The following is a 57,671-nucleotide window of genomic DNA, read 5'->3' as shown; positions in this document are numbered from 1 at the left end:
GCACCAACCGCACCCACCTGGCCGATTACGCGGACGGCGTGAATGAAGATACCGCCCTCTTGATGAAGGTCCATTGCAGCAATTACGCGATTACCGGTTTCACGAAAAGCGTGGAGCTCGATGAACTGGTGCCGCTGGCATCTCAACACGGCGTGCCGACGGTCGTGGACCTCGGCAGCGGCACATTGCTTGATTTGGCGCAATACGGGCTGCCGCATGAAACGACGGTGCGCGAGACCATCGCAGCGGGTGCCGACCTGGTGACCTTCAGCGGCGATAAATTGCTGGGCGGGCCGCAGTGCGGCGTCATCGTCGGGCGCGCCGACCTGATCGCGAAGATCAAGCGCAACCCGCTGAAACGCGCACTGCGCGTGGGCAAGCTGACCCTGGCCGCATTGGCCCCCGTGCTGCAGCTGTACCGTGCGCCGGATTTGCTGGCCGAACGTCTGACCACCTTGCGTCTGTTGACGCGTACCGCCAGCGCCATGCGCGCCCAGGCGCAAACCCTGCTGCCGCTGCTGCAAGGCGTGCTGGGCTTGCAGTACGTGGTGACAGCTGAAGCCATGAAAAGCCAGATCGGCAGCGGCGCCTTGCCCGTCGATCAGTTGCCCAGTTTTGGCCTGGCCATCCGCAGCGCGCCCGGCTCGCGCCTGAGCAATCCATTGGGCGTGCTGGAGCATCGCCTGCGCGCCTTGCCGTGCCCTGTGATCGGGCGCATCGGCCAGGATACCCTGTGGCTGGACCTGCGCTGCCTGGAAGCGGCGCACGAGGCGGCCTTCATCGCGCAACTGGCCGGGTTGTCCGCATGATCGTCGGCACCGCAGGCCATATCGACCATGGCAAGACGACGCTCACGCGCGCGTTGACGGGCGTGCACACGGACCGCCTGAAGGAAGAGCAGGCGCGCGGCATCTCGATTGAACTCGGTTACGCCTACCTGCCGCTGGCGGACGGCACGGTGCTGGGCGTGATCGACGTGCCGGGCCACGAAAAATTCATCCGCACCATGGCTTCCGGCGTGACGGGCATCGACTTCGCCCTGCTGGTGGTGGCGGCCGACGACGGCATCATGCCGCAGACGCACGAGCACCTGGCTATTTTGCAGCTGCTGGGCGTGACGCGTGGCGCCGTGGCGCTGACCAAGATCGACCGCGCCGACGGCGCCCGCGTGGCGCAGGTGGCGCTTGACATCGCGGCGCTGCTGGCCGGCACGCCGCTGGCGGACAGCCCGATCTTTTCCACTGCCGCCAGCGGCGACAACGATGCTGGCGTGGCGGCCTTGCTGGCGCACCTGACGCAAGTGTCGCGCAGCCTGCCGCAGCGTGACGAGCGGCGCTTGTTCCGTCTGGGCGTCGACCGCGTGTTCACCTTGTCCGGGCAGGGCACCGTCGTCACCGGCACGGCGCTGGCGGGAAGGGTGCAGGTGGGCGACATGCTGCAGCTGGCGCCCGGTGGCGCGCAGGCGCGGGTGCGCAGCATCCATGCGCAGAACCGCGCGGCCGAGACGGGTATGGCGGGCCAGCGCCTGGCGCTGAACCTGGCCGGCATCGACCGCGAGCGCATCGAGCGGGGCAGCTGGATCGTCGCGCCGTCGCTGGCGCAGTGCTCCGAGCGCCTCGACGTGGAACTGACCCTCTTGCCTGACGCGGGCGTGCAACTGAAAGCCTGGTCGCCGCTGCATGTGCACCTGGGCGCGGCGCACCAGCTGGCGCGCGTCGTCATGCTCGATGGCGAGACCCTGTCGCCGGGACAGACGGGCAGGGTACAACTGGTGTTCGAGTCTCCCATGCACGGCGTGCCGGGCGACCGCTTCGTCGTGCGCAATGCGCAAGCGACGCAGACGGTGGGCGGCGGCATGGTGCTCGATCCGTTCGGCCCCGCGCGCAAGCGCCGCAGCCCGGCACGCCTGGCGTGGCTCGATGCGCTGGCCGCGTTTGTCGCGCAGGGCGATTATGCGGCCCTGCTGGCGCAAAGCCCGTTGGGCTTGCGCGAGTCGCTGCTGGTGCGCCTGTCCCTGCTGCCGGCGAACGCCATCGCGCTGCCGGCCGATACGCGGCGCATCGCCCTGCGCGGTGGCGACGCGCTGCTGCTGGCGCCGGCGGCGCAGGCCGCGTTGGAAGAGCGCGTGCTGGCCGCCCTGGCGGTGTTCCACGCGCGCGCGCCCGACGAGGCGGGGCCGGAACTGTGGCGTTTGAAACGCATCGTCGATGCGGAGATGGAAGACGCCTTGTGGAGCCACCTGGTCGAAGGCTTGCTGGCGCAGGGCAGTGTGCTGGCGCGTGGCGCCAGCCTGCACTTGCCGACGCACAGCGTGGAATTGACGCCGCAGGAGCAATCGATGGCCGAGCCCTTGCTGGCCGCGTTGGAGCAGGGGCGTGCCGATCCGCCCTGGACGCGCGACCTGGCGCGCGACTGTGGCCTGGCCGAGGACGAGACGCGCCGGCTGTTGCGCAAACTTGCCAAGGCCGGGCAGATCAGCCAGGTCGTGCACGACCTGTTTTATCACCAGGCGGCGCTGGCCGAGCTGGCCCAACTGGTGCGGGAACTGACGCAAAAGGCAGAAGCGGCAGCAGGCTTACCGGCCGGCAATGGCGCCGTGGGTGCGGCCACCTTCCGCGACGCCAGCGGCCTGGGCCGCAAGCGGGCGATCCAGGTCCTGGAATTCTTTGACCGCGTCGGTTATACTCGTCGTGTTGGCAATGGGCATCTATTACGCCCGCAGGCGCTGTGGTCCTACACTGCGGCCTTGCCCAACAGCTAAGTACTAAGTAGGGCGTAATAAATTATTGTGATTTCTGACTTCCATAACCGGCGCTCTGCGGCGTTGCCCGCTGCTAGCAGTGCTCGCACTGCGTCGCAGTGGGCGCCTTGCAGAGCATCCGGTTCTGTTTGTCATAACTTCACAATAATTTCCCACGACCTACTTAGCTCAGGCACCGCGGAAAGCACACTCATCCGGTGATGTGGCCGGGCTTCAAACCCGGTGGAGGGCGTCAGACGTTCTCCCGTAGGTTCGACTCCTACTGTTTTCCGCCAGTTATTTTTCTCGCCATCTTCCCCTTGCATGATGATCCCAGCGTTGGCCCGGAGCCACGTTGTGGAAAAATAATGGTCTAATTAACAATATTTTGACTATGCTCGGCGGGGGCCGATGGTACCATCCTGCTGGTGGCAGGGATGCGTATGCCCTGTAGTGGAAGAAGGCAAGCATGAAACAAGCAAGCATGGCACGGCTGTTGGCAGTGGCGCTGCTGATGCCGGCGCTGGCCGCGGCGGTGGACGTGCGCATCGTCGGCGAGCATTTGCCGCCGTCGAGCATGATGGAAGGCAATGTCGTCGTCGGGCGCGAAACGACGAAGGTGCGCGACATCATGGCGCGCGCCGGTCTTTCCTACAGCATCGAATTGCTGCCGTGGAAGCGCGCGTATACGCAGGCGCTGCGCGAGCGTGACACCTGCATCTTTTCCACCAGCCGCACGCAAGAGCGCGAAGCGCAATTTCGCTGGATCGGCCCCCTCAACGAAGCGGAGTGGGTACTGTATGGCCTGGCCGAGCGGCACCTGGCCCTGCGTACGCTGGCCGATGCGCGCGGCCTGGTGATCGGCACGGTGCTGGGCGACGCGCGCGACGATTTCCTGCGCCAGCGCGGCATGAACGTGGCACCCGTGACGCAGGAGTGGCTCAATCCACAAAAGCTGCTGCTGGGACGCATCGACCTGTGGGCCGTCGGCATGGCGGTGGGCAGCAAGCCGTTTGCCGGCAAGGAGTGGGAGGGCAAGGTGGTGCCGCTGCTTACTTTTAACCGCGTGGAGACCTATCTGGCCTGTAACCTCAAGGTGCCCGAGGCGCAGGTGGCGGCCATGCAGCGCGCGGCAGCGGCCATGCGCCGTGACGGCAGCATGGCGCGCGAACAGCTGCGCTGATTCAGTGCATTGAGTCAGCTTTCCAGCCACTGGCGCACGCAGTTGCGTCCTTCGCGCTTGGCCTGGTACAAGGCCTGGTCCGCATGGCTGTAGGCTGTTTCAAATGACGTGCCGGCGCGGTTCCAGCTCAGGCCCACGCTGACGGTGATGGCGCGCGTGATGGGCGCCGCGTGGCGCTGGCGGCCGACGCTGTCGCAGATGCGCTGCGCCACTTGCGCCGCGTCGTCGCGCGAGGAGGTGGGCCAGACCACGGAAAACTCTTCGCCACCAACCCGGCCAATGGCCGTCTCCTGTCCCAATAGTCCCTTCAGGCAGTCCACCACGGCCTGGATCACGCCGTCGCCGGCCGGGTGGCCGAAGTCGTCGTTGACTTGTTTGAATAGGTCGATATCGAGCACGATCAGCGCCATGTCGCCCTGTGCCAGACAGCGCGAGGCGTGGTCGATCACGGCGCCGCGGTTCAGCGCGCCCGTCAGCGGGTCGTGCGTGGCGCGGTATTCCAGCTGGCCGGCCAGGGTTTGCAATTGCCGGTTCAGCAAATGCATGTCGCGCTCGGCGCGGTCGCTGCGGCCGATCAGGCGCCGCGTCTCGCGCATCAGCCGCTCGTAGTGGACAATCAGTTCACCGAGCACGCGGCGCTGCGCTTCGCCGCTGGCGTGAGTGTCGGCGTGCATGCGGCGCGCGGCAGCCAGCGCCGCCGCTTCCACGGTGAACAGGTCGGGCTCCAGGCTGGACTCGGAGATGGCGGCGCGCATGCCCTAGCTGCCCTGCACGGGGTGGTCGCGGAAGTCCAGCGCCGTAAAGTCTTGCTGCAGCTCCTGGCCGAACTCCAGGATGGTGTCGTCGTCCTCGTCGTGGTACCAGTTCAGGCGCACCTGGTTGCCGTCCACGGCTGCCTGATTCAGGGTGTCGAACAGGGTAAACAGCATCTTCGTGCTGGAGCTGTTGAAGTAGGCCAGCGAGACGTTGACGGTGATGGTGCTTTCGCGGCAGCCTTCCAGGTAGGCGCGCACGGCGGCGATCAGCGGGCCATAGAAGGCGGCCGCGTTTTCCGGGTACGACTCGCCCTTGATCGACAGGGTGTGCTGCTCGAAACGGAAGTCGATTTCGGGCGAACTCGGGGTCGCGGCGATGAACAGTGGTGACGGTAATTGCATATGCTTTCCTGAGTCGGCTCTTTCAAATGATGGCTTTGATGCAGAAGATGGTGTGGCCCGGCTCCTGAGGATCCTGGACGAATTCGAATTCCAGCGGCTCGCTGGCGTCGCGCGCCATGGTGAGAAAACCCAGGCCCGCGCCCTTGCTGTCGGCCGGCGCTTCCTCGCGCAGGGCCTTTTTATACGCCAGGCGGATTTCTTCCATCGTCATGCTGTGCAGCGGTTCCAGCCGGGCGCGGATCTGCGCCACGTTGTCCGTCGAGACAGGGTTGGCGCACAGCAGGAAAAAGCTGTCGCCGCGCGTGCCGATGCAGAACGAGCCGCGCCGCATCTGCTGGTCCAGCTGCGCATCGGGTGTCAGGCTGTCGGCGGAATAATGCATGATGTTTTGCGACATCTCGATGAACGAGGAAAAGATGCGCCGCCGCGTGGGCCCGGCCGCGCCGGCCGTATCGAGGCGCGCCTTGATGGTTTCGGAAATGGCATTCACGACGTGCTGCGAGAAATAGCCCACGTAAAAAAAGATGATGTTGCGCTTGCGCGCTACATCCCAAAACTCGTTGAATTCTTGGTACAGCACGTCCTTGCTCCTGGCTAGCCGGTGACCCGGTTTCTTGTTGATAAGGTGGCGCGATGGCGCCAAAACTACAGGCGGAAACAGAAGAAGGTCAGGTCATCGCGACGCGGCTGCATGCCCTGCCAGGCGGCGCTGTCCTGCAACAGGGCCGCCGCCACGGCGCTGGCGGGAGAGTCGCGCTGTGCCAGCAGCTGCTCGCGCATGCGCCGCTTGCCGTAGGCGATATCGCGCGCGCCGCCGATCTGGTCGAGCAAGCCGTCGGTGGTGAGGAACAGCAGGCTGCCGGCGGGTATGGCGAGCGTTTCGTTGTACCAGCAGTAGTCGGCTGGCGTGTCGACATAGCCCACGCCCATGCGCGCGCCGTCGATGGCGCGCACGCTGTCTTCGCCCGGCGCGACCACGTGCAGCGCCAGTTTCGCCCCCGCGAAACGCAGGCTGGCGCTGGCCGTGTCGTAGCACAGGAAGGCGCAATCCATGCCGTCGTTCGAGCCGGCGTGGCCGGTGGCCTCGCCGCTGCTGGTGCCGTCCTGGCCCAGCAAGGTCTTGATGGCACGGCTGACGGCGCCGATCAGGGCGGCCGGATCGTGCGGCCCCAGTTCGCGCAAGGCCTGGCTCAAGGCCGATGAGGCGATCAGGGTCATGAAGGCGCCCGGCACGCCGTGGCCGGTGCAGTCGGCGATGGCGGCAAACCAGCCGCCCGCGTGGCGCTCGAAAAAGTAGAAATCGCCGCCGACGACGTCGCGCGGCTGCCATTCCAGGTGCGCATCGGGCAGGGCGGCGCGCAATTCCGCACTTGATGTGCGCAGCAGGGCGCGCTGGATCACGCTGGCGTAATCGATGCTGTGCATGATTTGCCGGTTCTTTTCGGCCTGCATGGTGGCTACCACGTTCATCAGCTGCAAGCCGAAGCCCACGCCGGCCAGCGCGCCATCGTGGGTGATGATGAAGCCGTCGGCCAGCGCCTTCTCTCCCGCTTCCACGGCGCGGAAGGTGAGGTCTTCGATGCTCATGGCGCCATCGACGATCAGCGGCTCCTTGTCCATGAAGGCGATACAGCTCTTCTTGCCGTACACCTCGTGATAAAAAGGCTTGGACATTTGCGACATGAAGATGTTGCGGCTGATCAAGCCAATGGGGCGCTGCTGCTCCGTGACGGGTAGGCTCATCATGTCGCGCCGTTCCGTGAACAGTTCCAGCACGGCGAAATTGCTGGCGTCGGCCTGCACGGATTCCGTGGGGATGCACAGATCAGCCGCCACGGACGTGCGATAACGGGGAAGATGCAATCGAGAAGCGTTGAACTCCACAGCGGCTACCTTTACATGACGATCGGACCCTTGTTGTCGCGAAGGCATGGCGACTGACAAACAGGCAATATCATCATGGTAGCCTTTGAATGTGACGGCTTGATTACCAGCTTGTCAAAACCGTATGCAAGATGGCTGCATAGCAAGCAACTTACAGGCGCTGGGCCAGCGCCTGTGCCTGCGCCAACCAGCGCGCGCGCTGTGCTTCGGTGGAATTGAGGATGGGACCGAAGCTGGCCACCCTGACGGGCTTGACGCCGCAAAATTCCAGGGTCGTCTTGCGCAGCTGGTGGATGCCGGGCATATGGTAGGCCCAGCGGAAATACCAGGGTGGGGTATCCATCGTCACCATCAGTTGGGCCGTGCGGCCTTTCAGCAGCTGCGCGGGGAAAGCCTTGCCGGGGCGATACTTGAAAGCGTAGCCGGGCAGGAAGACGCGGTCGACAAACCCTTTCAGCAGGGCTGGCGCGCCGCCCCACCAGATGGGATAGGCGAACACCAGGTGCTCGGCCCAGCTGATGGCTTCCTGCGCCGCCAGCAAGTCCGCTTCCAGCGGCTGCACCTGGCGATAGCCTTCGTGCAGGACGGGATCGAAGTCCAGTTGGCCCAGGCGCAGCTCGCGCACGCTGTGGCCTTCGCTGCGGGCCGTGGCGGCGTAGGCCTCGGCCAGGGCGGCGCAGAAACTGTCGCTGGACGGGTGGCCGAGAAGGATTAACATGCGCTTGGGTGTAGTCTTGGTCATGATGCAGGCTGTCCGTTAAAGAAGAGCTTGCATGCTAAAGCCTGCCCCTGGGGGCAGAGTCAAGCGGCAGGTTCAGGCGGCCTGTTGCAGACGCTGGCGCGCCAGGCAGTCGCGGATTTCCGTGTCGATGTCGGCCAATTGCGCATCGAGCTGGCGCAGGCGGGCGATATCCTGCTGCATCTGTGCGCGCTTGGTGGCGATGTGCTGCGACAGGGCGGCCCAGTCGGTATCGTCGCCAGCCAGAATGGGCAGCAATTCGGCCAGGCGGAAGCCCAGGACCTGTGCCTGGCGTATGAGTTTGACTTGCGCCAGGTCTTGCTGCGTGTAGACGCGGTAGGCGCCGGAGCGGCGCACGTCGCCCAGCAAGCCCAGCGCTTCATAGTGGCGCAAGGCCTTGGGCGAGGTGCCCGCCAGGCGGGCGATTTCTCCGATGTACATGCTTATCCTTTGTTGAGCTGCGGCGCACGCAGTGTAGCGCAGTGGCTTGCCAAGTGCTACCTTGCGCGCAGCCTCACGAGGCTCTGCGCGGCGGGACTTTTTTGGCCGTGCACTCGGCGCAGGTGCCGTACAGCGACAGCGCGTGCTCATGCAGCACGAAGCCCCGCTCGGCGGCGATCTCGTTCTGGCGCAGTTCGATGCCTTCATCGACGAATTCATCGACCTTGCCGCAGCCCGTGCAGACCAGGTGGTCGTGGTGCTGGCCTTCATTCAATTCGAAGACGGCGTGGCCCGATTCGAAATGCCGGCGAAACAGAATGCCCGCTTCGGCAAACTGCATCAGCACGCGGTAGATGGTGGCCAGGCCCACGTCGATCTTTTCGGCCAGCAAGAGTTTGTAGACATCGTCCGCACTCAGGTGCTTGATCGTGCCTTCTTGAAACAGCTGCAGAATCCGCAAGCGGGGGATGGTCACTTTCAAGCCCGATTCCCGCAGTTCCCTCAATATATCCATGTCTCCCATTCCTTTTTGTAATCGCGTAGCGAGGTAATATATTATATCGCAAATGATAATCATTACCATTCTCATGTGCGAAGTGGAAATATTATGCTGGCTAGCTGGCCTGCACACCAGTGACATCGGCGCAAGTGGCGATTGCGCGGCGGGCAACTGGGGTCCGCATGGCGCGGCGGGCTGGCCGCCGGAGAAACGGGGGCAATGCAAGCGGTCGCGCTGCAACGCCGCATTTTCTTGACCTGGGCAAAGGAAAAAATCCCTCTAGTGATGCTATCCAGCACTATTTGATGTGGATCAAAGTTTTTGTTGCACTGCACTCTTAGACTTCGCAGCGTTACTTAACGACAGAGGAAAACATAATGAAAACGTCCGCAACTGCAGCAGCAATCGTCCTGGCCGCCATCGGCGCATTCGCCAGCAACGCCATGGCACAGGAAGGCCCATGGCTGGTCCGTGCGCGCGCCGTGCACATCGATCCGGCCAACAAATCTGCTCCTGTTGGTGGCGTCGGCGCATCCGACCTGATTCACGTCAGCAGCAAGACGATTCCTGAAATCGATATTTCGTACTTCTTCACCCCGAATATCGCTGCCGAGCTGATCCTGACGTATCCGCAAAAGCATGACGTCACCTTGTCCGGCACGAAGATCGGCAGCTTCAAGCATTTGCCGCCGACCCTGTCGCTGCAATACCACTTCATGCCTGAAAAACAGCTCAGCCCTTACGTGGGTGCCGGCGTGAACTATACGAATATCTCGGACGTGAAATTGCTGAACGGCGCCGGCCGCCTTGAGCATGACAGCTGGGGCTTTTCGCTGCAAGCTGGCGTCGACTACAAGCTGGACAAAAACTGGTCCTTGAACTTCGATATCAAGAAAGTACAGATCCGCAGCGACGTACTGGCCGGTGGCGCCAAGATCAGCGAAGTCAAGGTCGATCCTATCCTGATCGGCGTAGGCGTCGGCTACCGCTTCTAAGCAGTGATGGCGCCAGAGTGGCGCGCAGAATAAAAAAGACGGCCAAGTGTGAACCTGGCCGTCTTTTTGCGTGCAGCGCTTTGCTTGCGCCTTATTTTTTCAGCGTCTTTTCCAGCGCCAGCTGGTAATCCGTCTTTTCGTAGCCGGCCAGGTATTTGTTCGTCGCGTCGAGGAAGGCGCGCGAGCGGTAGGCCGCTTCCAGGTCTTTCACCCATGGCTTGGCCTTGTCGGCCGTACGGATGGCCACCAGGTTGATGTAGCTGTCCGAGATCTTTTCCACGGCGAGGGCCGACGTCAGCTTCATGCCGGCGGCCAGGGCGAAGTTGCCATTAACGAAGGCGTAGTCGGCGTCCGCCAGCGAACGTGGCAGTTGCGCCGCTTCCAGCGGCACCAGTTTCAGCTTCTTCGGGTTTTCCAGCACGTCGCGCTCGGAAGCGCGCAGCGGGTCGACGTTCGGTTTCAGTTTGATCCAGCCCATCTTGGCCAGCATCACCAGCGCGCGCGCCTGGTTGGTCGGATCGTTCGGCATGGTGATGGTGGCGCCGTTCTTCACTTCGGCCAGCGACTTCTGCTTGCCGCCATACAGGCCGATCGGCATGGTTGGCACGGTGATGAGGGAGCTCAGTGGCAGCTTGTTATCGGTGGCGAACTTGGTCAGGTAGACGATGTGCTGGAACACGTTGGCGTCCAGCGAGCCTTCGGCCAGCGCATAGTTCGGCTGCACGTAGTCGTTGAATTCGACGATCCTGACCTTGTAGCCCTGTTTTTCCAGGATGGGCTTGATGCCCAGCTTCAGCTGGTCCGAGTATGGGCCGGAGCTGGTGCCGATGACGAGTTCTTTCGGGTCCTTGGCGTGGGCGGCGGTGGCGAAGGCCAGGCTGGCAGCGGCCAGGAGCAGGTTGCGGCGAAGGTGGTTCATGTAAGTCCTTGTTTCTGAATATGAATTAACGTTTGTCGAGGCGCTTGGCGATGCGCGTGCCGGCGAACTGGATGATTTGCACCAGCACGATCAGGATGGCCACGGTGGCGACCATGATGTCCGTCTCGAAGCGGTAGTAGCCGTAGCGGATGGCCAGGTCGCCAATGCCGCCGCCGCCCACCACGCCGGCCACGGCCGAATACGACAGGAAGCTGATCGACAGCACGGTCAGGGCCAGCACCAGGCCGGAGCGCGCTTCGACCAGCAGCACGCGGAAGATGATCTGCATTTCCGACGCGCCCATGGCGTGCGCCGCCTCGATCACGCCGCGCGGCACTTCGCGCAGGTTCTGTTCCACCAGGCGCGCCAGGTAGGGAATGGCGGCAAACGACAGCGGCACGGCGGCTGCCAGCGGGCCGATCGAGGTGCCGGCGATGATGCGCGTCAACGGCGTCAGGGCGACCAGCAAAATGATGAACGGGAAGCTGCGCACGGTATTCACCAGCCAGCCGAGGATCGTTGAGAGGGGGCGGTTTTCCAGCGACTGGCCTTCCGAGACGAGGAACAGCAAAATACCCAGTGGGCCGCCGATCAGGATGGCGGCCGTGAGACCGATACCCAGCATCGTCATGGTCTGGCCCAGCGCCACCCAGATTTCCGGCAGCAGCTTGATGACGTTATTGATCGATTCTTCAAACATGTGTTGCATCCTTCCATGCGGTGGCTTCAAACGCCTCGGTGCCGTAATACGCCAGCTCGCGTCCCAGCGCCGTCTTGCGCGGAGTGGCCGTGTCGCTCAAATCGAATTGTTCGGCGATGGCGCCGTTTTCCACGACGGCCACGCGGTTGCAGATGGCGCCCAGCACCGATAGCTCATGGCTGACGATGACGATGGTCACCCCCAGACGCGCATTGATATCGCGCAGGGTGTCGAGCAGGGCGCGCGTGGTTTCCGCGTCCAGCGCGGACGTCGGCTCGTCGCACAGCAGCACGTCCGGGTGGCTGGCCAGGGCGCGGGCAATCGCCACGCGCTGTTTCTGCCCGCCGGACAATTGCGCCGGATAGCTGTGCAGCTTGTCGGACAGGCCCACCAGCGCCAGGCATTCCTCGACGCGCGCGGCGATTTGCTCGCCCTTGGTCGTGCCATGGATTTTCAAGGGGAAGGCGACGTTGTCGAAGACGCTGGCGTTTTGCAGCAAATTGAATTGCTGGAAAATCATGCCGATATTCTGGCGCGCGTCGCGCAATTCGCTCTTGCCCAGGCGTGTCAATTCGCGCCCGGCCACGGTAATGCTGCCGCTGTCGGGACGCTCGAGCAGGTTAATCAGGCGCAGCAAGGTGGATTTGCCGGCGCCGCTCTTGCCGATCAGGCCGAAAATATCACCGGGATAGACATCCAGCGTGACCGATTTGACCGCGTGGAATTGTTCGCCCTTGGGCAGCGCGAAGGTCTTGTTCGCGCCGTCGATGCGAATCATCGGCGTACGGTGTGTTGTGGTCATGCAGTGTTTCCTTTTTTATTGGACCGTGACAGGCTTGCTTGCCGGGGCCAAATCGCCCAGCCTGTTACGTCGGTTGCGTAGTATACCTCCGATCGTGTTATTACTCCTACGACAGAATCTTGCTTTGAATATGCAAATAATGTCTATGCGCCTTTTTGCAAGTTGAAAAAGCGGGAAAGTGGCGTTCTTGCCGAATTTAATCGCGTTGACTGGCGTGGCGGAGCCGGATCCTGGTGAAAAGTTCGACGCGCCCTGGGCAGGCATCGCGGTGTTTTTATGTGCAGTTCGGCCAACTTGCCGTTTTTTCGACACAGGCAGGGCCGTTTACTGCCCGCCCTTGCCCTCTTCGCGGGCAGATTCTGCTCCGCTGGCGGCAGGGCCTTCGGGACGCCGCAACAGGTAGACGAGGACGGCGATTTCCATGGCGCCCACCATGGCGATGACCCACCACGGTGGTTGGCCCAGGCACATGGCGACAAAGCCGATGGCCATGCCCAGGCAAGCCATGGCCTTGCCGCGCCGCGAAACGGCGCGGTGTTCGCGCCACTGGCGCAGCGGCGGGCCGAAACGGGGATGCTGCAGCAGCCAGTGTTCGAGGCGCGGCGAGGCACGGCTGAAGCAGGCCAGGGCGAGGATCAGGAAAATCGTCGTCGGCATGACGGGCAGCATGGCGCCGATGATCCCCAGCAGCACCATCAGGGCGCCGGCAGCGGTCCAGGCCCAGCGGCGCAGGCGCACACCATGCGCTTCGCGCAATGGCGCCTGGGCGTGCGTCTCCGGCATCAGGCGAAGGCTCCGATGGTCAAGCCCTGGCTGCAGGGGCGGGCGGTGGTGGGGTGCGCGTTCACTGTGCTCGTAGCGTGGCGGTTGGCCGTCATGTTTTTTCTGCTCGGGGGTTCTGCTCTATTATGGGGGAATCAAGGCGACGCTGCATGCGCGCCAGGGCCGCAATGATAACCATCCCACAAAATAATAACAAGAATCATTCTCATTTGTCGCATGCTGCGCTGCCGGATAACGCTGGATATTTTTGGCAATGCAGACAATAATCGGCAGCAGAAGGCGCTGTCGTGGACATTATCGTTGTTATTATCGATTTTATCGATGCTAACTAGGTATATTTTCCGTTTTACATCGATCTTCATGCCATGCATAATCTGTTGCCACTGAAGCCAGACAATCAGCCGCAGCGCTTCCCGCCTGCAGCTGCTTGCGGTTTTGACATCCTCCACTCCCTATCAGGAATCCACCATGAAAAAACTGCTCGCTTTTATCGCCGCCGCCGGCTTCTCGCTGTCCGCCGTTGCCGCACCTGAAGTCTATGTCATCGATGGCAGCCATACCTTCCCCCGTTTCGAGTACACCCACATGGGCTTCTCGACGCAGCAAAGCCGTTTCAATAACACCACCGGCAAGGTCACCCTGGACCGCGCCGCCAAGACGGGTGCCGTCGAAGTGCTGATCGACACCAAGTCCGTCGATACGGGTTCGACCCTGTTCAACTCGCACATCCAGGGCGATGGTTTCCTTGAAACCGACAAGTTCCCGGTCGCCACCTACAAATCGACCAAGTTCAATTTCGATGGCGACAAGCTGGCGTCCGTGGACGGCAACCTGACCCTGAAAGGCGTGACCAAGCCAGTCACCCTGACCGTCACCTCATTCAATTGCGCACCGCATCCGATGCTGAAGAAAGACGCTTGCGGCGCCAACGCCACGGCCAAGATCAAGCGCTCGGAATTCAACGCCGGCAAATATGCGCCAGCTGTCAGCGATGATGTCACCCTGACGTTCGCCATCGAGGCGATCAAACAATAAGCTGCTGCGGTAATAAACTGCTGCGGTCCAAGCTACCGGCTCTGACGCCACAGTTTCGCGGCAAGGTGAAAAGGCGGCGGACTTCGGTCCGCCGCCTTTTTTGTATCTGCTTGCCCCTGCCATCACGCCAGGTGCTTGGTGCGCGCGCCACCTTTGTTTATACCGTGATCCCGCTTTGCAGCACGCCACCGGCTTGCAGTCCATATTCGCCGTCGGCGCTGTGGATGGGGCGTGGCGCGAGGCGCCCGATTGTGCGGCCAGCCTGGCCTCAGGTCGCTGACGAAATCCGTGATGGCCACCATCGGTGCAGGCCTGGTGGCAAAGTAGGTGCCGCAACTGGCCAGGCCGAAATCGGCTGCCAGCCGTGCGGCGGAACGGGCACAACTGCAATACACTATCCTTTCGTCACTAATTGATGTCTGAATGATCATTCAGGCACTGCACGCGAGGGTAGCACACCGTGGAAACCAGCCAGCCAGACCAACCGCGCCCGCCGCTCTGGCGGCGCCTGCTGTGGCCAGTCACCCAGCTAGGCTCTGCCTTCAAGCTGACGGGCACGCATTTGCTGCACCACGTGATCGGCGCCAGTCTGATCGCCGCGCTGATGCTGGCGCTGGAAGGTTTTCACGTGCTCGAATGGCTCGATGCGGCGATGCTGCGCGCCAGCGCGGAACAGGGGCAACTGCTGGACCGGGGCAAGGACCCGGGCGCCGCCTACCGGCCCGGCATCATCGAAATCGACCAGCCGGCGTTTGAACAGGTCTTCGACGAGCGCGAACCGCTGGAGCGTTCACGCCTGGAGCAATTGATCGCCAGCGCCGCCGCGCGCGGCAGCAAGGTGCTGGCCATCGGCCTGGACCTGGCGCCGGCCGTGTATGAACAGCACAAGGCGGGCGAGCGGCCGCTGGACCGCCTGCTCGACCGGCTGGCCGCCGATGGCCGACAACTGGTGCTGATCCTGCCCGAACAATCGGACCGGAATGCGAACCTGCCGTGGATACGCGCGCGCTGCGCCGCCGGCATCCACTTTGCCAGCCCGCAGATCCGCGAACGCATGGGCGCCGTCACGCGCATCGAGCTGAAAAGCCCCGTGCTGGCGGCCGTGGCCTTCGAGCTGGCGCATGGCGCCGACGAGCAGGAGCAGAAGCAACCCATGCCGGCCGCATTGTCCCAGCAAAAGGAAGGGCTGGCGCTGGCCGGCCGCGTGTGCCAGCTGGCGCGGCGCACGGGCAGCGAAAAGGAATTGGCGCGCTGGGCGTTCGAGCCCGTCATCCACGGCGACGCGAAGGATGCGGCGGAACAGAACGCCGTTACCGCGCCGTTTCACCCGACTGCCGTGGCGCCGCAATTCCTGAACCCCACGCGCATGCGCGTCAAACTGATCGATGGCCAGGCCGGCGTGGATGCCGGGGCGCTGCGCAAGAGCGTCGTGTACATCGGCAGCACCTATGACGTGCGCGACCGTTATACGACGGCCGAAGGCGAGCAGGCCAGCCTGCACCTGCATGCGGCCGCCCACACCTCGCTGGGCATCGGCACGGCCGACGTCAACAAGTATGCGGTGTTCGTGGCCGATATCGCCATCGGCGTGTTGCTGGGCTGCCTGTTCGGCGGCTTGTGGACCCTGTATGGCCGGGCCGAACTGGCCATCGACCGGCGCATGGCGGATCACGATTTCAGCCGCCCGCACCGCCTGGGCACCCTGGCGGAATTCTATGGCATCCGCCTGATGCTGGTGCTGGTGTGGGCTTCGCCGTTTGCCATCGGCGCGCTGGCCATCTACCTGTCGCGCGGCTTGCTCGAGCAGGGCTGGTGGGTCAACCCCGGCCCCCTGATCGCCGGCATGTTCCTGCACGCGATGTCGCTGCGCGACGAAGCCCACCATCCGCACGAAGAAGTGCCTGGCCTGTCAGTGTGGGCCCAGCTGCGCCGCACGCATCCCGGCATCGTGCTGGTGCAGGCGCCGCTGGCGGTGGTGGTGTTGGTGGTGGCGCTGGTGTAGTGCGGGATGACGGGCTGCGCTTGTAGCCGATCAGCCTATCAGCTTCAACCCAGGCGGCAGCGCCTCACCCAGCATGCGTCGGGTAGCCGCTTCATCGAGCTGCGTCACTTCGCTGACCATGGCCTGCCACAGAGGCGGGGCGCCGACGGCTTTCAGGCGCGCCACGATGGTAGCCCGTAGCGCGTCGGCGATGTCGCGCGAGCGGTCGCCCGTCATGCGCGCCAGGTGGGTGGCGGCAAACGCCGCCGGTTCGGTCTTTTTCCAGTCCTGCGCCAGCAGCACGTGCAGCCATTCGGCCACGGTGGCGCTGTCGACGACTTCATGCGCGCTGCCGTGGAAGGGCTGGCGCGCGCCGACTCTGGCCAGTGCCCACAGGGTATTTGTATCCGCGGCTTCTTCCTTCTTGCTGGCCTTTTGCAGGCGTTTCAGCAGCCAGGCGCCCACTTCCACCTTGTAGGCGCCGGGGATGCGCTCCAGCGAGGCGCCCAGGCGCAGCATGTCGTCGTCGCTGCCGTTGACCAGGGTGACGGGGCGGCTGCCGCGCTGGGCCGCATCGGCTTGCAGGTTGAAGGCAAAGTCGTCCAGCAGGCGCAATTGCTGCTGCGTGCTCAAGCCGCCGGCGACCCTGCGCCACAGGGTCCACCATTCGGCGCAGACCTGGTTGTCCTTGTGATGCTGGATGCCCGTGTCGAACAGGGCCCACAGCTGCTCGATGCGCCACGGGTCGAGCGCGTCGCCATAGCCGGGGCGCAAACAGTAGCCGGCCAGGTTCAGCCAGACCCGTTCATGCTCGGCAGAGCGGCGCCGGCCACGGGCGCGCTGCAAGAGGGCGTCGAACAGCTGGCGCAGCAGCGGCGTTTCCCAGCTTTCGCGCCCGCCCAGCCCCCGTTCCAGGTGCTGGCGCAGTTGGCGCACTTCTTTGGTTTCGACCTTTTGCGCCTTGCCGCCGAAGATGCGCTCGATCTTCTCGACCGCTTCTTTCACGCGTGGCGAGATGGCTTGAGCCTCGCCATCGCCTTGCTCTTCCTGACCAGCGCGCAACTGGAATTCCAGCAGCCAGCGCTGGCCGGCATCGGCTTCGGCCACGCAATGCACTTCCAGGGTGCCCACTTCGGTCATGACGGTCGCCAGTTGCACGGTGATGTCGCGCTTGTCGCCGCTTTCCGCTTGCAGCACGCTGGCCAGCGGCGGCAGGCGCAAGTATTCTCCGGCATTCAGGTCGACGATTTCGCCCAGTTGCGGCGGCGTGCCCGCCTCAAAGAGGGACGTGGCCAGGTGGAAGCGCACGGGCCGGCCCAGGCGCAGCGCGAACAGCCGCTGCGTGAGGCGAATTTCTTCGCCGGAGGCGCTGCCACGGGGCAGGATGCACACGGCGCGGTGCTCCTTGCCGGCTTCTCCCAGCACGAGGAAATAGCTGCGCGGCGAGCCGCCGCCGATGCGCGGCGCCTGGCCGCGTCGCGCCAGCGCGTAGGCGACGGCGCCACGCGCCACGGCCACGTCGGGATTATCGTTATGCAGGATGGTGAGGGCCTGACCCCGCCACTGCGCCAGCGTCTCGGCCAGGCGGCGCGCCAGCGCATCGGCGCGGAACACACCGCCATTCAGCAGCAAGGTATCGGGCAGTGCATCCTGATGCTGCTGCAAAAAACTGGCCAGATGGCGCGTGATGGCCGCGTCCTGCGCATACGGCAGGCCGAATTCGACGATGCCGGCGCGGCTTTTCCTGGCCACCTCGCCCAGTTCCACCTTTGGGAAGAAGCCGTCGACCACCATGGCCGCCACTTCCTCGCGCGTGATGTCGATGGAACGGCTGCCACCGATCAAACGAGAGCCGGCGCCCAGCAGGGTCACGCTGGCCTTGTCGGGTGCTGCGCTGGAAAGCAGCAATTCCTTGGCGGCGCGGCAGCGCTCCATCAGCTGCGACAGCCGCGCGGCGGACAGCTTCATGCCGCCTTCGACGCCTGCCGCCATGCGCGTTTCCACCAGGTGGGCCAGCGCCAGATCCATATTGTCGCCGCCGAGTATCAAATGGTTGCCCACGCTGCTGCGCGTGAGCTGGGGTTCGCCGTCGTCATCGAAGGCCACGTCGATCAGGCTGAAATCGGTGGTGCCGCCGCCCACGTCGCACACTAAAATGCGGCGCGTATTGGCCAGGTCTGCGCGCAGGGTGGCGCGCCGGCGCTGCAGGAAATCATAAAAGGCTGCCTGCGGTTCTTCCACCAATCGTAGCGTAGGCAAGCCGGCCATGCGAGCTGCCTCCAGTGTGAGTGCGCGCGCACCCTCGTCGAAGGAAGCTGGGATGGTCAGCACCAGTTCCTGGTTTTCGAGGGGAGCATGCGGGAAGCGGTGATTCCACGCGGCGCGCACATACGCGAGGTAGCTGGCGCTGGCCGCCACGGGCGACACCTTGGCCACGTCGGCATCGGCGCCCCACGGCAGGATGGGCGCTTGGCGGTCCACGTTCGCATGCGACAGCCAGCTCTTCGCGCTGGTGATGAGCCGGCCCGGCACCTGGGCACCGAGCTGGCGCGCCAGCGCCCCCAGCACGGCATGTTCTGCATCCTGCCGCAACCAGGGCAGCTGCACGTCGCCCGCCGCCAGCTCGCCGGCGGCAGGGTGGTAGCGCAAGGAGGGCAGCAGGGGGCGTGCGCCCACTTCGCCGGGAGCGAGCAGCTGCTCGATGGGGAACAGCTGTATGCCCGCCTGCGTATCGCTGGCATTGGCCGCATCGGCATACGCGACCACCGTGTTGGTGGTGCCCAGGTCGATGCCGACCAGGAAGGCCGGCTTGCCCACAGCGCTGCGCATGCTTATGGCTGCGGCGTGCCGCGCACGTCGAATTCCACTTTCCAGCGTTCGGCGCCATCAGGGGAAACGGCCAGCAGCTCCAGGGTGCCCGCTTCCGTCACGCGCGCGTGCAGTTTGACTTGCACCACGTCGCCGGCCGACCGTCCTTCGGCAGATAAAGTAGCCTGGATTTCGCTCAGCTCCTGCAATTCATCGGGGCCCCAGAAGTCGAGCAAGTCGCCGATCTGGTCGTTGCGGCGCGTGGACGAGGCGAAGAAGCGGAAGTGCACGGGTTCGCCCACGACCAGGCCGAATTGTTGGCCTGGCAGTTCCAGTTCGCTGCCTTCTTCCATGCCGAACGGCGCCACGCACAGGGCCTGGATCGGCGGTTCCATGCCGGGGATGGCCGGCATGGCCGATTCGATGGCGACATAAAAGGCGCTGGCCGTGCCGCCGCGGATGCGCACGCCGTGGCCACGCCGCACGTAGCTGTAATACGCTGCGCCGCGCGCGACGGCCAGGTCCAGGTCGGCGCCGGCCAGCATGCGCGCCGGCTCCGCGCCTTCCATGTACAGCCAGTCGTTGACGGTGGCCATGATGCGCTGCACCAGCAAATCCGACTTGAAGACGCCGCCGTTGAACAGCACGGCCGTCGGGTGCAAGAAGCTGGCGCCGTCCGCCTGGCGGCCCGCAAAGCCTTCCAGTTCGGCCGTCGCCGCCACTTGCCGGCCCAGGAACGCGGCCAGGTGGCGCGTGATGGCCGCATCCTGCGCATATGGCAAGCCCAGTTGCGTCAGGCCGGCGCGCGTGCGCACGGCGGGGCGGCTCGACGCTTCCACTTGCGGGAAGAAGCCGTCGAGGATGAAGGTGGACACTTCCGCGCGCGTCAGTTCCGTGCGGATGGAGCCGCCAATCAGTTTCGAGCCGCGGCTCGGCACGACGATGGGCGCCGTTTCCATGCCGCTGTCGGCCAGCAGGCTTTCCTTGGCGCTGCGGCAACCATACGTGAGCGCGCGCATTTGCCAGGCGTCCAGCTGGGTGCCGTTGGCGGCCAGCTTACGCGCCACCAGGTGGGCCAGCGCCAGATCCATATTGTCGCCGCCCAGCAGGATGTGTTCACCGACTGCCACGCGGTGCGGTTCCAGCACGCCGTCGCGTTCGAGCACGGCGATCAGCGAAAAGTCGCTGGTGCCGCCGCCCACGTCGACGACTAAAATGATGTCGCCCGGCTTGACTTCCTTGCGCCAGCGTCCCTCGCTGGTCTGGATCCAGCTGTACAGGGCCGCTTGCGGCTCTTCCAGCAAGGTGAGCGAGGTGTAGCCGGCCGCCTGCGCCGCTTCCATCGTCAGCTCGCGCGCGGCCGGATCGAACGAGGCGGGGATGGTGACGGTGATTTCCTGCTCGGCGAACGGCGCTTGCGGGTGGGCGTTGTCCCAGGCCTGGCGCAAGTGCGTCAGGTAGCGCGTGGCGGCCGTGATGGGCGAGATGCGCGCCACTTCGGCCGGCGCGTCGTTCGGCAAAATCGCCGCGCGGCGGTCCACGCCCGGGTGGCACAACCAGCTTTTCGCGCTGGAGACCAAACGGATGGGCGTGGTGGCGCCGCGGCTGCGGGCCATTTCGCCGACGACGAACGGCGCTTCCGCTTCCTCGGTGACCCAGGGCAGGGCCAGGTCGCCCGCCGCCACTTCATCGGCGTGCGGCAGGTAGACGAACGATGGCAGCAGTGACAATTCTTCTACCGTGCCCGGCGCCGACAGTTGCGGCACTTTCAGCACGCCGTGGCTGGACTTTTCGCCGTCGCTGTCAAGCAGGTTGACATACGACAGGGCGCTGTGGGTGGTGCCCAGGTCGATGCCGATGGCGTAGCGCGGGGTAGGGTTGACGGTATCGTTCACAGTTCCACCTCGGCCGGGGCCAGGATGGCGGCGTCGTGCTGCTCGCTCAGTTTTGGCAGGCGCACGCTGGAGGCGCGCCAGCCGCGGTGGCTGAGGGTGCCCGTGAATGGCGCCGAGCCGACCACATTACCCGTCAGACGTACCTGGGCGCTGTCAAAACCTTCCTGCAGGACGATGCGGCTGCCCTCGGCTTCCTGGCGCACGGCCTCGATGGTGAAGTATTCACGCATGACCTTGGCGCAGCCTTCATGCACCACGCGGGCGGCCGCGCCGATGTCGGCATCGGCATGGCTGCCCAGATTTTCCTGGGTGAAGTCGATCAATCGTGCCTCGCGTTGCAGCAGGGCCAGCAATTGCAGGGCGGCGTCCGGCGTGGCTTCTTTCAAAATGACGGGGGCGGCGGCTGGCGTCGGCACAGGGGCGGGCGCCGGAGCCACGGGAGTGACGGGCGCAGCCTCGGGCAAGGACAGTTTTTCCACGCGGGCCGCATAGGCGGCGTCCGACAGGGTGCTGAAGAAGGCGCCGAAAGCCAGCGGGACGCGGCGCCAGAACGATGGGTGGGACGATGGTGTGCTCATAGGAACTCGTTTCTCTGATCTGTAGGGTGGCGTCGGCGGCGCGCCGGAGGGCAGGGCCGCTTCGCAGGGTAGTGCATGTGCCGCGCCAATATCGCGGGCTGCGTTTGCCCGCATGATACCAGCTACCGGGCTGCCGCCAAAGCCGCCGCCTCCCGTCCAGCCTGCCTGAGGCGTGGATTTTCTTTGTTCCTGCGCAAGGAAACGCTCGATTTCGTGCCGCTTCGACTAGAATCGCGCATTATCTTTTCGCATGACCTCGATGCCATGTCCACCGATTTTTCCCCCGACTTTTCCATATATCTAGCCAGCTGCCTGTATATCGACAGCGACCATCCGGACTGAACCGTTGCCGCAGGTGGTCGCGTCCCTGACCTGCCAGGCGACCGTGCAGGACGTGGCGGCGCATCTGCCCGATGTCGAGATGCTACCGTTGAGTAAATAATCCAGAGAAAGAAATCATGAAAAAAATCTATATCAGCCTGATCGGCCTGATGCTGTTGGCCGGCTGCGGCAGCAAGGGCGAGAGCGGCGGGCAATCGAGTGCCGCGCGTCTCGACGGCAAGGAAAAGGGCAGCGACTTTCTTGCCTATGAACATAATGTCGGCGTCGATACGAATGAAGCGCAAGTGCGGCCCCTGTATGAAAAAGTGGTCGCCGCCTGCAAGGCCGATACGGACAATGTCTGTCTGTTGCTCGATTCGAGCGTCGACAGCGGCCGCTACGTGCACGCGCGCATCAGCATGCGCGCCAAGCCGGCCGGCATCAAGAAGCTGGTCGCGCTGGTCGCGGCCGGAGGCGACATCACCAGCCAGGGCACCAAGGTGGAAGACCTGGGCCGTCCTGTGCTCGACAGCAAGAAACGCCTGGAAATGCTCAAGCAGTACCAAGCCCAGCTGCAAGACCTGGAAAAGCGCTCGGGCACGAACGTCGACGCCCTGATCAAGGTGACCAAGGAGCTGGCGACCGTGCAAGTGGAACTGGAGCAGGCGACGGCGGCCAATGCGTTGTTGATGCAGCGCATCGATACGGACTTGCTGAACGTGGCCATCAGCGCCGAAGGCCGGCAATCGTTCTGGCGGCCCGTCAAGCGCGCGCTGGGCAATTTCACGGAAAACCTGTCGGAAGGCGTGGCCAACGCCATCACGGCCATGGCGTACATCCTGCCGTGGCTGATCGCTTTCGTGCTGCTGTTCCCGCTGGGACGCAAGGGCTGGCGCCGCTTGAGAGGCCTGCCGCGCAAGGATTGATGCGTATGGAGTAACTTCTTCGGCGCACCGTTTTACGGCAATTTGAAACCTGGCTGCACAGTCCTTGTGCAACCAGGTTTTTTTTTCGTGCGGCGAGAGCCGCATGCACCATGGCGCACGCCTGCCGGCGCTGGCATGCATTCTGCTTTAACAACTTCGCAGGCCCAGCCCGACCCCCACGAACTCATCACAGGAGTCCCCATGTCACGACGCATCATCCTGAAAGCGGCCGCCGCCGGCGCCCTGGCCCTGGCCACGTACACCACCATGCAGGCGGCCCTGGCCGCCGACACCATCAAGGTGGGCATCTTGCACTCCCTGTCGGGCACCATGGCCATTTCCGAAACGTCGCTGAAAGATGTGGCGCTGATGACGATCGCCGAGATCAATGCCAAGGGCGGCGTGCTGGGCAAGAAACTGGAAGCCGTCGTCGTCGACCCCGCGTCGAACTGGCCCTTGTTTGCGGAAAAAGCGCGCCAGCTTGTGGCGCAGGACAAGGTTGCCGTGGTGTTCGGCTGCTGGACGTCTGTCTCGCGCAAGTCGGTTTTACCCGTGTTCAAGGAACTCAACAGCCTGCTGTTTTACCCGGTGCAATACGAAGGCGAGGAGCTGGAAAAGAATGTGTTTTATACGGGCGCCGCGCCGAACCAGCAGGCGATACCCGCCGTGGAATACCTGATGAGCAAGGATGGCGGCGGCGCCAAGCGCTTCGTGCTGCTGGGCACGGATTACGTGTATCCGCGCACCACCAACAAGATACTGCGGGCCTTCCTGAAAAGCAAAGGCGTCAAGGATAGCGATATCAGCGAGGTCTACACGCCGCTCGGCCATGCCGATTATCAAACCATCGTCGCCAACATCAAGAAGTTTTCGACAGGCGGCAAGACGGCCGTCATTTCCACCATCAATGGCGATTCCAACGTGCCGTTCTACAAGGAACTGGGCAATGCGGGCTTGAAAGCCACGGACGTGCCCGTCGTCGCGTTTTCCGTGGGCGAGGAAGAGCTGCGCGGCATCGATAGCAAGCCCTTGCTGGGTCATCTGGCGGCGTGGAATTATTTTGAATCCGTCAAGAATCCCGTCAACACGGCCTTCATCAAGCAGTGGAAAACGTATGCCGTGGCGCAAAAGTTGCCGAACGCGGGTTCGGTGGTGACGAACGACCCGATGGAAGCGACCTATGTCGGCATCCACATGTGGGCGCAAGCCGTGGAAAAGGCGAAATCGACGGACACGGACAAGGTGATCGCCGCCATGGCTGGCCAGAGCATGAAAGCACCATCGGGCTTCACCTTGACCATGGACCCGACCAACCATCACTTGCACAAGCCCGTGATGATCGGCGAGATCAAGGCCGATGGGCAATTCAATGTCGTGTGGAAAACCAAGGAACCGATCCGTGCCCAGCCGTGGAGCCCGTTTATCAAGGGTAATGAGGGCAAGCAAAAGCTGTAGGCGCCGCGTTGTTTTATTAAACCCCAGAGGCAAAGGACTGGGGGCGGACCCTCAGGGTCCGACCCCGGTATCTGTTCGGGGTTCAACGCTTCTCGTGGTGCTCTTACCAGGAACTTAGAATGCAGCTCCTCCCCAAACTGCTAGTCCTCGCCTGCCTGTTTTTATCCTCGCTGGCGCAGGCAGCCATCCCTGTCGACCTGCTGAAACCCCTATCCGGCGACGACCCCGACACAAGGGTCGCCGCCGTCGCCCAGATCGCCGCCCTGGCCACGCCCGAGGCCGCCCGCGTGCTGCAAGCCTTGCAGGACGATCAGTTATATGCGACACCCGACGGCCAGGTGTACATCGTCGACGGCGAGCAAGCTTACGACCCGGCGATCAGCAAGAGCGTGCCGCTGCCGGACGGCATCGATGGCCTGATGGTCAACAACCGCTTGCGCTCGGCGGTGGCGGGGGCCTTGTCGGGGTTGAAACTGCTGGCGCCCGAGCGCGGCGTCCGCCTGGCCGCTGCGCAGGCGCTGCAGCAATCCCTTGATCCCGCGCAAATCCCTTTGATCCGCACCGCGCTGGCGCAGGAAAGCGATGCTGAAATTACGCAGATATTGCAGGTGCTGGTCGCCAGCGCCAACCTGCATGCGCCCGATGCGGCCACGCGCAAGGCCGCCGTGCAGGCGCTGGCGGGCAGCAGCGATGCGCGCTTGCTGCCCGTGCTGCAAGCCATGCTGGAAAAGGATGGCGAGCCCGATGAAGCCGTGCAGCTGGCCGCCATCGAGACCATGCGCCAGATCAAGGGCAGAGTGGCGCGCATGGAATTGGCCGGCAATGTGTTTTACGGCATTTCGCTGGGTAGCGTGCTGTTGCTGGCCGCGCTGGGGCTGGCCATCACGTTTGGCTTGATGGGCATCATCAACATGGCGCACGGCGAATTGCTGATGATAGGCGCTTACACGACCTACCTGTGCCAGTTGTTCTTCCGCAGCTATCTGCCCGGCCTGCAGGATGCCTACCTGCTGGCCGCGCTACCGGCCGCCTTTCTTGTTGCCGGACTGGTGGGCGTGGCGCTGGAACGCACGGTGATTCGCTGGTTGTATGGCCGGCCGCTGGAAACCCTGCTGGCCACCTGGGGCATCAGCCTGATCCTCATGCAGGCTGTGCGTACGATCTTCGGCGCGCAAAACGTGGAAGTGGCCAATCCGGCCTGGATGTCGGGCGGCGTGACCGTACTGGGCGGCCTCGTGTTGCCGTACAACCGCCTGGCCATCATTGCCTTTGCCATCGTCGTCGTCGTGGCCGTGTGGTTGATTTTGAACAAGACGCGCCTGGGTCTGTTCGTGCGCGCCGTTACGCAAAACCGCCGCATGGCCGATTGCGTGGGCGTGGCCACGGGCAAGGTGGACATGCTGACCTTCGGCCTTGGTTCCGGCATCGCCGGGTTGGGCGGCGTGGCCCTGTCGCAACTGGGCAATGTGGGGCCGGACCTGGGCCAAAGCTACATCGTCGACTCCTTCATGGTAGTGGTGCTGGGCGGCGTGGGCCAGCTGGCCGGCACCGTGATCGCCGCGCTGGGACTGGGTGAAGTGAACAAATTCCTCGAACCGGTGGCGGGCGCCGTGCTGGCGAAGATCGCCATTCTGGTATTCATCATCATCTTTATCCAGCGCCGGCCGCAGGGCCTGTTTGCCATGAAGGGACGCAGCGTCGAATGAAAACCTCCCATCAATCCAAGCAGGGTCTGTTCACGCGCCCCGTCTGGCTGGCGATTGCCGCATGTACGGTGCTGGCGGTGCTGTTGCCGATCTTTAATCTGGCGTTTGCCGAAGGGCATGCGCTGCACGTGTCCGCCTACACGGTGGCGCTGGTGGGCAAGTTCATGTGCTACGCGCTGGCCGCGCTGGCGCTGGACCTCGTCTGGGGCTACACGGGCATCCTCTCGCTGGGGCACGGCGTCTTCTTTGCCCTGGGCGCGTATGCGCACGGCATGTATCTGATGCGCGCCATCGGCGACCAGGGCCAGTACCACAGCAGCTTGCCCGACTTCATGATCTTTCTCGACTGGAAAACCTACCCGTGGTACTGGGCCTTCACGGAACATTTCTGGTACTGCATGGCTCTCGTCGTGCTGGTGCCGGGCGTGCTGGCCTTCGTGTTTGGTTATTTCGCATTTCGCTCGCGCATCAAGGGCGTGTATTTTTCCATCATCACGCAAGCGATGACGTATGCTTTCATGCTCTTGTTCTTCCGCAATGACACCGGCTTTGGCGGCAACAACGGTTTCACGGATTTCAAGACTATCCTCGGCCATAGCATCACGGCACCCGCCACCCGGGCCGTACTGTTCCTGCTGACGCTCACCTTCCTGCTGGCGGCCTTGATCGGCGCGCGCGCCATCGTCCGCTCGAAGCTGGGCCGGGTGTTGCAGGGCGTGCGCGACAGCGAAGCGCGCCTGATGTTCCTCGGCTACAACCCGCTGTGGTTCAAGTTATTTGTGTGGACCTTGTCGGCCGTGCTGTGCGGCATCGCCGGCGCCTTGTACGTGCCGCAAGTGGGCATCATCAACCCGTCCGAAATGTCGCCGGCCAATTCCATCGAGATGGTCGTGTGGGTGGCCGTGGGCGGACGCGGCACCCTGATCGGCCCCATCCTGGGCGCCTTCACCGTCAACGGCTTGAAAAGCTGGTTTACGGCCGCCTTGCCGGAACTGTGGCTGTTCGCGCTGGGCTTGCTGTTCATCGTCGTCACCCTGTTCATGCAGCAGGGCATGCTGGGCGTGTTAAACAAGCTCAAACGCAAGGCCGTCGTGGCAGAGGAGGCCACATGAGCATCCGCATGTTGCCCGGCATGGCCAGCGCGGAAGCGGGCGCCACCTATTCGCGCGTGAAAGGCGAGGGCGTCGATACGACGCATGGCGCCATTTTGTACCTGGAAGACATCAGCGTGTCGTTTGACGGCTTCAAGGCCATCAACAAGCTGAGCCTGGATATTTCCGTGGGCGAATTGCGCTGCATCATCGGCCCTAACGGGGCGGGCAAGACGACGATGATGGATGTCATCACGGGCAAGACGCGGCCCACGTCCGGCACGGCCTGGTTCGGCCAGACCATGAATCTGGCGACGATGACGGAAGCGCAAATCGCCCACGCGGGCATCGGCCGCAAGTTCCAGCGCCCCACCGTGTTCGAGCAGCACACGGTGTTCGATAACCTGGAACTGGCGATGAAGATGGACAAGCGCGTGGCGCCCACAATGTTTGCGCGCCTGACGTCCGAGCAGGCAGGCAGGATCGAAGCGATCTTGCGTTTGATACGCCTCAACGGCCAGGAGGCGCGGCCGGCCGGCTTGCTGTCGCACGGGCAAAAGCAGTGGCTGGAAATCGGCATGTTGTTGATGCAGGAGCCGCAGCTGATACTGCTCGATGAGCCGGTGGCCGGCATGTCGGATGCAGAAACGGCGCGGACGGCGGAATTGCTCAATGAATTGCGTGGCAAGCATTCCATCATGGTGGTCGAGCACGACATGGGTTTCGTCACGGACATTGCCCAGCAAGGCATCGTCACCGTGCTGCATGAAGGTGCCGTGCTGGCGCAGGGCCGCATGGACGAGGTGCAGGCCGACGAGCGCGTCATCGAAGTCTATCTGGGAAGGTAACCATGCTGGAAGTCGAACAATTGAATCAATACTATGGCTCCTCGCACACTTTGCGCGGGATCAATTTGTCGGCGCGCAAGGGCGAATGCCTGGCCTTGCTGGGTCGCAATGGCGTGGGCAAGACGACCTTGTTGAAATGCCTGATGGGCGTGCTGCCCGTGGCGCAGGGCACGGTGCTGTTCCATGGGCGCGACATCACCAGGCTGGCGCCGCATGCGCGGGCAAAGCTGGGCATGGCGTATGTGCCGCAGGGACGCGACATCTTTGCGCGCCTGACGGTCGAGGAAAACTTGCTGATGGGCATGGCGAGCAAGCGTGGCCGGCAAGCTGCGCGCATCGATCCCCACGTGTATGAATTGTTTCCGGTGCTCAAGGAGATGCTGCAGCGGCGCGGCGGCGATTTGTCCGGCGGGCAACAGCAGCAGCTGGCCATCGCCCGCGCCCTGCTGGCCGAGCCGCAGCTGATCATTTTCGACGAACCGACGGAAGGCATCCAGCCCTCCGTCATCAAGGATATCGGCAGGGTCATTGCGTTGTTAAAGCAGCGCGGCGACATGGCCATCGTGCTGTGCGAACAGTATTTTGATTTTGCCCGCGAATTGGCCGACGAATTCATCGTCCTGTCGCGCGGCAGTGTCGTCGCCAGCGGACCGGCGGCGCAGATGGATGGCGACGAGGTGAAGCGCCATTTGGCCGTGTAGGCTTAATAACTGGCTTAACAACGCCTAACAAAACGGTAGCGAGCGGAAGGAAGGCTCGGCGCCCCCGTTGGCTCGAGAAGCGCAACTGTACGAAGGTACGGGGGCGCCGAGCCAGTGAGCATCGCAGGCCGCAAATTACGACGCGCAGTAGGTTTTGATAGGCGTACTAAACCAGCTGGAACCAGCCCAGCACGGCGCCGGCCGCCAGCAGCCACAATAAATGGATCTTCGTGCGCCAGATGATGAGGCCCGCCACGATGGACAGGCACCACAGGGGCCAGTCCGTGCGGATGTCGTGGTTGGCGCCGCCCAGTATCATGCCGGTGGAAATCAAGAGGGCGACGACGATGGGCGCCATGCCTTGCTTGAAGGCGCGCACGGGGCGCAGGTCGCGGTTGCGGTAGCCCCACTGGGCCGCCACGTAGGTGAGGGTGGTGCTGGGCAGCATGATGCCCACCATGGTCACCAGCACGCCCAGGTAGGCGGCCGTGTAGCTGCCCGCATTCATGCCCACGTTCCAGCCCATCAGGGCGACGAACAGCACGTTCGGGCCCGGTGCGGCCTGGGCGATGGCGATCGATTCATTGAATTGCGCCTGGGTCAGCCAGCCATGTTGCTCGACGAGGAAGCGGTGCATTTCGGAGGTGGTGGAAATGGCGCCGCCGATCGACATCAGCGACAGCATCAGGTAGTGGCCGAACAGGTTCAGCCAGTCGCCCGCGCTCAACACCAGTTGCAAGGGCGGATTCATGAGGACAGCTTTCGATAGGTCAGCAGGCAGCCGATGCCGCCCAGGCCCAGCAGGATGTACAGCAGGGGCCAGCGCAAGACCGCCACCATCAGCACGCCCAGTACGGTGATGGACAGGGTCAGCCACAAAGGCAGCGGATGCTTGGTCAGCGCGCTCGCCAGCTTCACGCCCGTGGCGGCGATCATGCCGGCCGAGACGGCGGCCATGCCGCGCAGGGCGCCCGCCATCTGCGGGTTGTCGCCAAAGCGCGTGTACAGCACGCCCAGCACGAGCACGATGAGGAGGGGCACGGCCAGCATGCCGGCCAGCGCCGTCAGCGCGCCTTGCAAACCGAAATAGCGCCCGCCCACCATCAGCGACAGGTTGACGACATTCGGCCCGGGCATGATTTGCGCCACGGCCCAGTCTTCCAGGAATTCCTCTTGCGTCAGCCAGCGCTTGCGCTCGACCATCTCGCGCTGGATCACGGCCAGCACGCCGCCAAAGCCTTGCAGGGCAAGCCAGGTGAACGAGAAGAACAGGTCGGCCAGCGAGGCGGGCTGCGGGCGGGGCGGGTCGGGCGTAAGTGAGGAAGGGGGAGGCGCGGACATGGTTGATTATCGCCGTGGCCGATTGCGCTTGTCCATCGCTTTCGGCTGCGCTTGTGCCTGCAAGAAAAAAACCGTGGCTCATGTTTTCCTGCCATTGACTTCGTGAGTTTATCGGCAATACTTTTATCGGCTACATGACCGCTGTCCCTGTCCGTGCTGGCGCGGTTCGCACCGCTACGCCGTCTCCCTCCCTCCGTCCCCCTTCCCAGGAGTTGCTCATCATGCCTCATTCCACAGAAACGCTGCATATGCCCGCCAAAACCGTGGCGCTGCATGTCCGGGTCGACCAGAAGATGTGCGATATCGTCAATCTGGGCATCGCCGTGCAGGCGGCCTTCAGTACCTTGTGCGCGCTGGAATACCTGAAGTCATACAATGTCGCCCCGGAACTGATCGAGCGCGTGCTACTGCATCCGGAGCAGCGCCGCCAGACCATGCATTGAGTATCTGCACGGCAACTGTGTTGCCGGCGGCCGCGATCCGCTGTTGTCGGATTGATCATCACGGCTCAGTTATGCACAAATGATGGGCTAAGGAAATTGACGAAATAATTTTCTTGTGATTATGTGTGAGTTTGTAAGTGATTGATTTTAATGAATTTTATTTTTGCTGTTTGATTGAGCAGTCTATTGAAAGCCGCACGGGCTGTGGCTTTGAGGCCTGTCAATAGGCCCTTATCCACAAAGATATCCACAGTCCGTGTGGATATCTGAAAAAGCGCTTAACAATCCGCCACTTAGGAAATGAAAGCCGGCCAGCCCATGCAATCGGCTGGCAAGATGCGCCAAAAGGGGGATATTCCACAAGCCTGTATGCCTATCCAGTGCTCTGATTTTTATGACTGAAAGTAGCGGTGGATGGTCAGGGCGTGCCGCCGGCCGGCGCCGCTGGCGTGTCGCCGCACTGGGCCAGGGCGGCAGCCAGTTCGGTGACCTGTTGCTGCGCCTCGCGCAAGGTTGCATAGGTGCGCAGCGAGGCGATCACGGTGGTAAACAACTTGCGCGTGGTGAGGTCGGTCTTGCACCAGAAATCGTTGATATCGTAGTCGATGATGATGCGGTGTTCCAGCGCCTGGCCGGGCTGGCCCGTACGCAGGATGATGCGCACGGCACTGTTGTGCAGATCTTCGCGTACCTGGCGCGCCACTTGCAGACCGGCATCCTGGGTTTCCATGATGACATCAAGCAGCACCACGGCGATATCTTGTGTGCTGCGCAACAAGGCCAGCGCCTCGGCGCCCGAATACGCGTGCAAAAAGCTTAGCCTGCGACCCTGGAAACTGGCCTGGCTGAGGGCGAACTTGGTTACCACGTGCACGTCGACATCGTCATCGACAATCAGCACGCGCCAAGGCGCCGCGGTGGCAGGTTCTGCCGCCGCATCTTCCCGTTCCAGCGGTTCGTCGACCAGCCAGTCCGGTTCATCCGCCCCCTTGGCGGTGCTATCGCTATCCATATTCATGCGTTTATCCACCGTTGATCGTACTCGCTACTCCACACTATGCCAGTCTGCGGGGTTTGTCAAAACAATGCTGTCAAGCAAGATGGCCTGGCGCCGGGACTGCTTATGCACAGCAAAAATATATTTTCATGGTGGCAGAGTAAGTTTGCACCAGCGTAAATGTATGATTGCAAGTCATTGATTTCATTGGGATAAAAAATTGCCTGTGAAAACGGCAAATTATTGAAACCCGCATCAATGCTGGCGTTGCGGCTTGTCAAGAGGGGTTTATCAACAACTTTATCCACAGTTGCTGTGGATATCTAAAAAAGCCGTGCAAAAACCGGGGCTTAGCGCCCGTTCGTCAGGCCGCGGCGACCTGTTCATGCCGCCAGCCCAAGCCCGCCCAGTTGGGCAAAGGCATGCAGGAAGCGCTGCTTGGCTTCGGCCGGACCCATGGCTTCGATTATACCGGGCAAGGGGGCGATGCCGTCAAGGTAAGCCCAGCGTTCCGCCGAGTGCGGCATCAAGTCGCGCTTTTCCGTGGCCAGCGCGATCAGGTCGGCCCGCTTGATGGGCGCGTAATCGGAAAAGTCCAGGCCATACGTGGCGGCGATGATGGCGCTGACCTTGTCTTCCAGCACGCCAAATTCCGGCAGCAATACTTTCAAGGGTTTCACCATGTCGCCCAGGTAGGCTTCGGCCGCGTCGTGCAGCAGGGCGGCCAGGCGCAAGTGGGGCGGCACCAGCCCGGCGACGATCAGGCTGTGCTGGGCAACCGAGTAAAACACTTGCGTCTGTCCATTGAAGCGGCACTGATAAGCCAGGCCGTGGGCGATGTCTTCGATGGCGACCTTGTCTATATGCGGGCGCAAGGGGTAAAAACGGTTGCCTGAATAGGTCGATACGTAGTCGGTAGTAATCATTTCTGGGTTAGCTCGCCTGCTTTGCACGGATGATCCATCCTACACCGGATGGCCGCCACTTGCCTTTCGCTTGTACTTTTCGCTTCCCTGCTGAGCCTATGCATCTTGGCAAATCCTTTCATTTATTTCATATCATTCATTGATCTTTCTCACACACTGTAGCAATCTTGTTTGTCTGAAACTTAAATAGGGGGACAGGGCAATGACGGCGATACCTTCGGCAAGACCTTCGTATATCTATCAGGGCGGTTCGGTGCTGATGCACGCGCCGCTGCAATTGAAACAGTCGGAAATGTACGGCTATTTCGTCCGGGGCGACCTGGCGAAACTGCAAGCGACCGTCAACACCACCCTGAACCAGGTGGCGGGCAGCAAGATGACCCTGAAAGCCCTTTCGCCGTACGTGATGCTGACGTTTACGCGCGTCAACCATGCGGACTCCGCCAACCCCGTCGACCAGGCCAAGGGCTGGATCACGGAAGTCGATATCGTCACCTGGGTCATGGTCGGCGAGATGGATGCGGCGGGCAAGCTCGCGCATATCTATTGGTACCCGTGCCATATTTTCGTCGATGACGCGATGGCCCTGATCAACGGGCGCGAACTGTTTGGCTATCCGAAATACCTGTGCGACTATGAGATTCCCGCCGCCGGCAGCGAGCCGCTGCGTTGCTCCGTGGCCGCCAAGGGTTTCCAGCATTTTTCGCCGGAAACGAAACTGGCTTTGCACCCGCTGCTGGAAGTGAACGCCACCGTGCAGACGGGGCCGCACAAACCCGTCAACAGTTTCCTCGAACTCATCGAGCAAGCGTTCAAGATTTTCCTCTCCATCCCGGATTTTTTCGACATGGATCAGGCTGGCTGGGCCGATATTTTGTCCTTGCTGCGCAAGCCCCGCATCGACCAGATATTCCTCAAGCAATTCCCTGACAGCGCGGGCGTGAAAGCCGTGTACCAGGCCCTGGTGGCCGCGCCGGCCGAGATCAACCGCCTGCACAGCGCGCGCCTGCTCGGCTACGATTACGAATGCACCTTGCATGCCTTCGACAGCTTCCCGCTGGACCAGACCCTGGGTTTGCAGCTGGGACCGCAGGCGGCCATCCTGCCGTTCAATGTGAACTTTGACTTTACGGCCATGCCGGGCGAGGAGCTGGTCGACAATTCCCGCATCGCGCCGGAAAAGATCGCCATCCTGGGCGGCGGCGTGGCGGCCATGACCACCGCGTATTATTTGACAAACCAGCCGGGCTGGCAAAACCGGCACGCCATCACCGTCTACCAGCTGGGCTGGCGCCTGGGTGGCAAGGGCGCCAGCGGGCGCAATGCGCAGCTTGGCCAGCGCATCGAGGAACACGGCTTGCACATCTGGTTCGGCTTCTACGCGAACGCCTTCAAGATGATCAAGGAAGCGTACGCCAGCCTGGAGCGTCCGCCCGGCGCGCCTTTGGCCACCTGGCGCGACGCTTTTAAACAGCACGATTACGTGGCCTTGTCGGAAGACGTCAAGGGGCAATGGCGCAACTGGTCCATCGTCTTTCCCACCTTGCCGGGCGAGCCGGGCGAGGGCGGCGAAGACATCACCCTGTGGCAGATGGCCATCGCCATGGTGGGCTGGATCGAGCAGTGGATACGCCAGATCCGGCAAGTGGCGGACGCCGACGCGCGCATCGTGCGCGCCAGCGCGCAGCCAGGCGAGGACGAGGGCGAAGGCGTGTGGCCGGGTTGGCTGCGCCGTCTGGCCGATGAAGTGGTGGGGCAGGCCGATGAACTGGGCCTCGACGTGGGCCTGTCCGTGGGCGCGCTGGTGGCGCTGGTGGCCGACCTGGCGCCGGACTCCACGCGCCACGACCAGGCCCGCCACCAGCTGCTGGCCAGTACCCTGAACGGCATCCGCGCGTGGCTGCGCCTGCGCTACCGCGCCCTGATCGACGGCGACGATGAATTGCGCCGCCTGTTCACCTGCCTGGACCTGGGTATCACGGTCATGAAGGGCATGTTCGAAGATGGCGTGTTCAAGCACGGCTTTGACGTCATCAACGATATCGACTTCCGCGCCTGGCTGAAAAAACATGGCGGCGACGAGCAGTTCAGCGTCAATTCGGCGCCCGTGCGCGGCTTCTATGATCTGGTGTTCGCCTACGAGGGCGGCGATTTCGGGAAACCGAACATCGAGGCGGGCACCTTGCTGCGCTCGATGGCGCGCATCGGCCTGGCCTACAAGGGCGGCATCATGTTCAAGATGCAGGCCGGCATGGGCGACACGATTTTCACGCCCCTGTACCAAGTGCTGAAAAAAAGGGGCGTGGAGTTCAAATTCTTCCAGCGCGTGGAGGAACTGGTGCCGGGCGCCGGCGACATCGATAGCATCCGCATCACGCAGCAGGTGCAATTGAAGGACCCTGCCGCCGGCTACGCGCCGCTGGTGGACGTCAAGGGACTGGCTTGCTGGCCCAGCGCGCCCGATTACGCGCAGCTTGATCCAGCGCAAGCTGCGCTGCTGCAGGAACAGGAAGTCAACCTGGAATCGTATTGGAGCGGCTGGCCACAGCAATACCAGCAGGCGTTCGGCCGCGCGCTGCCCGCCACGGTATTGAAGAAGGGCGTCGACTTCGACAAGGTGGTGTTCGGCATTTCCATCGGCTCGCTGCAGGCTCTGTGCCCGCAACTGCTGGCGCAAAGCCCGGCCCTGCAACTGGCGGCCGACAAGGTGAAAACCGTGGCCACGCAGGCTTACCAGGTGTGGCTCAACAAAGACCTGGCGCAGATGGGCTGGAGCACGCAGCCGAAAGGCCAGCAACCGGTGCTGTCGGCCTTCACGGAGCCGTATGACACGTGGGCGCCGATGGATCAATTATTGGCGCACGAAGATTGGCCGGCGGGGCAGGAACCGAAAAATGTCTCGTATTTTTGCAGCGCCTTCCCCGTCGACAGCTACCCGCCCATCACCGACACGGACTTTCCGGCCCGCTGCGCGGCCAGGGCAAGGCAGGGCGCCGTGCACCAGCTGGAGCGCGAAATTGGCGCGCTGTGGCCCGAGGCGGGCGCGCCCGGTGCGTTTCCGTGGCAATGGCTGGTCGATGCGAAGGAGGGTGAGGGACCGGCGCGCTTCGACAGCCAGTACTGGCGCGCCAACGTCGACCCGTCCGAGCGCTACGTGATGTCGGTGGTGGGCAGCACGCAGTACCGGCTGGCCACCGACCAGTCGGGCTTTTCCAATCTGTTCCTGACGGGCGACTGGATCAAGACGGGCCTCAATGCGGGCTGCGTGGAGGCGGCCGTGATGGCCGGCATGCAGACCTCGCGCGCCATGACGGGTTATCCGGCCGTGATCCAGGGCGAGAGGGATTTTCAGGCCTGATGGCGCTTCACGGCATCCGGTTCGCCTGCCGGCCAGCCTGGCTGCCGGCGCATGGCTGGATGGTTCAGCCGGCGGGCTGAGCTTCCAGGTCCCGCCGCGCCGCATCCAGCGCTGCCTGCAGCTGCGGCAGGAACTGCTCCACGTTCTCGAGTTGGCCATTCGAGGCCAGGGTTTCCATCTGGTGGCACAGGCCGTGCAGGGTGGGGCGGCTCAGGTAGCCGGCGCTGCCCTTCAAGGCGTGGAAGGCGGCCGCGGCCGCGCTGGCGTTGCCATCGCGCACGGCGTGGCAGGCCAGTTCCAGGCGCCGTGGCGCTTCCATCAGGAACGCTTGCGCGATGCGCTGCAAGTGCTGCGGCGACAGGCCTGCCAGCGGCAGGATGTGCACGGGCGCCGTCATGGGATCGGCCGGCGCCGGCGTGTCCGCCTGTGCCGTGCTGTCGGCGTCGTCCAGGCCGAACTGGCGCGCCAGGGTATCGTCCGCAGTCGACATGGCCGGCGGCAGTGCATGGCCGCGCGCCAGCAGCAGGTCGATGATGGCGGCGATTTTCTGGAACAGCAGTGCTTCGTCGACTGGCTTGCTGAGGAAGTCGTCCATGCCGCAGGCCAGGTAGCGTTGCCGGTCATGTTCGCTGGCGTTGGCCGTCAGCGCGAGGATGGGGATGTGCGCGTCGGGAATGGGGAATTGCGCGTTGCCGCCGTCGCGGATCAGGCGCGCGGCCTGTTCGCCATCCATGCGCGGCATGCGGCCATCCATCAGCACGCAGTCGTAGGTGCCCGTGCCCAGCGCCTGCAGCGCCTGTTCCCCGTTTTCGACGATGCTCACGGCATGGCCCATGCTTTCCAGCAGGGTGCCGATGATGATCTGGTTGGTGCGCACGTCTTCGGCGCACAGGATGCGCAGGCGGCAGGTATGGCGCGCCTGGTGTGCCGGCCGGCGCGCGTCGGCCGCCGGCGCGCTGCCGTCATGCAGCGGCAAGGTGAAATGGAAGCGCGAGCCGATGCCGACGCGGCTTTCCACGCCGATCGTGCCACCCATCAGTTCGACCAGTTCCTTGCAGATGGCCAGGCCCAGGCCCGTGCCGCCATAGCGGCGCGTGGTGGAATGGTCGGCTTGCTCGAATTTCTGGAACAAGCGCGGCAAGGTATCGGCGTCGATGCCGGGACCCGTATCGCTGATGATGAATTCGATGCTGCTGCGGCCATCGTGGCGCGGCGGTGTGCGGGCGCGCCGCACTTCCAGCAGCACTTCGCCATTTGCCGTGAATTTCAGCGCGTTCCCCAGCAGGTTGATGAGGATTTGCCGCAGGCGCGTGGGGTCGGCGCGCACGTAGCGCGGCAGGTCCAGCGCCAGTTCGCGGCGCAGCAGCAAGCTCTTGGCGTCGGCCTGGCCCTGCACGATGCCGGCCGCGTCGCCGATCAGCGCCAGCAGGTCGAAGTCCACGGTTTCCAGGGTCAGCTTGCCCGCGTCTATCTTCGAGAAATCGAGGATGTCGTTGAGAATGGTCAAGAGCGAGACGCCATTGTGCAGGCCGATGCGCAGGTATTCCTGCGTGCGGCCCTTGACGGACTGGTCGCGCAGGGCGAATTTCAGCATGCCGATCACGCCGGCCAGCGGCGTGCGGATGTCGTGGCTCATGGCCGACAGAAAATCGATGCGGTGGCGGCTGACCACTTCCGCGTGCTCCTTGGCCTTCAGCAGGGCGCTGTTGCTGAGGGTCAGCGCCAGTGTGCGCTCCTGCACGCGCTGTTCCAGATTGTTGCGCAGCAGGCGGATCTGGTCGGCCAGGGCAAACGCCAGCAGCAAACCGTCAAGCGTGCCGCCGAGCAGTGTCACCAGCTGGGCGTTGGCCACCATGGCCGGCATCAGGCCCAGGTTGGCCGGCAGGATCAGAAAGCCGGGCAGCATCAGGGCGACGAAGGCCAGCACGAAGAAGCGCGCCGGCTGGTAGCCGCGGCGCCAGACGACGATGCCGCAGATGAGCGCCAGCAGCATCCAGATGCTGATGGCGATGGTGGCCAGGGTGTGCGCATACGACAGGGCGAAGAAGCAGCTGGGCAAGAGCAGCAAGGGCAGCACCAGGTTGACCTTGCTGATGCGGTACAGCAGGAGCGAGTAGTCGCGCAGGTGCAGGAAATGCATGTAGAACAGGGTGCTGAAGACGGGCAGCAGGAAAAACGGCACGTAATGCAGCTGCAGCAGGTGCCAGTCGAACAAGTCGGCAAAGACGTGGAAAGTCATGGCCCAGGCCAGGCCATAGGTCAGTACGTACAGCGCGTAATAGGCCGAGGCTTTGTCCAGGGTGATGGAAAAGATGAAGAAATTAAACAGGCCCAGCGCCAGCAGGGCGCCGATGGACGCCACCATCAGGAAGTTTTCCTTGCCCACCAGCTTACGGTAGTCCTGCTGCGTCTTCATGCCGAACAGGGGCGCGCGCGCGTAATACGGGCTGGAAAAGCGGATCAGGATGTCATACGTGGCGCCCGGCGCCAGTTGCACGTTCCTGCCGTAGTGCAACAAATACTCGTGCGGGCGCTGGTAGCCTGTCAGCAAGGTCTGCGGCGCCGTCTGCGGCCCGGGGCCATACACGTGCAGGTCGACCAGGTCGATCAGGGTGTCGTTCGGGTCGATGACCCAGGCCGCGACGCTGCTGTCGTTGCGCACTTGCGCATGCAGCCAGTAGGCGCCGCCGAAGAGGTCGACTTGTCCGGCCGGGCGCTGGCGCGCCAGCCAGGCGGGCAGGGCGGCCGCATCGGCAGGCGCGGCGTCACTTGCGGCGAGAAACAGTTGTCCACCGTTGCCCAGGTGCCGGATGCCTTGCTTGTCCAGGGGCAAGGGGGCTGCCTGCGCCGCGCCCGCCAAGCCCAACAGGCTGAACAGCAGGCTGAACAGGAGCGGCCAGCCGCATAGCCAGGCGCAGACGCGGGAGGGAGCGCGGTGGCGGGAAGGGGGCGGGTGGGCTGGCATCGATGGATTGGGTGATGGTCGCGCGGGAACTGGCGGCAACGCCGTTTGCAGTGGATGATGCATTTTAATCGACTCTCGATGGCATCAGGACAATTTCATGTCCTGCCGGCATGGCTCGCCCTCCGGTATCATGGCGCCTTTTGCCTGCGAGACCTCCATGCTCAGTCCCGACCAGTTCCTGGCCTTCCTGGCCGCCGCCGTGTTGATTACCGCCAGCCCCGGCCCCGACAATCTGATGGTGCTGGGCGTGGGCATGTCGCGCGGGCGCCGCCAGGGCATGGCGTTTGGCCTGGGTTGCGCCCTCGGCTGCCTCACGCACACCGTGCTGGCGACCATCGGCGTGTCGGCCCTGCTGGCCGCTTCGCCCACGGCGTTGACCATGCTGAAAGTGGCTGGCGGCCTGTACCTGGTGTGGCTAGGCATCGGCGCCTTGCGCAGCCGTGGCGGCGCCAGAGTCGATGGCGCGGCGGCCTTGCCCGACGAATCGCTGCTGCGCCTGTTCGGCAAGGGTTTGTTTGCCAACAGTATCAATCCGAAAGTCGTGCTGTTTTTCCTCTCTTTCCTGCCGCAGTTCATCGTCGCGGGCCAGGGCAATGCCAGCTGGCAGACGGCGCAGCTGGGCCTGCTCTTCACGGCGCAGGCTTGCGTGCTGTTCGGCTTGCTCGGCTATTTTTCCGGCGCCGTCGGCCTGTGGCTCAACCGCCGCCCGCGCGCCGGCCTGTGGCTGGATCGCGTGGCCGGCAGCATCTTCATCGGCCTGGGCTTGCGCCTGATCCTGGCGCGCTGACTTCCTGCCGGGCGGTAATGCGGAACGCCAGTTCCATCTGATCCTGTACGGCCATGGCGCCGCCCAGCACGGCGAATGGCACGATGCCGAAGTCGCTCTGTTTCAGCAGCAGGCTGCCGCTGGCCTGCAGGTGGCTTCCATCGGCCGCTTGTTCGATGCGCACCGGCAGCTGCAGCGTGCGCGTCACGCCATGCAGGGTGATGTCGGCCTCCAGCACCTCGCCATTGCCCGTGCGGCGGGCCTCGATGCGCACCCACGGATAGCGTTCCGCCTCGAGCACGCGCAGCAGCATGTTGTGGCGCGTGCCGGCGATGGCGTCGGCCGATGGCGTCGTCGTCAGGCCGGCCGCCTGGCGCAAGCTTGCTTCATCCACACTCATCTCGTCGAGCCGGAACTGAAAGGCGGCGCGGCCCGGCGCAGGCGCCACCACGCCCTGCAGGCTGCGGCTGGCGATCACATGGTCATGCCCCAGCCGCGCCAGCGCGCCGCCGCGGCGCACGGTGATGGTTAACAGGGATTCTTGCGGGACGATGTACAGCAGATGCACGCCCAGCTGTTGCCACGCGGGGGCTTGCATGGCTCGCGCCGCTACTGGCGAGTCTGGCAGCGAGGCGGCGGGCGGTGGGGCGAACGGGGTGCAGGCAGCGAGCAAGGCGCAGGCGCAGGCCAGCAGCGCGCGGCGGTGGGCAGATGGCATCAATCAGGACTCCTGGCAAAGGGATGGCAACGGTGGTGTCGCAGGGCGCAATGGGGAGATAGTAAGCGATCCGGGTATCGGCGCGATAGATGGAATGCGCGAAGGAAGTGAGATTGGTATTAACAGCAGGTGCTTGAGAGTGAATGGGCGGGGGTGCAGAACTGAATTGCAGGGCTGCCTTTCATGGAAAGAGCATGCGTATTGAAATAATGCGTGAAAATTTGCAGTAATAGTTTCTTTAAAAAAACAAACTACATATTTGATAGCTTCACATAATTATATAAATGATAATTTAAGTGCTATGTCGAGCCGATAAGTATGCTGCAGAAAATAGAATATCGCCTGGACACCCGATTAATTTGATGAATGTGTTGTGAAATGCCAACGAGATAATTTAATTTATTTGTTGAAAAGAAAAAAGTCACTGTTGTCGTACGCTTGAACTGTTACTTGTTCATATAATCATGGCAATTAAATGTCATTTTTATATGTATCTGTCTCGTGCAGCAGAACATTTCTTAGCGAACAACATGATCAAAATACAACAGGAAACGGCAGGCCGTTCCGGCCGCCATGCAGCTTTTTCATCCGCCGGGCGCCACATCAGGATGCTGACCACGATGGCCTGGAGCACCCGCTGGCCCCGTCTTTCCAAGTCCCATGTTGTGCCGCTGGCCATGGCGTCCCTGCTGCTGGCCGCTGCCGCGCCTTCCAGCGCGCAAGTGCTGTGGGAAGATTACCGCGGTGTCGAGCGGGTGCCGGCCAATCCGCCTGCACCCAATTACAACAACGGTTTTAACGCGGGCAGTGCTGGCCGCCTCGCCAGCCTGCTGGCACTGGCCGCCAATCCTGCCGTCAATGCGGCGCGCACGGGCTCCTCGCCACAGATGGACTGGGCCACTGGCACGGCCGCCAATCCCGCGCAGTTATGTTACATCGAGACGCAGCAAACGTCGGCTGCCTGCCGGGCCTGGATCATGGGCCGCGTGATGTACGCCCTGGTGGTGTTTCCCCAGGCGGGCAATTACAAATTCAGCGTCGCGCATGATGATGACGTGAAAGTCGATTTTTCCACCCAGTATTCGACCAATTACCGCAGCGCCGTGTATAACGTGGCCGTGGGCAGCGTGCCCGAATATTCGAATAATGAAACGGATTTCCATAATTTGGCCGGCAATTTCAATAGCGCCACGCCGGGCGGCTGTTATCTGGCCCGCGTCCTGTGGAATAACGTGGGCGGCATCAACCATTTGCGCATGCGCTGGACGCGTCCCGATAATGTGACGGAAATCATTCCCGCGGCGCAATTGCGCGATCCCAGCCTGGCCAGTTCCTACACCAGTTGCACCAATAGTAAAACCGACCTGGCCGTCAACAAGGCAGGTCCGGCGAAGTTTGCCGTCGGCAAGCCCTTGAGCTACACCATAAAAGTCTGGAACCGCGGCCCCGCTGTCAGCACGGGCGCCACCTTCAGGGATGTGTTGCCGGCCAGCCTGAGCAATGTCAGCTGGACCTGCGCCGCAAGCGGCGCGGCCTCGTGCGGAAGCATCAGTTCGGGTGCGGGCAGCAACAACGTCGCCCTCACCATGGGCACCTTGCCCGTGAACGCGGCCACCAGCGCGCCCACCAGCGGTGCCTACTTGACCCTCACCATCACGGCCACGCCTAGTGATGTCGCCAGCATTGCCAACACTGCCAGCGTTACCGTTTCGCCCAACGAAACGGATAGTGACCTGAGCAACAACAACAGTACGACGACGGCAACCGTCACGACACAGACCTTGAGCGTGATCAAGGTATTGGCGCCCGCCAGCGACAGCGGCCTGTTCATCATGAATGCCAACGGCACGGCTGGCGTGCAAGGCGGCAACGGCGCCACGGCCAGCGCCGTCGTGCGCGTGGGCAACCTTGCAACGTTCGCGGAAACTGCGGGCACGGCCACCAACCTGGCGCAATACCAGAGCAGCTACAGCTGCGTGCGCACGGATACGGCCGCCATCATTTCCAGCGGCGCCGCCAACGCGGGCAACTTCACGATGCCCGATGCGCCCGTCACGTGCAGCATCAGCAACCGCCGCCTGCAGGCGGACATGCAAGCCGTCACCACGCTGCCACCCGGCCCCTACAATGCCGGCACCCCCGTGACGGTGACGGGGGTGTGCACGAATAACGGCCCCGACAATGCGGCCGCGCCCACCTGCGTGATGAGCGGTTTGCCAGCCGGCGCTACTGCCAGCTGCAGCGCACCCGTGTCGCCCTTCATACCCGGCTCGCGCATCAATTGCACTTCCACCTTCAATCTGCCTGCCAGCGGCAGCCTGACGATCACCACCACGGCCGGCGCGACCACGCTCGATCCCATCCCCGCGAATAACGTTGACAGCGCCACCCTGGGCATCGTCAGTCCGCTCGTGCGCGTGCAAAAAAGCGTCGACAAGAGCAGCGCCTTCGTCGGCGACACGCTGCAGTGGACCTTGACTGCCAGCAATACCGGCACCGGCGCCACGACGGCGGCGCTGACCCTGACCGATACCTTGCCTGCTAACCTGAGCGGTATCGTCGTCACGCCCACGGCGCCCGTCACCTGTGCCCCGCTGGCCGGCAATACGCTTGCCTGCACGGTGCCGGCTGGCCTGGCGCCTGGCGCCAGCGCCCAGGTCAGCATCAGCGCCAGCCCCACGGCGGCCGGCAATTTCGTCAACAGCGTGACGCCATCCGGCGGCAATGGCGCCAGCTGCGTCACGCCGGCCGCCTGCCAGACGACGACCGTCGTCAGCAAGGCGCTGGTGGACGTCACCACCACCCTGAACGGTTTCCCCGGCACCTCGAACGCGGGCGATGTCATCGCTGGCGTCGTGACCTATGCCAACCTGGGACCGGGCGCGGCCGAAGGCGTGACGTACAGCCTGCAACTGGCCACAGGTCTGGCCGGCGTGTCGGTCACTGGCGTGAGCGGCACGTATAACGCGGGCACCGGCCTCATCACGTTCACGGGCTTGCCCGCGACCCTGACGCCCGGACAGAGCGTCAGTTTCAACCTGTCATACACCCAGCCGGGTAGCAATATTTCCTCGGTGACCAGCATCATCGCCACCACTTCCACCGAGGTGGCGAACGATTATCCGAACACGGCCACGGTGACGGTGCCGGGACCGAACGTGCGCGTCACCAAGACGGCCGACAAGGCCACGGCCAACCTGGGTGAGAATATCGTCTGGACGATCACGGCCAGCAATACGGGCAATGTCGCCAACCAGGGCGTCGTCAGTCTCGCCGATTTGTTGCCGCCGAACCTGGTGGTGACCAGCGTGGTGGCCGCACCGGGCGTGACGTGCCCGCCGCTGGCCAGCTGGGTGGCGTCGAGCACGCAGACGTGTACGGTCGCTGCCGGCCAGCTGGCCGCCCTGAACGGCAGCCGCACGGTCATTATCACCGCACACGCCACGGCCGCTGGCAGCCTGTCGAACCGCGTCATGCCCAGCGGTCCGGACAACCCGGCTTGCAGTTCGGCCAGCGTATGCCAGACGACGAGCACCATCACCAGTCCGAAAGTGGCGGTGACGAAAACCGTCGACCATGCCAGCATCAATATCGGTGCCACCCTGACGTGGAGCGTCACGGCGACGAATAGCGGCGACGGCGTGAGCACGGCGCCCATCACGCTGACCGATACCTTGCCGGCCAACCTGGTGGGCCTGAACGTGGCGCTGGTCGGCAGCGCCACCTGCGCCGTGCCAGTGGGCAATATCCTCACCTGCACGGTGCCGGCCGGCCTGGCCGCGAATGGCGGCGTGGCCGGTTTTACCGTCACGGGCCAGCCTGCCGTAGCGGGCACCTACGCCAACAGCGTCGTGCCATCCGGCGCCGATAATCCAAGCTGCGCCACGCCCGCCGACTGCGCCACCAGCAGCACGGTGACCAGCCCCAGCGTGGCCGTGACGAAAAGCGTCGACAAGACCACCGTCAACCTCGGCGACACCATCACGTGGACCCTGAAAGCCATCAACAGCGGCAGCGGCCCGACGAATGGCCCGATTACCCTGACGGACAGCTTGCCTGCGAACGTGGGCGCGCTGCAGATACTGCCGGCGGCGCCGGCCAGTTGCGGCGTGCCTGTGGGCACGACGCTGACGTGCACCGTGCCGCCAGGACTGGGCAGCGGCATGCAGGCAACGGTGCTGATCAAGGCTGTGGCGAATGCGCCCGGCACGGTGGCCAACAGCCTCGTGCCGAGCGGCGTCGACAATCCCGCGTGCGCCACGCCGGCCGCTTGCCAGACTACCACCAGCGTCACCAGCCCGAACGTGGCGGTGAAGAAAACCGTCGACAAGGCCAGCGTCAACGTGGGCGACACGCTCACGTGGACCTTGACGGTGAACAATAGCGGCACGGGCGCCAGCACGGGCGCCGTCACGCTGGCCGACACCTTGCCGGCCGGGCTGGCGAACATCGTCGTCAGCCCGCAGGCGCCCGTCACCTGCGCGCCCGTGGCGGGCCAGAACCTGACCTGCAGCGTGCCGGCCGGCCTGGCTCCCGGCGCATCGGCGAAGGTCGTTGTCAGCGCCACGGCCACCCTGGCTGGCGCCGCCGTCAATAGCGTGCTGCCATCCGGGCCCGACAACCCCGCCTGCGTGCTGCCCGGCGATTGCGGCACCACCACCACGGTGCTCAAGCTGCTGGTCGACGTCACCACCACCCTGAACAATTTCCCGCCCAATACCCTGGCGGGCGATACGATTTCCGGGACTGTTACCTACGCCAACGTGGGACCAGGCCCGGCTGAAGGCGTGACGTACACCCTGCAGCTGACGCCTGGTCTGAGCAACGTTACCTTGACGGGCGCCGTGGGCAGCTACAATTCGGCCACGGGCGTCGTCACCCTCAGCGGCTTGCCCGTGGGCCTGGCGAGTGGCCAGAGCACCAGTTTCAACGTCAGCTACACGCAACCGGCAGATAATCTGTCGATGGTGACGTCCACCATCGCCACCACCTCGGTGGAAGTGGCGAACGACTTGCCGAACACGGCGATGGCGACCGTGCCCGGCCCCATCATCCGCGTGACGAAACTGGCCGACAAGACGACGGCCAACGTGGGCGAGACGATCACGTGGAGCATCACGGCGACGAATACGGGCAGCCTGGCCAACCTGGGCGTGGTGACCCTGACCGATATCCTGCCCGCCAACGTGGTAGTGCTGTCCGTCACACCAGGCGCTGGCGTCAGCTGTCCGCCGCTGGCCAGCTGGCTGGCCAACAGCGCGCAAGCGTGTACCGTCGCGGCCGGCCAGCTGGCCGCCGTGAATGGCAGCCGCAGCATCGTCATTACAGCCAGGGGCACGGCCGGCGGCAGCCTGGGCAACAAAGTCTTGCCGAGCGGCCCAGACAATCCAGCCTGCGCGCAAGCCGCTTCCTGCCAGACCAGCACCACCGTCCTCAGCCCGCAAGTGTCCGTGCGTAAAAGCGTCGACAAGAGCAATATCAATGTCGGCGACGCGCTGACGTGGACGCTTGCCGTGGCCAATACGGGCACGGGCGCGACCATGGGCGTGATCACCCTGACGGACACCTTGCCGGCCAACCTGACCCTGTGGCAAGTGTTGCCCGCGTCGCCCGCCACGTGCGCGGCGCCAAGCGGCAATCAGCTCGTGTGCTCCATTCCCGCCGGCATGGCGGCGGGCAGCGCGCTCAATATCGTCGTCAAGGGCGTGGCCACTGCGGCCGGCGCCTACGTCAATACCGTCGTGCCTGGCGGCCCGGACAATCCTGTCTGCCCGCAGCCCGGCGATTGCAGCACCACCAGCACGGCCGTGAAACTGCTGGTCGATGTGACTACCACCCTGAACGGCTTTCCTGGCAGCACGAATGCGGGCGACACGATCGCCGGCACGGTCAATTTCAGCAATATCGGCCCCGGCCCGGCCGAAGGCGTGACGTACAGCCTGCAACTGGCGCCCGGCCTGGCCGGCGTGAGCGTCAACGGCGTGGCGGGCAGCTACAACGCGGGCTCCGGCCTGGTGACATTCAGCGGCGTGCCGGCCACCTTGGCGCAGGGGCAGGGTTTCAGCTTCCAGCTCAGCTACATCCAGCCGGCCAGCAACCTGTCGACCGTGGTCAGCCGCATTGCCACGACGTCGACGGAAGTGCCGAACGACCAGCCCAATGTGGCTACCGTCACCATGCCCGGTTCCATCATTCGCGTCAGCAAGACGGCCAACAAGGCCGTGGCGAATGTCGGCGAGGAAATTATCTGGACGATTACGGCCAGCAACACGGGCAGCCTGGCCAACCAGGGCGCCGTCATTCTGACGGACTTGCTGCCAGCGAACATCGTCGTCACCAATGTGGCGCCCGACAGCGGCGTCACCTGTCCGCCGCTGGCCAGCTGGGTGGCCAACAGCAGCCAGAGTTGCAGCGTGGCCATCGGCCAGCTGGCGGCAGGCAATGGCCAACGCCAGATCGTGCTGACCGGCAAGGCCAGCGCGGGTGGCACCCTGGCCAACCAGGTCATGCCGAGCGGCCCGGACAATCCAGCCTGCTTCCAGGCCAGCGGCTGCAAAACGCAGACCACCATTACCAGCCCTAGCCTGGCGCTGAGCAAGAGCGTCGACAAGCTGGCCTTGAATATCGGCGACAGTCTGACGTGGACGGTCACCCTGGCCAATAGCGGCACGGGGGCCAGCACGGCTGTCGCCACCATCACCGATACCTTGCCGGCCGGCCTGGCAAATATCGTCGTCACGCCCGCCGCGCCCGTCACTTGCGCGCCGCTGGCCGGCAATGTCCTCACGTGCAGCGTGCCGGCTGGCCTGGCCGCTGGCGGCAATGCCACGCTGCAAGTGACGGCGCGCGCCGCTGCGGCAGGCAGTCTGGTCAATGGCGTCAGCGCCAGCGGCACGGATAACCCGGCCTGCCTGCAGGCGGGCGATTGCAACACCACCAGCACCGTCAGCTCGCCCTTGCTGAACGCCAGCAAGAGCGTCGACAAGACGGCGGCCAATGTGGGCGACACCCTGACGTGGACCTTGACCTTGCGCAATAGCGGTAGCGGTCCCAGCACGGCCATCGCCACCCTGACCGATACCTTGCCTGCGGGCCTGGCGAATGTGCTGGTCACGCCGACGGCGCCCGTCACCTGTGCTGCGCCGGCAGGCAATGTCGTCACTTGCAGTGTGCCAGCCGGCCTGGCCGCCGGCGCCAGCGCCAGCGTCAAGCTGAGCGCCACGGCGACCCTGTCGGGCAGCCTCGTCAATGCGCTGCTGCCGGGCGGAGGGGACAATCCCGTCTGCGCCGTCCCCGGCGATTGCCAGACCACCACGGTGGTGTCGAAACTGCTGGTCGACGTGACGACCACCCTGAACGGCTTCCCCGCCAGCAGCAATGCGGGCGACGCCATCCGTGGCGTGGTGACGTTTGCCAACGTGGGCCCTGGCGTGGCGGAAACGATGACTTACAGCCTGCAGCTGGAAGCGGGCCTGAGCGGCGTTTCCGTCAGCCCCGTCAGCGGCGCGGCCGGCATCAGCGGCGTCTACAACAGCGGCACTGGCCTGTATGTGCTGAGCGGCTTGCCGGCCACCCTGATCGCCGGCCAGAGCGCCAGCTTCAACCTGTTCTACACCCAGCCTGCCAGCAACAGCTCGCGCATCAGCAGCGTGGTGGGCACCAGTTCGACGGAAATCGTCAACGACTTGCCGAACACGGCGACGACGAACTTGCCCGGCCCCGTGATCCGCGCCAGCAAGACGGTCGACAAGGTGAACGCGGCCGTGGGCGATATCTTGACCTGGAGCATCACGGCGACGAACACGGGCAACTTGCCGAATCAACAGGCCGTCGTCCTTGCCGATGTGCTGCCGGCCAACATCGTCGTGCTCAGCGTGACGCCCGACGCAGGCGTGAGCTGTCCGCCGGTAGCAAGCTGGACGGCTGGCAGCGTGCAGGCGTGCACGGTGGCGGCAGGTCAATTGGCCGCCGCTAACGGCAGCCGCAAGGTCGTCGTCACGGGACGCGGCACCCTGGGTGGCAATCTGTCGAATCGTGTCTTGCCCAGCGGTGGCGACAATCCCGCCTGCGAAACAGCCAGCGCCTGCCAGGCCACGACGACCCTGGTGGCGCCGCAAGTGACGGTGCGCAAGAGCGTCGACAAGAGCAGTGTCAGCGTGGGCGACGTGCTGACCTGGACCATTACTGCCAGCAATGGCGGCACGGGTGCGACCAAGTCCGCCATCGTGCTGACCGATAACCTGCCAGCCGGCGTCAGCGGCGTGCAAGTGCTGTCCACGCAGTTGGCCACCTGTGCGCCCGTGGCCGGCAATATCGTCACGTGCAGCGTGACGGCCGGCCTGGCGCCGGGCGGACAGGCGCAAGTGGTATTGCGCGCCACGGCCAGCGCTGCCGGCGTGCTGCAGAACACGGTGTTGCCAAGCGGCCCGGACAATCCTGTCTGCGTGCAGGCGGCGGATTGCAGCACCAGCACCACGGCCATCAAGCTGCTGGTCGACGTGACCACGACACTGAACGGTTTCCCCGGTAGCACCAGCGCTGGCGACCAGATCAACGGCATCGTCAGCTTCAGCAATGCCGGTCCCGGCACGGCCGAGAACGTGACCTACAGCCTGAAACTGGCGCAGGGCCTGATGGGCGTGACCCTGAGCGGCGCGGCCGGCAGCTATGACGCCATCAGCGGCATGCTGACGGTGACGGGCTTGCCCGCCAGCCTGGCGCCCAACGAGCTGCACAGTTTCGGCCTGTCGTATATCCAGCCGGCCAGCAACGTGTCGACCATCGTCAGCCTCATCACCACCAGCTCGACGGAAGTGCAGTACGACTTGCCGAACACGGCGACGGTGACTATGCCGGGCCCCGTCATCCGCGTCAGCAAGACGGCCAACGTCGGCAATGCCAATGTGGGCGACAGCATCATCTGGACCATCACCGCCGTCAACAGCGGCGGCGTGGCCAACCTGGGCGTGGTGAGCCTGGCAGACATCCTGCCGCCGAACCTGACGGTGCTGGCCGTCAACGCCGACGCTGGCGTGACTTGCCCGCCGCTGGCCAACTGGGTGGCGAACAGCGTGCAAAGCTGCACCATTGCAGCTGGTCAATTGGCTATCGGCAATGGCACGCGCAGCGTGCGCGTGACGGCCACGGGCACGCTGGAAGGCGTGCTGTCGAACCGCGTGATGCCGAGCGGGCCAGATAATCCGGCCTGCGCGCAGGCCAGCAGCTGCGAATCGAGCGTGGTGCTGACGGGGCCGAAAGTGGCCGTGAAGAAAATTGCCAACCGCGCCGCCGCCAATGTGGGCGATACCGTGGTGTGGACCATCACAGCCAGCAACACGGGCAGCGGTCCCACGCGCGCCGTCATGACTCTGGTCGATACCTTGCCGGCCGGCCTGGCGAACGTGCAAGTGACGCCCGTGCGCGCCACTTGCGCCCCGGTGGCCGGCAATGTGCTCACCTGCAGCGTGCCTGCCGGACTGATCGGCAATGGCGGCGAAGCCAGCGTGCAAGTGTCGGCCACCGTCACCCAGGCGGGCACGGCGCTCAACCGCGTCGTGCCATCCGGTCCTGATGCGCCGGTATGCTTGGTGCCAGCCGATTGCCAGACCAGCACCAACGTCACCAGCCCCAGCGTGATGGTGAAGAAAGTGGCGGACAAGGCCAACACCAGCATCGGCGACACCGTCAGCTGGACCATCACTGCCACCAACAGCGGCAGCGGCGCCACCACGGCAGCCATTTCGCTGACGGACGACCTGGCCGCCAGCCTCACCGAGATTGTCGTCACGCCCGCCGCGCCCACCACTTGCGCGCCGCTGGCCGCAAATAAACTGGTGTGTACGGTGCCTGCTGGCCTGGCGCCCAATGCCGTGGCCGCCGTCACGGTGAGCGCGAAAGTGGCCGCCAGCGGCACGCTGAGCAATACCATCGTGCCCACCGGTGCCGATTTGCCACGTTGCGCGCAAGCATCTGACTGCACGGCTATCACGGAAGTGGCGAATCCCGCCATCGGCGTGGCGCTGGGCGTGGGCAAGGTGGCCCAGCTGTCGGCCAAAGTCTTCACTGTGCCCTACACGGTGGTGATCCGGAATGTGGGCAAGGGCACGGCATCGAATGTGCAGGCGCTCGACAGCCTGCGCGCCGCCTTCCCCGAACCCGTCACGTGCCGCGTCGTTGCGCCACCTGCCGCGCCCGCCATTGGCGGCAGCAGGCAGCTGGCCGTCAACCCGGGCTTTACGGGCGGTTGCGGCGGCAGCGACTTGCGTTTGCTCAGCGGTGATGCGGCCCTGGGCGAGGGCGAGTTGAGCGTCATCACTTTCAGCGTGGAAATCACGGTGCAGGAGACGACTTTGCCGCAGTACAACAACAGCGTGTTTGCCAGCGCACTGGGCGGCAATGTCGCCAACGCGGGCGGCGCCATCAGCGTGCCGCCAGCCCCGGCGGCTGGCGTCATCGCTGCCAATCCGGCCTATACGCCACCCGTGGGCAGCCTCGTGTTTGACGCTTCCAACAATGGCGGCAGCCATGCGGGCGCCGTGGCCACGGCCGCCGACGTGGCCGCACTGGTGGAAAAAGTCGACCCTAACCGCAACGGCAACGCCTCCGATACCGTGGGCGGCGTTGCCTTCACGGGCGAAGACACGCCCACGCCCGTGGTGTTGCTGCGGCAAGTGGTCGATGTCATCAAGGCAGTGTCTGCCCAGCAGCAAATCGATGCCAGCAAGTTCGAGATCAGCTACACGGTGCAGGCGGCCAACCGCTATCCCGCCGGCCACCCGACCTCGACCATGGTGCAGGTGGCGGAAAACCTGAGGGCCGTCTTCCCCACGGCGACCAGCGTCACCCTCAAGCCGGGCAGCCTGGCCGTCACGGCGCGACCCGCCAGCGCCACGGCCTGCGTCGCCAATCCCGACTTCAACGGTGCCACCGTGTTTGGCTTGTTGAACGGCAAGGGTGACTTGCAGCCGCAGGAAAGCTGCAACATCGGCTTCACGGTGCTGGTCGATTTCGGCAGCGTGGCGGCGATTCCCACGGTGCCGCAATTGAACCAGGTATATGCGAGCACCATGTTCGGCCCGGACGGCGGTGGCATGAACATCGGCCACAGCTACAGCGGCACGGGTACGTCGATGACGCCGGTGGCGCCCGCCAGCGTGCTGGCCCTGGCCAGTTCGGCCGACACCTTGCTGCTGCCGGCCACGCCGGGCGCCACGCCACCGAGCTTCACGCCCGTGGTGTTCAACACGAAGGACAAGCCGATGTTGTTGATCAGTAAGAGCGTCAACAAGACCCAGGCCGAGATCGGCGACAGCCTGCAATACACGATCGAAGTGAAGAACACGGGCGTGGCGACGGCGTTTGGCGTCAGCGTGCTCGATAAACTGCCGGCCGGCTTCCGCTACATCGACGGCACCACCACGCGCAACAACGTGGTGCAGCCCGATCCGTCCGGCAAGCCGGGGCCGCAGCTGAGCTTCAAGCTGGAGTCGCTGGCGCCGAACGCCAGCGCCAGCTTCCGCTACCGCCTGCGCGTGGGCGTCGGTTCGCTGCAGGGCGACGGCATCAATCGCGCCCAGGCCGCGACCACCAACGGCCCGCCCTCGAACGAGGCACGCGCGAAGGTGAAAGTGACGGGCGGCGTGTTTACGACGGATGCTTGCATCGCCGGCAAGGTGTTTGTGGACTGCAACAACAACCACGTGCAGGACGGCGAGGAACTGGGCATCCCGGGTGTGCGCCTGTACATGGAGGATGGCACGAACTTCACCACCGACGTGGAAGGCAAGTACAGCTATTGCGGCATCACGCCGAACAGCCATGTCATCAAGGTCGATGGCGCCACCTTGCCGCGCACCAGCCGCATGATGGAAGCGTCGAACCGCAACCTGGGCGACCCGCACAGCTTGTTCCTCGATACCAAGAACGGCGAGCTGCTGCGCGCCGACTTCATCGAAGGCTCGTGCTCGAACCCCGTGCTGGAGCAAGTCAAGGCGCGCCGCGCGCAGGGCGAGGTGCGCAGCGTGGAAAGGGAGGGCAGGGCGGGGCCGGGACTGAGTTTCAGCAGCCAGCCCGCTAGCGCGCCCGCGCAGGCGACGGACAGCGCCAACCAGCCTGTCGTCGCGCCACGCGCACCCATGCCGGCCGCTGTGCCAAGCGCAGGAGGCAGCCATGCGCAATAAGCATCTTTCACCTCACTTGCCGCTGGCTAATGCTGCTAAAGAGAAACAAGCTATGAAGAGAACCCTCCCCGCGCCCCGTCGCATGGCCGCCGCGCTGGCCCTGCTGGCATTCCCGGCGTTTGGCCACGCGCAACTGCCCTTGGCGGACAATGCGGCAGGCTCCGCCGTGGCGGCGCCATCCCTCCTTGCCGGCAAGGTGGACGGCACCGACTATGCCATCAACCGTGGCGTGGCGCGCATCGCCGTCGAGACGGACCGCAACGACGTGCCGGCCGATGGCCAGAGTCCCGTCACGCTGACGGTCAGGCTGTACGATGCGCAGGGCAAGCCCCTGGCGGGCACGGCGCTGTTGACCATCGAAGCCAGCGGTGGGCGCATCCTGCTGCCCGGCGCCCGCACGGACGAGCTGGGCCCTGAGCGGCGCGACGTCGACAAGGTCACGCCCGGCACGCAGCTGACGGTGGAGGATGGGGTAGCAAGCTTCAGCCTGCTGGCCCCATCCACGCCGCAGGACGTGCTGCTGCGCCTGTCGGCCGGCAGCGTGGCGGCGCAGGGCACCATCAGCTTCTTGCCAGAACTGCGCGACATGCTGGCCGTGGGCTTGATCGACGGCATCATCAGCAAGCGCAGCCTGTCGAGCAGCGACATTGCACCGTCGCGTTTCAATGACGGTTTCGAGCGCGACATCGTGCGCTGGAGCCGCGCCTTCAACAATGGCAAGGCCAACGTGGCGGGCCGCGCAGCCATGTTCCTGAAAGGCACGATACGTGGCGACGCCTTGCTGACGGCCGCCTACGATACGGACAAGGATACGCGCGCGCGTCTCTTGCGCGATGTCAATCCGGAAGAGTTTTATCCCGTGTACGGCGACAGTTCCGTGCGCAACTTTGACGCCCGCTCCAGCGACCGCCTGTACGTGCGCATCGACCAGCAGAAAAGTTATGTGCTGTATGGCGACTTCGCCACCGGCGACGGCTTCAGCCAGATGACGGGCGGCGGCGCCGTGGCCAACTTGCAGCAGAGAAAACTGGGCCAGTACAACCGCACGGCCACGGGCGGGCGCGGCCACTACGAACAGGATGGCATCGTCGCCAATGCCTTCGCCATCAACGATAGCCTGAAGCAGGTGGTCGAGGAGTACCGGGCGAATGGCACCTCGGGGCCATTTGCCGTGCGCAACAACAACGCCATCGAAAACTCGGAAAAGATCGAGATCGTGGTGCGCGACAAGAACCAGAATGGCAATATCGTGCAAGTGACGCAGCTGCGCCGTTTCGAAGATTACAGCTTCGAGCCGTTCAGCGGGCGCATCCTGTTCAAGCAGGCGATCCCCGCGCTGACGCCGAATGGCGACCCGCAATCGATCCGCATCAGCTATGAGGTGGACCAGGGCGGCGAAAAATTCTGGACCCTGGGCGTGGATGGCCAGGTGCAACTGGGCAAGATGGTATCGCTCGGTGGCTCGGCCGTGGAAGATAAAAACCCCTTGTCGCCGTATAAATTGCACAGCGTCAATGCGGGTTTGCGCTTAGGCGAACACAGCCTGCTGGTGTTCGAAGTGGCGCGCACCACGTCCACCAGCTACAGCGCGGGCGGCAGCATCTACACGACGCCGTCCGGCCAGGCGGGCGAGCTGCGCGATGAGGTCAGCGGCAATGCGGCCCGGGTCGAGTTGCAGCACAAGGATGACAAGCTGGAAGCGAAAGCCTTCTGGAACCGTTCCGACAGGGATTTCAATAACACGGCGGCCGGCATCACGGGCGGACGGGGCGAGGCGGGCGTGAAGGCGGGCTACAAGCTCAGTCCCGCCGTCACCGTGTATGGCGAGGCCATCCGCAGCGATGAGCGCAGCACGGATGCGCGCCGCGATGCGCAGCGCCTGGGCGTGGCCTGGAATGCCAGCGAACGCTGGCTGCTCGACGTGTCCGTCCAGCACATGAAGGAGAGCGGCGGCATGCCGTCGACGGCCGGCATCGCGCCGAATACCTCGCCGCTGGGCACGGGCTTGAATCCCACGGGCGGCTTCTTCGGCAACGGCACGGCGAACACGGCCATCGATCCCGTCACGGGCGGCAGCATCACCACGTTTGCGCCCATCAATCCCGGTGCTGGCGCGGGCACGACGGCGCCGCTGGACGCCACCACCGTGCGCCTGGGGGTGCAATACAAGGCTACGGAGCGCTGGACGCTAAATGGCGACGTGGAAAAAAGCGTCTCCGACGCGGACCAGCACCGCTACGGCCTGGGCGCGCAATACCAGCTGGCCGAACGCAGCCGCCTGTACGCGCGCTATGAAAACCAGACGGGCCTGGCATCGGCCTATTCGCTCAATCCGGCCGACCGCAGCACCAGTTTCGTCGCCGGCGCCGATACGGGCTACATGCCGGGCGGCACCGTGTTTGGCGAGTACCGCATGCGCGACGCCATGGATTACAGTCTCAGCAACCAGCGCGACCTGCAACTGGCGTCCGGCTTGCGCAACACGTGGAACCTGGGCGAAGGGCTGGCGGCAAACACGAATATCGAATACCTGAAAGTCATGAACGGCCAGCAGCAGCAAGCCGTGGCCGTGGCGGCGGGCTTCGACTATGCCGTCAATCCCCTGTGGCGCGGCTCCGTCAAGCTCGAGTACCGGCGATTGTTCGACAGCGAGATCGCGCCCGGCAACCAGCGCCAGGATCAATGGCTCAATACCATCGCCTGGGCGCGCAAGCTGAGCCGCGATTGGACCTTGCTTGCGCGCAATTACCTGCTGTACACGCGCAACAACGACGACGCCAGCGGCGCGCCCGTGGGCAACGTGCTGCAGGACCGGGCGCAGCTGGGCTTTGCCTGGCGTCCGGTGGACGATAACCGTTTCAACGGCCTGGCCCGCTACGAGTACAAGACCGTGCGCGACCAGTCGCAGATCGATGGCAACAATTACCGCGCGCACATCGTTTCCACACACCTCGATTACCACCCCAGCCGTCCTTGGTGGTTCACGGGCAGGGTCGCCGCCAAGCACAACAACGACAAGAACCTGCCTGCCGGGCAAGAGAAATACACGGCATGGCTGTTTTCCGGGCGCACCGTGTACGACATCAGCAAGCACTGGGACATCGGCGTGCTGGCGGCCGTGATGGGCAGTCCGCAAGGTGGCAGTCGCCAGTGGGCCAATGGCGTCGAAGTGGGCTATCTGCTGGCGCAAAACCTGTGGCTGTCGGTCGGACACAACTGGTCGGGATTCTCCGACCGCGACCTGACGGGCGCCGACTACACGGCGCGCGGCCCCTACCTGCGCCTGCGCTTCAAGTTCGATGAAAACCTGTTCAAAGGCAAAGACGCCACTATCAACCGTACCCTGGCCCGGCCATGAAAACTACCCTGACTCTGAAAATGACACCGAGGATGACCCCGATGATGAAACTGATACCGCTCGCCAGCCTGCTGGCCATGGGCCTGGCCCAGGCGGCCACGCCGACCCTGCCAACGGCGCCGTTGGCCATGCCCCAGCTGCGCATCAGCGACCAGGCCGTTTCTGCCGACCAGCAGGCTTACCGCCTGCTGCAGGAACGCATCAAGAAGCTCAACGACGGCGGCGTGCGCGTGGGCGATTATTACCTGTCCAAGGCGCAATGCTGGCTCGACGTATCTTTCCACGAATACACGCGCAACGACCGCTCGGCCTTTCCCCTGCAAGCCTTGCAGGAATCGGCCAAGATCGTCGCCGCGCTGGAAGACGGCAGCACGCCCAATCCCGGCGACGCCACGCCGCTGGTGAACGATGCCACGCGCCTGCGCGACGATCTGTGGTCCAGCTTTGGAGCGATGCGCGAGTCGCCCGGCTTCGCCTGCGCGGCGCAAAAGGTGGCGTGCGGCGAAGTGGAACTGGTGCATGCGGGCAATGAGTACAAGCAGCAGGGCTGGCGCCATGCAAACCCGTATGTGCAGCTGGCCGAGGATGCGCAGGCGGCAGCCCAGTCCGCCGCTGCCGCGTGCCCGGCCGACAAGCCGATAGCGCAACCCGATCCGTTGCCGCCGCGTCTAGTCCATGAACGCATCACGCTGGATATGGACGCCCTGTTCCGTTTCGACAAGGCGGGTGCGGCCGACGTGTTGCCGCAGGGCGTACAGAAAATCCGCGAACTGGCGGCGCGCCTGAAGCAGGGCTACGTGCAGATCGATACGCTCTCCGTGACGGGCCATACGGATCGCCTGGGCACGGACAGCTACAACCAGGCGCTGTCCGAGCGGCGCGCCTTGACGGTGAAACAGTTGCTGCGCGAGCAAGGTATCGCCAATGTCATCAGCGCGTATGGCAAGGGCAGGGCCGAACCCGTCGCCGCCTGTGAAAAGGTGGCGCCGCGCGCCGCCCTGATCGCCTGTTTGCAGCCGAACCGCCGCGTGGAAATTGAGTTGACGGGTATCAAAAGTTCAGCGAAGGAGGGCGGCACACCTTAGCGCTACGTCATAAGCCGGTCATATGGCGCTGTTATGATGCTGTTGTTGGCACACAGCATGCGGTGCGCAAATCACTACGTTCCGGGAGCGATAGGATGCAGGCATGACTCAACAGCTTAGCCGGTGAGCTCAACCATCGGCACCAGACAGGCTGGCGAAGTGTGAAATTGCTGCGATGGCAAGGCATGCAGGGTAAAAGCGGGAAAATGAAGGGACTTTAATGAAGTCCTAAGCCTGCCAGGCGGAAGGGCTGGCATAGTGGAGTCATGGCGCACGGAAACCCCGGGCGCAAGGTTGCCGGACACCTCAATGACCGGCACGATTTCCACTTTTTCATGTGTCTCCGTTTTATCCCTGCGCTCTGAAACAGCGTTTCAACCGGCTACCGCACCTTGCGAAGCCGGTTTTTTTTGTCCGGATTTTCGTACAAGGCTGGAAAACGCCCGGTGCCGCCGTACTGCGGCGCCGGGCGCGGGCGCTTAGCCCGTTTGCTTGGCCAGCCACGCATCGATGGCCGGCAGGCGCTCGGCACGCACCTTGATGCGGTACTTGATGCCGGCCACGGAACTGTCGGCGTCGCCGCGCGCGCCGGCCGGCAGGTTGGCCTGCGCATACGCTTCCAGCTTGGCGATCATCTCCGGCTGCGCCGAGCCGGCGGCCAGGCGCGGGAAGTAGCGGCTGCGCGAGCTGGCATCGATGCGCGCATTGACTTGCTCCAGGTGCGCCAGCGCGAAGTCGAAGGCCAGCTCGGGATGCGTGCGCGCCACGCGCGAGATCATGGCCGGGCTGTTGGTCACGCCCGGTTCATCCGTCAGCGCCAGCGCCAGCGCCCGCTGCGCCAGGGCCGCATCGTTGGTCGAGGCCAGCAAGTCGTACAGCTGGTTCTTGACCAGCGGTGTCTTTTCCTGCTGCGCCTTGGCGTGCAGCTGCTCCCAGGTGGCGGCGTCCGCATGCTGCGCCACCACGCCCAGGATGGTGCGGCGCAGCGGCGCGGGCATGGCGGTGGCATCCTGTTCGCTGGCCGCGTAGCGGCGGCGCGCCTCTAGCAGCACGCCGGGCTCGCCCATGTCGCCGAGGATGGCAATCAGGCGGCCGCGCAGGGTCGCCACGCTGGACGCTTCGCCCGCGCGCGCTTCCCAGCCCGTCTGCGCCATCATCGGCGTCAGGCGGGCCATGGCGAAGCGGCCGAACACCTGCTGGCGCGCTTTGCTTTCCACGCTGTCGCCCGCATACTGTTCATACAAATCGTTGAGTGATGCGGCCACACGGCCCAGCACTTGCGGGTCTGCCGACAGGGGCGTGGCCTTGACCAGTTCCAGGAAGCCGGCCGGGTCTTGCAAGCCCGCCA

Annotated in this window: 40 protein-coding genes and 1 tRNA gene (2 of these 41 only partly in view); 20 read left to right on the top strand and 21 right to left on the bottom strand. The window is 64.1% G+C overall.

The genetic code is table 11. The features are described from left to right. The 4 genes from selA to ACQ4WS_RS12995 all read left to right on the top strand — a co-directional run. A protein-coding gene (selA, locus tag ACQ4WS_RS13010) for an L-seryl-tRNA(Sec) selenium transferase (RefSeq protein ID WP_436476831.1) crosses the window boundary here: on the top strand, positions 1-809 show its 3' portion. Its footprint begins 613 nt before the window's first position; only the last 809 of its 1,422 coding nucleotides appear in the window; its start codon lies beyond the left edge, outside the window; its stop codon occupies positions 807-809. Beyond that, positions 806-2,761, top strand: coding sequence for a selenocysteine-specific translation elongation factor (gene selB / locus ACQ4WS_RS13005; RefSeq protein WP_436476829.1), 1,956 nt, complete (start codon positions 806-808; stop codon positions 2,759-2,761). Before selA ends, selB begins: the two co-directional genes overlap by 4 nt. 179 nt (positions 2,762-2,940) lie before the next feature. Beyond that, positions 2,941-3,036: transfer RNA gene (locus tag ACQ4WS_RS13000), tRNA-Sec, on the top strand. A gap of 173 nt (positions 3,037-3,209) precedes the next feature. After that, positions 3,210-3,923, top strand: a complete 714-nt coding sequence (locus ACQ4WS_RS12995; protein WP_436476827.1) for a substrate-binding periplasmic protein — start codon at positions 3,210-3,212, stop codon at positions 3,921-3,923. Positions 3,924-3,937: 14 nt separating this feature from the next. Here the strand turns inward: ACQ4WS_RS12995 and ACQ4WS_RS12990 are convergent, their stop codons facing one another. The 7 genes from ACQ4WS_RS12990 to fur form a co-directional block, all read right to left on the bottom strand. After that, on the bottom strand, positions 3,938-4,678 hold the full coding sequence (locus ACQ4WS_RS12990; RefSeq protein ID WP_436476825.1) for a GGDEF domain-containing protein: 741 nt from the start codon (positions 4,676-4,678) through the stop codon (positions 3,938-3,940). Between the two features lie 3 nt (positions 4,679-4,681). Beyond that, a complete protein-coding gene (locus ACQ4WS_RS12985) occupies positions 4,682-5,080 on the bottom strand; it encodes a DUF1987 domain-containing protein (RefSeq protein WP_436476823.1) in 399 nt (132 codons plus the stop codon). A 22-nt stretch (positions 5,081-5,102) separates the two neighbouring features. Further along, on the bottom strand, positions 5,103-5,660 hold the full coding sequence (locus tag ACQ4WS_RS12980) for a SiaB family protein kinase (RefSeq protein WP_436476821.1): 558 nt from the start codon (positions 5,658-5,660) through the stop codon (positions 5,103-5,105). Positions 5,661-5,725: 65 nt separating this feature from the next. Next, a complete protein-coding gene (locus ACQ4WS_RS12975) occupies positions 5,726-6,883 on the bottom strand; it encodes a SpoIIE family protein phosphatase (RefSeq protein WP_436476847.1) in 1,158 nt (385 codons plus the stop codon). A gap of 232 nt (positions 6,884-7,115) precedes the next feature. Beyond that, positions 7,116-7,706 carry an NAD(P)H-dependent oxidoreductase gene (locus tag ACQ4WS_RS12970; RefSeq protein WP_436476819.1) on the bottom strand — a complete coding sequence of 197 codons (591 nt, stop codon included), beginning with the start codon at positions 7,704-7,706 and terminating at the stop codon, positions 7,116-7,118. Positions 7,707-7,778: 72 nt separating this feature from the next. Next, a complete protein-coding gene (locus ACQ4WS_RS12965) occupies positions 7,779-8,144 on the bottom strand; it encodes a MerR family transcriptional regulator (protein ID WP_436476817.1) in 366 nt (121 codons plus the stop codon). Positions 8,145-8,217: 73 nt separating this feature from the next. Continuing rightward, positions 8,218-8,658, bottom strand: a complete 441-nt coding sequence (gene fur / locus ACQ4WS_RS12960; RefSeq protein ID WP_131686278.1) for a ferric iron uptake transcriptional regulator — start codon at positions 8,656-8,658, stop codon at positions 8,218-8,220. Between the two features lie 362 nt (positions 8,659-9,020). On the opposite strand from fur, the gene ACQ4WS_RS12955 reads away from it, so the two are divergent. Then, positions 9,021-9,638: an OmpW/AlkL family protein gene (locus tag ACQ4WS_RS12955; RefSeq protein ID WP_436476814.1), complete on the top strand. Its 618-nt coding sequence runs from the start codon at positions 9,021-9,023 to the stop codon at positions 9,636-9,638. Between the two features lie 91 nt (positions 9,639-9,729). Here the strand turns inward: ACQ4WS_RS12955 and ACQ4WS_RS12950 are convergent, their stop codons facing one another. The 4 genes from ACQ4WS_RS12950 to ACQ4WS_RS12935 all read right to left on the bottom strand — a co-directional run bounded on the left by ACQ4WS_RS12950 (position 9,730) and on the right by ACQ4WS_RS12935 (position 12,842). Further along, positions 9,730-10,557, bottom strand: coding sequence for a MetQ/NlpA family ABC transporter substrate-binding protein (locus ACQ4WS_RS12950; RefSeq protein WP_436476812.1), 828 nt, complete (start codon positions 10,555-10,557; stop codon positions 9,730-9,732). Between the two features lie 25 nt (positions 10,558-10,582). Continuing rightward, complete coding sequence (locus ACQ4WS_RS12945) at positions 10,583-11,257, bottom strand: methionine ABC transporter permease (protein WP_436476810.1); 675 nt, start codon at positions 11,255-11,257, stop codon at positions 10,583-10,585. Further along, complete coding sequence (locus ACQ4WS_RS12940; protein WP_436476808.1) at positions 11,250-12,059, bottom strand: methionine ABC transporter ATP-binding protein; 810 nt, start codon at positions 12,057-12,059, stop codon at positions 11,250-11,252. Before ACQ4WS_RS12940 ends, ACQ4WS_RS12945 begins: the two co-directional genes overlap by 8 nt. A gap of 324 nt (positions 12,060-12,383) precedes the next feature. Further along, the gene (locus ACQ4WS_RS12935) at positions 12,384-12,842 is read right to left on the bottom strand and encodes a YbaN family protein (RefSeq protein WP_436476806.1); all 459 of its coding nucleotides are present in this window, start codon (positions 12,840-12,842) and stop codon (positions 12,384-12,386) included. Between the two features lie 468 nt (positions 12,843-13,310). Between ACQ4WS_RS12935 and ACQ4WS_RS12930 the strand changes: the two genes are divergently transcribed. Both ACQ4WS_RS12930 and ACQ4WS_RS12925 read left to right on the top strand, forming a co-directional pair. Next, the gene (locus ACQ4WS_RS12930; RefSeq protein ID WP_436476804.1) at positions 13,311-13,877 is read left to right on the top strand and encodes a YceI family protein; all 567 of its coding nucleotides are present in this window, start codon (positions 13,311-13,313) and stop codon (positions 13,875-13,877) included. A gap of 460 nt (positions 13,878-14,337) precedes the next feature. Beyond that, positions 14,338-15,879: a CHASE2 domain-containing protein gene (locus ACQ4WS_RS12925; protein WP_436476802.1), complete on the top strand. Its 1,542-nt coding sequence runs from the start codon at positions 14,338-14,340 to the stop codon at positions 15,877-15,879. Between the two features lie 30 nt (positions 15,880-15,909). On the opposite strand, the gene ACQ4WS_RS12920 is transcribed toward ACQ4WS_RS12925, so the two are convergent. Genes ACQ4WS_RS12920 through ACQ4WS_RS12910 form a run of 3 tightly spaced genes read right to left on the bottom strand, consistent with a single transcriptional unit; the run spans position 15,910 to position 21,139 of the window. Next, positions 15,910-18,687: an Hsp70 family protein gene (locus tag ACQ4WS_RS12920; RefSeq protein ID WP_436476800.1), complete on the bottom strand. Its 2,778-nt coding sequence runs from the start codon at positions 18,685-18,687 to the stop codon at positions 15,910-15,912. Between the two features lie 2 nt (positions 18,688-18,689). Then, on the bottom strand, positions 18,690-20,561 hold the full coding sequence (locus tag ACQ4WS_RS12915) for an Hsp70 family protein (protein ID WP_436476798.1): 1,872 nt from the start codon (positions 20,559-20,561) through the stop codon (positions 18,690-18,692). Continuing rightward, on the bottom strand, positions 20,558-21,139 hold the full coding sequence (locus tag ACQ4WS_RS12910) for a DUF2760 domain-containing protein (protein WP_436476796.1): 582 nt from the start codon (positions 21,137-21,139) through the stop codon (positions 20,558-20,560). The genes ACQ4WS_RS12915 and ACQ4WS_RS12910 overlap by 4 nt, the downstream gene beginning before the upstream one ends. 75 nt (positions 21,140-21,214) lie before the next feature. Between ACQ4WS_RS12910 and ACQ4WS_RS12905 the strand changes: the two genes are divergently transcribed. The 7 genes from ACQ4WS_RS12905 to urtE all read left to right on the top strand — a co-directional run bounded on the left by ACQ4WS_RS12905 (position 21,215) and on the right by urtE (position 28,187). Further along, positions 21,215-21,481, top strand: coding sequence for a hypothetical protein (locus ACQ4WS_RS12905; RefSeq protein WP_436476794.1), 267 nt, complete (start codon positions 21,215-21,217; stop codon positions 21,479-21,481). 116 nt (positions 21,482-21,597) lie between these two features. After that, positions 21,598-22,386 (top strand): DUF4349 domain-containing protein, encoded by a 789-nt coding sequence (locus tag ACQ4WS_RS12900; RefSeq protein WP_436476792.1) that lies wholly within the window; start codon positions 21,598-21,600, stop codon positions 22,384-22,386. Positions 22,387-22,587: 201 nt separating this feature from the next. Then, positions 22,588-23,841, top strand: coding sequence for an urea ABC transporter substrate-binding protein (gene urtA, locus ACQ4WS_RS12895; RefSeq protein WP_436476790.1), 1,254 nt, complete (start codon positions 22,588-22,590; stop codon positions 23,839-23,841). A gap of 119 nt (positions 23,842-23,960) precedes the next feature. Further along, positions 23,961-25,547 (top strand): urea ABC transporter permease subunit UrtB, encoded by a 1,587-nt coding sequence (gene urtB / locus ACQ4WS_RS12890; RefSeq protein WP_436476788.1) that lies wholly within the window; start codon positions 23,961-23,963, stop codon positions 25,545-25,547. Beyond that, the gene (urtC, locus tag ACQ4WS_RS12885) at positions 25,544-26,659 is read left to right on the top strand and encodes an urea ABC transporter permease subunit UrtC (protein WP_436476786.1); all 1,116 of its coding nucleotides are present in this window, start codon (positions 25,544-25,546) and stop codon (positions 26,657-26,659) included. Before urtB ends, urtC begins: the two co-directional genes overlap by 4 nt. Next, positions 26,656-27,486 carry an urea ABC transporter ATP-binding protein UrtD gene (urtD, locus tag ACQ4WS_RS12880; protein ID WP_436476784.1) on the top strand — a complete coding sequence of 277 codons (831 nt, stop codon included), beginning with the start codon at positions 26,656-26,658 and terminating at the stop codon, positions 27,484-27,486. Before urtC ends, urtD begins: the two co-directional genes overlap by 4 nt. A 2-nt stretch (positions 27,487-27,488) precedes the next feature. Beyond that, on the top strand, positions 27,489-28,187 hold the full coding sequence (urtE, locus tag ACQ4WS_RS12875; protein ID WP_436476782.1) for an urea ABC transporter ATP-binding subunit UrtE: 699 nt from the start codon (positions 27,489-27,491) through the stop codon (positions 28,185-28,187). Between the two features lie 166 nt (positions 28,188-28,353). Here the strand turns inward: urtE and ACQ4WS_RS12870 are convergent, their stop codons facing one another. Further along, a complete protein-coding gene (locus tag ACQ4WS_RS12870; protein ID WP_436476780.1) occupies positions 28,354-28,938 on the bottom strand; it encodes a chromate transporter in 585 nt (194 codons plus the stop codon). After that, entirely contained in the window at positions 28,935-29,528 is a 594-nt protein-coding gene (locus ACQ4WS_RS12865; protein ID WP_436476778.1) for a chromate transporter, read from the bottom strand. The genes ACQ4WS_RS12870 and ACQ4WS_RS12865 overlap by 4 nt, the downstream gene beginning before the upstream one ends. Before the next feature lie 221 nt (positions 29,529-29,749). On the opposite strand from ACQ4WS_RS12865, the gene ACQ4WS_RS12860 reads away from it, so the two are divergent. Continuing rightward, complete coding sequence (locus ACQ4WS_RS12860) at positions 29,750-29,971, top strand: hypothetical protein (protein ID WP_436476776.1); 222 nt, start codon at positions 29,750-29,752, stop codon at positions 29,969-29,971. A gap of 418 nt (positions 29,972-30,389) precedes the next feature. Here the strand turns inward: ACQ4WS_RS12860 and ACQ4WS_RS12855 are convergent, their stop codons facing one another. Together ACQ4WS_RS12855 and ACQ4WS_RS12850 are read right to left on the bottom strand one after the other, a co-directional pair. Further along, positions 30,390-30,989, bottom strand: coding sequence for a response regulator (locus tag ACQ4WS_RS12855; protein WP_436476774.1), 600 nt, complete (start codon positions 30,987-30,989; stop codon positions 30,390-30,392). A 362-nt stretch (positions 30,990-31,351) separates the two neighbouring features. Next, positions 31,352-31,894: a phosphohydrolase gene (locus tag ACQ4WS_RS12850; RefSeq protein ID WP_436476772.1), complete on the bottom strand. Its 543-nt coding sequence runs from the start codon at positions 31,892-31,894 to the stop codon at positions 31,352-31,354. A 202-nt stretch (positions 31,895-32,096) separates the two neighbouring features. On the opposite strand from ACQ4WS_RS12850, the gene ACQ4WS_RS12845 reads away from it, so the two are divergent. Further along, positions 32,097-35,252, top strand: a complete 3,156-nt coding sequence (locus ACQ4WS_RS12845) for an NAD(P)-binding protein (RefSeq protein WP_436476770.1) — start codon at positions 32,097-32,099, stop codon at positions 35,250-35,252. Between the two features lie 64 nt (positions 35,253-35,316). Here ACQ4WS_RS12845 and ACQ4WS_RS12840 read toward each other — a convergent pair whose 3' ends face one another. Beyond that, the gene (locus ACQ4WS_RS12840; protein ID WP_436476768.1) at positions 35,317-38,280 is read right to left on the bottom strand and encodes a hybrid sensor histidine kinase/response regulator; all 2,964 of its coding nucleotides are present in this window, start codon (positions 38,278-38,280) and stop codon (positions 35,317-35,319) included. 94 nt (positions 38,281-38,374) lie between these two features. On the opposite strand from ACQ4WS_RS12840, the gene ACQ4WS_RS12835 reads away from it, so the two are divergent. Next, positions 38,375-39,004, top strand: a complete 630-nt coding sequence (locus tag ACQ4WS_RS12835; RefSeq protein WP_436476845.1) for a LysE family translocator — start codon at positions 38,375-38,377, stop codon at positions 39,002-39,004. Here ACQ4WS_RS12835 and ACQ4WS_RS12830 read toward each other — a convergent pair. Next, positions 38,967-39,701 (bottom strand): YceI family protein, encoded by a 735-nt coding sequence (locus ACQ4WS_RS12830; RefSeq protein WP_436476766.1) that lies wholly within the window; start codon positions 39,699-39,701, stop codon positions 38,967-38,969. The genes ACQ4WS_RS12835 and ACQ4WS_RS12830 overlap by 38 nt on opposite strands. A gap of 530 nt (positions 39,702-40,231) precedes the next feature. On the opposite strand from ACQ4WS_RS12830, the gene ACQ4WS_RS12825 reads away from it, so the two are divergent. From ACQ4WS_RS12825 to ACQ4WS_RS12815, 3 genes are read left to right on the top strand one after another with little or no spacing between them, the layout of a single operon-like run. Beyond that, positions 40,232-51,880, top strand: coding sequence for a hypothetical protein (locus ACQ4WS_RS12825; protein ID WP_436476764.1), 11,649 nt, complete (start codon positions 40,232-40,234; stop codon positions 51,878-51,880). Between the two features lie 52 nt (positions 51,881-51,932). After that, positions 51,933-55,238, top strand: a complete 3,306-nt coding sequence (locus ACQ4WS_RS12820) for a hypothetical protein (protein ID WP_436476762.1) — start codon at positions 51,933-51,935, stop codon at positions 55,236-55,238. A gap of 41 nt (positions 55,239-55,279) precedes the next feature. Beyond that, on the top strand, positions 55,280-56,323 hold the full coding sequence (locus tag ACQ4WS_RS12815) for an OmpA family protein (protein ID WP_436476760.1): 1,044 nt from the start codon (positions 55,280-55,282) through the stop codon (positions 56,321-56,323). A gap of 479 nt (positions 56,324-56,802) precedes the next feature. On the opposite strand, the gene ACQ4WS_RS12810 is transcribed toward ACQ4WS_RS12815, so the two are convergent. After that, positions 56,803-57,671 carry the end of a M1 family metallopeptidase gene (locus ACQ4WS_RS12810; RefSeq protein WP_436476758.1) on the bottom strand. The gene runs 1,837 nt beyond the window's last position, so only the last 869 of its 2,706 coding nucleotides appear in the window; its start codon lies beyond the right edge, outside the window; the stop codon is at positions 56,803-56,805.

Source organism: Janthinobacterium leeuwenhoeki (assembly GCF_051380795.1).
Classification (GTDB): domain Bacteria; phylum Pseudomonadota; class Gammaproteobacteria; order Burkholderiales; family Burkholderiaceae_D; genus Janthinobacterium.
The sequence above is the reverse complement of the archived record's forward strand: the minus strand, read 5'-3'. Positions and strand labels throughout refer to the sequence as shown.

Coding starts and splice junctions, on each gene's coding strand:
- ACQ4WS_RS12995 (WP_436476827.1), top strand. CDS start 3,210: ATGAAACAAGCAAGCATGGCACGGCTGTTGGCAGTGGCGCTGCTGATG.
- ACQ4WS_RS12815 (WP_436476760.1), top strand. CDS start 55,280: ATGATGAAACTGATACCGCTCGCCAGCCTGCTGGCCATGGGCCTGGCC.
- ACQ4WS_RS12870 (WP_436476780.1), bottom strand. CDS start 28,938: ATGAATCCGCCCTTGCAACTGGTGTTGAGCGCGGGCGACTGGCTGAAC.
- urtD (WP_436476784.1), top strand. CDS start 26,656: ATGAGCATCCGCATGTTGCCCGGCATGGCCAGCGCGGAAGCGGGCGCC.
- ACQ4WS_RS12820 (WP_436476762.1), top strand. CDS start 51,933: ATGAAGAGAACCCTCCCCGCGCCCCGTCGCATGGCCGCCGCGCTGGCC.
- ACQ4WS_RS12825 (WP_436476764.1), top strand. CDS start 40,232: ATGATCAAAATACAACAGGAAACGGCAGGCCGTTCCGGCCGCCATGCA.
- ACQ4WS_RS12905 (WP_436476794.1), top strand. CDS start 21,215: ATGTGCCGCGCCAATATCGCGGGCTGCGTTTGCCCGCATGATACCAGC.
- ACQ4WS_RS12900 (WP_436476792.1), top strand. CDS start 21,598: ATGAAAAAAATCTATATCAGCCTGATCGGCCTGATGCTGTTGGCCGGC.
- ACQ4WS_RS12855 (WP_436476774.1), bottom strand. CDS start 30,989: ATGAATATGGATAGCGATAGCACCGCCAAGGGGGCGGATGAACCGGAC.
- ACQ4WS_RS12965 (WP_436476817.1), bottom strand. CDS start 8,144: ATGTACATCGGAGAAATCGCCCGCCTGGCGGGCACCTCGCCCAAGGCC.
- ACQ4WS_RS12865 (WP_436476778.1), bottom strand. CDS start 29,528: ATGTCCGCGCCTCCCCCTTCCTCACTTACGCCCGACCCGCCCCGCCCG.
- ACQ4WS_RS12860 (WP_436476776.1), top strand. CDS start 29,750: ATGCCTCATTCCACAGAAACGCTGCATATGCCCGCCAAAACCGTGGCG.
- urtA (WP_436476790.1), top strand. CDS start 22,588: ATGTCACGACGCATCATCCTGAAAGCGGCCGCCGCCGGCGCCCTGGCC.
- ACQ4WS_RS12835 (WP_436476845.1), top strand. CDS start 38,375: ATGCTCAGTCCCGACCAGTTCCTGGCCTTCCTGGCCGCCGCCGTGTTG.
- ACQ4WS_RS12840 (WP_436476768.1), bottom strand. CDS start 38,280: ATGCATCATCCACTGCAAACGGCGTTGCCGCCAGTTCCCGCGCGACCA.
- ACQ4WS_RS12955 (WP_436476814.1), top strand. CDS start 9,021: ATGAAAACGTCCGCAACTGCAGCAGCAATCGTCCTGGCCGCCATCGGC.
- ACQ4WS_RS12920 (WP_436476800.1), bottom strand. CDS start 18,687: ATGCGCAGCGCTGTGGGCAAGCCGGCCTTCCTGGTCGGCATCGACCTG.
- ACQ4WS_RS12950 (WP_436476812.1), bottom strand. CDS start 10,557: ATGAACCACCTTCGCCGCAACCTGCTCCTGGCCGCTGCCAGCCTGGCC.
- urtE (WP_436476782.1), top strand. CDS start 27,489: ATGCTGGAAGTCGAACAATTGAATCAATACTATGGCTCCTCGCACACT.
- ACQ4WS_RS12830 (WP_436476766.1), bottom strand. CDS start 39,701: ATGCCATCTGCCCACCGCCGCGCGCTGCTGGCCTGCGCCTGCGCCTTG.
- ACQ4WS_RS12990 (WP_436476825.1), bottom strand. CDS start 4,678: ATGCGCGCCGCCATCTCCGAGTCCAGCCTGGAGCCCGACCTGTTCACC.
- ACQ4WS_RS12970 (WP_436476819.1), bottom strand. CDS start 7,706: ATGACCAAGACTACACCCAAGCGCATGTTAATCCTTCTCGGCCACCCG.
- ACQ4WS_RS12945 (WP_436476810.1), bottom strand. CDS start 11,257: ATGTTTGAAGAATCGATCAATAACGTCATCAAGCTGCTGCCGGAAATC.
- fur (WP_131686278.1), bottom strand. CDS start 8,658: ATGGATATATTGAGGGAACTGCGGGAATCGGGCTTGAAAGTGACCATC.
- ACQ4WS_RS12910 (WP_436476796.1), bottom strand. CDS start 21,139: ATGAGCACACCATCGTCCCACCCATCGTTCTGGCGCCGCGTCCCGCTG.
- ACQ4WS_RS12845 (WP_436476770.1), top strand. CDS start 32,097: ATGACGGCGATACCTTCGGCAAGACCTTCGTATATCTATCAGGGCGGT.
- selB (WP_436476829.1), top strand. CDS start 806: ATGATCGTCGGCACCGCAGGCCATATCGACCATGGCAAGACGACGCTC.
- urtC (WP_436476786.1), top strand. CDS start 25,544: ATGAAAACCTCCCATCAATCCAAGCAGGGTCTGTTCACGCGCCCCGTC.
- ACQ4WS_RS12935 (WP_436476806.1), bottom strand. CDS start 12,842: ATGCCGGAGACGCACGCCCAGGCGCCATTGCGCGAAGCGCATGGTGTG.
- ACQ4WS_RS12985 (WP_436476823.1), bottom strand. CDS start 5,080: ATGCAATTACCGTCACCACTGTTCATCGCCGCGACCCCGAGTTCGCCC.
- ACQ4WS_RS12850 (WP_436476772.1), bottom strand. CDS start 31,894: ATGATTACTACCGACTACGTATCGACCTATTCAGGCAACCGTTTTTAC.
- urtB (WP_436476788.1), top strand. CDS start 23,961: ATGCAGCTCCTCCCCAAACTGCTAGTCCTCGCCTGCCTGTTTTTATCC.
- ACQ4WS_RS12930 (WP_436476804.1), top strand. CDS start 13,311: ATGAAAAAACTGCTCGCTTTTATCGCCGCCGCCGGCTTCTCGCTGTCC.
- ACQ4WS_RS12940 (WP_436476808.1), bottom strand. CDS start 12,059: ATGACCACAACACACCGTACGCCGATGATTCGCATCGACGGCGCGAAC.